Raw genomic sequence first — 54,860 nt, 5'->3', positions numbered from 1 at the left:
GCATAATTTTCGTAAGCCTTTTCGATCGTTCTCCCAATTGCTCCAGTAAACTCTTTCCTGCCCCAGTCCCCTGCTTCTTGTTTTGATGAAATCACTCCATCGAGTAAGTACCAATAAACGCGTACGATGTTTAGCACACAGTACACTGAATTCTCCTCTATATCATCTAGACAGTCATCATAATCACATAGAATAGAAGCAACATAGTCTTTGTACGGGATCATAGGGAAAAGCTCTTTGATCGGAGGTCCCTCAATGCAGACCCCTCTAGAGTTTAAGATTGTGAGGTGTGCTGCGAGATCAGGGTCTTCTCCTTTCAAATCTGCGATGTACTGGATATCTTCATTTTGTATTGCAAGCTCATATCGCTCACGCCAGTCTTCACTATAGTGAAACTCATAAAAACACGGATGCTTCCATGCTTGTAAATGCTCTAGTGTGAGAATACTAATTTCAATTGGATATGGGTTGTTTGAAGCCTTAAGGAGGTATGTTGCCAGCTTCTCGTTCTCCTCACTCGTTAACTCCCTTTTGGCTACAACGATCATGTCGATATCACTTCTCGAAGGATTAAATCCACCCATCGAAAGAGACCCATGAAGATAAAAGCCAACAAAACCTTCCTTCAGAATGGCTTTCATCTCGTCTACTGCATTTTGTACAAACTCTTTTATTTCGTTTGAACAGTTATACCAGCTACTACTCATGACACAACTCCTATTTCATTACTCATTTCCTCACCTATATCACGTTCAACATAATCACCAAAAAACCTGCCCGCTCTCGTTCGACAAACATCGAGCAAAAGCGGGCGGTACCAGGCACCTTCTCTTTACCATTCGGCAGCGGGCTTATTCACCTGTGGCTGAAACCCTAGCTCCTTCGCTGCAGCAAAAATCATTTCCTTCCTGAAGTAGAAGCTACGATGGTAGACGATCTTATTATTTTCAACTTCTTGATACTGGATATCATGAATCTTTGCTCCTTCTTCATCTTCATAAAAGACCACGATAACCGGCTTCTCCCAAAGCACCAACGGCTCCGCTCGGAAGCCAGGTAACCCAAACTGCATAGACCCGGAACGCATCTCGTTCTTTGAATATTCTTGAAACCCTAGACCTACATCGTTTTGCGCCTCTTCAATAAAGAGGCTTAATACAGCTTCCACGTCTCCATCGCTTAACGCCTTCAAGTATTTCTTAATCACTGGATTGTTATGGTCAACGCTTTCCTTACTGCGCTCTTCTAAGCTGGTTTCACGCAGCTTTTCTTTCATCCGTCTTACGCTCGCATACACAGCTCCTGGCGTTGTGCGAACGATCCCCGCAACTTCTTTCGCACTGAAAGAGAAAACTTCTTTTAGTAAGAAGGTAGCAGACTCTCTTGGTGTGAATAGATTTGCTAGATGCGTCAACGCTTCTTCTACATCTAATCGATCTGAAAACTCCTCAGTAGGCATGTCCCCTTCTTCTAACGTTCCGACGATCCGCTTTTGCTTCCGACAGTGGTCGATCCAGGTGGTTGTTGCGACACGGTAAAGGTATGACTTAGGATTTGTCGGATGCCATCTTTGATAAAGTCCACCGAACGCCTTCAGAATGGTTTCTTGAAATAAATCTTCTCCATCCCACGGTGACCCTGTGATATAACGGCAGTAGTTCCATAGATCTTGTTTGTACTCTTCGATCAATCCATCGAATTCAGACTTTAAATCACGGTTCTTCTCAGTAAAGGGCTGTAGATCCTTTTCCTTCTGATACCTCTCCATCGAATCCTCCTTAGAATGTTTTCATTATGTATAACGTATGAGCACACGAAAATTATACAGAAATCTGTTCCTGGTACCGCCCGGAATTTGTCGAATGCATGAAGACAACGACTTTCGAACTATTTCCAATTAATTTGTGTCTGAATTTTCAAAATAAATTGACAGCGCTTCCATAAAGGACTACTTTAAATATAACGCGTAATACATAAACCGTGAAAAAAATCTCATATAAGGAGATGGGGAAATGGCTACTTACTCAGAGTGTGAAGGTTGGAATCCTAGTGAAATGAAAAAACATCAGCTAAAAGGATTACAGAACACCGTAAAGCGCGCATTTCAAAACGTCCCGTTTTACCGCGATTCATTCATGGAAGCTCATATCACCCCAGAAGAGATCAACACGTTAGACGATCTCCGCCGACTCCCATTCACGCAAAAACATCACCTTAGAGAAAACTATCCTTTTAATCTACTAGCAAGTCCGATGGAAGACATCATCCGAATTCATGCTTCTTCAGGCACAAGCGGGAAGCCGACCGTTGTCGCTTATACGAAGAACGATCTAGAGAGCTGGGGCGAAATCGTCGCTCGAGCAATCGCGTTAGCAGGCGGTCGAAAAGGCGATATTCTTCATAATGCTTATGGGTATGGACTCTTTACGGGAGGCCTCGGATTGCATGTAGGATCAGAAAAACTAGGCTGTGCGACCGTTCCCGTATCTGGTGGAAACACCGTAAAGCAGATCTCCCTCATACAGGACTTTAAACCGAGGATCATATGTTGTACGCCATCCTATTTATTAAGTATCGGAGAAGCGATGATACAACAAGGAATCGACCCTGCTTCAACTTCGCTAGAAATCGCAATACTAGGGGCCGAACCCTGGTCAGAAGGGATGAGGAGTCAGATCGAGCGGATGTTCGACCTTAAAGCGACCGACATTTATGGTCTTAGTGAAGTGATCGGTCCAGGCGTTGCACAAGAATGCGTAGATTGTCAGGATGGTCTTCACATTGCTGACGACCACTTTCTCGTTGAAGTGATCGACCCTAATACGCTAGAGCCTGTTGAAGACGGACAAGACGGTGAGCTTGTGTTTACCAGCCTCACAAAAGAAGCGTTACCAACTATCCGTTACCGAACTGGAGATATCGCTTCGATAACCCGCGAACCTTGTGAATGTGGTAGGACGACGACGAGAATGAGCCGGGTAAAAGGCAGGATCGATGACATGCTGATCATCCGTGGGGTGAACGTGTTTCCTTCTGAAATCGAACGATTCATCTGCAACTTAGATGAACTGGTACCTCATTATCAAATTCACCTTCATAAGAAAGGCCCTATGGATCACGTGGAACTCCATGTGGAGGTATCAGAAGAATTCTATAAGTCTCTTAATGATCAAACCTTCAGCCATCCAGCTGCACAGGAGCTAACGTCAAGAATCGCGTTGATGGTGAAAACCGAAGCACTCGTCTCGATGGAAGTCTTCTTAAAAGAACCGTCCGCCCTTCCCCGCTCTGAAGGAAAAGCAAAGCGAGTCTTTGACCACCGCACCGCTACGGTGCTACGGTGACAGGTACCACCCGGATTAGCTCGAAGGCTGTCGAACAGAACTAGGTACACAAAAAGACGTCTGCTCATATAGCAGGCGTCTTTTGCAACACAGTCACTTCCTCCAAAAACTCGTATATTCCGCTTTATCCCGAATATTAAACGAGATCATCTTCTCAAGCAGCCCATAATTCACCGGTTTGTTCCACGGAATTCGCACGAGCTCTTTTGTGGCATCATATCCAGCTGCATCGATATCATCAGCGAAACGCTCCATCACGACCCGCTCTGGTGCGACCGACATGTGCTTCTTCGCCTTACTAAAAGCGATAATAAATGTGCCATGATCGGTATACATCGGTTGGTTCCATGCAATCCTTCGCTCTAAGTTTGGATACTTCTCCTCAACCCAATCGAACACTTCCTCCATTCGAGCGCGGTGCTCAGGCTCTTCGATTTTGCTAAGATAGTCTTCAAACGTTTCCACTCCGTTCCCTCCTCTACTAAAGCGCTACCCTCTCAGTTGATTCTTAAAGAACAAGACCGTTTCCAATTCATCTTCACGGTCCTCAAACAGATCTAGCTGTTTTGCGACTGCTACCGCAAATTCTATGTACGCATTTCCTTCAGCGGTAATCAAGTTTTCACAAACCGTTACGTCCGCTTTGCTTTTGTTTGCAACCTCAAAGATCGTCGGAAACTCTTCTGTTTCAATTGAAGTCGAATACTCCCTTTCACCTAATACTGAACTCGCGCCGAGGAATGTTGAAGCTCCACATATCGCCGCGATCCACTTCTTTTTCTCATTAAAACTCTGGATAAGGTTCAAAAACTTCTCTTCCTCTAATAGTGGCTCTGGGTCACCACCAGGGATAACTAAAATATCATAGTCGTCTGGTGAACACTCGCTCACGGTCTTGCTCACACGTATATTAAACTTCCCGCTATTCGTCACTTCACGGTACAGAGCGGTGGTCTCGATATCGACGTCCGTTTCACTAAAAATATAGCTAAGCGTACTGATTTCCCATTCTACATAGCCATCATACAGTAAAAATAATGCCTTCATCCCTTCAACCCTTTCTATTTCTTCTCTCATACCACTCTACGATTCTCGCTTCACCAATCATGTAGAGTAGCAGTCTTAACAATGCATAACAGGTTAAGAACCCAGCAACAATTGAGATGAATAGCATGACCGCAAACCCTTTTACAGCGCCAACACCAAAGATAAACAGTCCACAAGCAGCAATCGCGGTCGTTACTTGTGCATCCCCAATCGTTGTAAACGAACGGTTCGAGGCTTCCATCACGAGCGTTTCGAACGAAGCTCCCCTTCTCTTGATTTCCCGCAAACGCTCAAACGTTAGGATCGACGCATCGACCGCCATCCCGAGGCCAAGAATAAACGCTGCCAATCCTGTTAGCGTGAACACACCTTCTAAGAATAAAAAGATGGCGAACGTCAAATACAGGTAGCTTACCATGCAAAGAACCGAAATCATCCCCAGATAACGGTAATTCCAAACCATATACAAAAAGATCAATAGTATCGCGATTCCGCATGACAACATCGTATTGTTCAGTGCCTTCTCACCGAGCTGACTTCCAACTGAGCGCGAGTAAATCTCTTCGATCGGAGCAGGTAAGTCACCCGTACTAAGTACTTTCGCAAGTTTATTCGCCTCTTCGTTCGTAAAATCACTTGAGAGAGCTACCCCGTCGTAAGACCACGTCATCGACACAGGACCATCAAAAATAACGTTAGGGTGAGACGCGCTGTAAGATTCTCCTTTTACATAATCGAGCCAAAGGACAAGCGTCTCGCCCATGTACTTCTCTGTAATGCGCTGCATATCTACGTCTTCACGAAACTCCATGGTGACCTGAGGTGGTGCACCCCCTGGTACCTCTACGATTTTAATAGAAGAAAACTCTTCTGAAGATAAGATAAGATCGTTATCCGTATCCCGAATCGTGATGTTCCCTCCGATCGATAAGATATCACGCGCCTCGTTCTGATCCTGCACGCCAGGGAGCTGAACGCGAATGCGTTCTTCATCTTCGACTTGGATTATAGGTTCACTTATCCCTAATAGATTGATGCGATCTCTCATGATCGATGCGGTCTGCTTTACTAGTTTCTCTTTTTCAATGCCTCTTCCTTCATACGGGTCTTGAACTTCATAAAGAATTTCAAATCCACCTTGCAGATCGAGGCCAAGTTTCAGTTCTTCTGCGATCGGTTTCCATGTAGCAAGAATGGATGAGAAGATCAGGACAATAGTAAGACACGTTGAGATCACCCAGCTTTTCTTCATTTAAATAGCCGCTCCATACTATCGTCCCTTAAAACTCCGCTCCATAAAAATAAAGCCTATGAAGCTAAGCAGGCGGACTTTATCTCTTTCAGATAGCCGATTTGAAACCTCAACGATATCATTGTCCATATCTTTAAAAATCTTTGTATACTCATGCGGAAATCGCCCATTGTAAAAATATGCCCACCGATGTCCATCCTCATCTATTAAATGAAAATCTCCAGAGAACCCAGCAACTTTCACCGGTAAAATGACTGATCCATTCTCATCCTTTAATTCTCCGTTCAGATTAACCAAACTCTTAAACTCTTCTTGTTCATATGTACCGATCACCTGATCTTCATGATCATAAATCGTGACCTTTGTTTTCTTGAATCCTTCCCGCCTGAAAGAGAATACCTTTTTACCTTCGTTCGATAAAAAAGCGACCCGATGCGGAATGAGAGAAAGCATAGAAGACTGAAAAAGAGCGATGGGGTAAAGCCACCACTTAACATCGACCAACTGATACCTTCCAACAAAACTTCCATCTTTCTCAAACGAAAGAAGCCTAGGCATCATAGCAGCATCTTGTTTTAAAATAAGGTGATCACACGCGAGAAGGGATGAATGCGATTGAGGAAAATCAACTCCCTTCACCTCGTTATATTTCTTACGACTGATTAATGCGATGAAGGCGAGAAATAGGATCGGAAGCAGCAGCACGATCATTTCTGCCCACTCACCGTTTGTCTTTGGCAAATTAAAAGCAAGAAAAACACCGCTAAAAACGGTGACGACAATCAAACCTAAATACGCGTATTTTTCTCTACGCTTAAACATCTCTGCAATCAATAAAACACCTCCGGTCACAGCTTTCTGTTGATAACACATATACGCAAGTTAAGAGAAGCACCATCGCACTTCCAACCACAATCCCCTCATAAGGATAGTCTATAAAACGATGTAAAATGAAGATGAGATCTAACGGGAGGAGTAACCATCCTCCTACTACCGTTCCTAGCAGCGACTTGTCTTTTATTGTTTTTCGTTAAACCCTGAAGGTATGTTTGCTTCTTCACTCCGACCAAATATGAAAAGAATAAAAAGCCTAACCCGATCACGAGCAGCTCCACTAGACCACCTCCAAAAGCAGCGCTACTACTATGTACGAATTTGAAACGCATGAAGTTCCATTTTTTCTCATAATGGCAATACCTACAAATAATAATATCCGCTATTCCAATCATGGAATAACCGCGGTCGGTTGTACTCTTTCGTATACCCGATTGCAGAAAGCGCGGCACCAGCTGTTTGTCCATAGCTTCCGATCGCGATCAGCTGCTGTCCTACCTTATCTTTTCCTTTCATTATATACACGAGGCCAATCGCCTCGATCGCAACAGAGATCGACTGCACCCTCTGGCCTGCTGCAATCAGAGCCGCATAATCAGAATCTAGCAGACTAGAACTATGAGCTTCGAAGCTCGCACCGATCGATTGGATGACGTCACCAAGAATATCGATGCTCAGTCCTTCCTCCACATCGTCATTGAGTACGATCGTCCCGCCGACTACGTTTGCAATATTTCCAGCAGCCTGAAACCAGTCTCCTACAATCCCGAGCGTTTCTTCTTCACTTTCCTGAATTTTCGTTTGACCGACCGCTTGGAGGGAATTTCCCGTCGCTTCGACTGCGTTACCTAGAATATAAAGTTCGCTGCTGACTCGTTCATCTTCTTCGCTTCTATCCATAGCAGCAATCGTGTTCCCGATCGCAGCCACCGCTGCCCCGATCGTTTGAATCCATGCTCCTGAGACGATTAATCCTTCGCCGTTCCCCTCCATTCTACACACGCTCCTCACCTTCTTTATCTTATTCTAGAAAAACGAACGCGTAACAGCTTTCCCCCATCTCATAAAAAAGGTGACAGACGCTGATGTCTGCCACCTTCTCCCTATTCCTCTAATAATCCATTTTCCACAAGCCAATCGTGTGCAACGATCGAAACAGGGTTTCCTTCAATATCCACTTTGTAGTTCAACTCACGCATGATGTCACTGTTTAATTCTTCAGCTAGTGGTGCAGTAATTTCCTCGATCTCTGGGTATTTTTCATAGATTTCTTTATTCATCGTTAGAGCTGCTCGGTACGGCGGGAAGAAATTCTTATCATCTTCTAATGTAACCAAGCCGTATTTTACGATCGTTGGATCCGTTTCATAAGCAACCGAGAGATCAACCTGACCATTATCAAGCGCTCGTTGCGTTAATCCGATGTCCATCTGCTTGATTTGACTCGAATCAAATTCAAACCCATACGTTTTTTCTACGCCAGGAATACCGTCCGGTCGGTTTGCGAACTCTGCATCGGAAGCGATCGAAAGCTTTCCTGGGTTCTCATTGATATACGCTGCGAGATCACTGATCGATTGGATTCCGAGTTTCTTTGCCTTCTCTTCTTTCATCGCAATCGCATACGTATTGTTCACGTTAGACATGTTCGTCCACTCGATCTCATTCTTCTTATCGAGTTCTTTTACCTTATCGAACGCCTTAACTGGATCAGAGATCTTATCTTGTCCCATGTACGTGATGAGAGCTGTTCCGGTATATTCCCACATCAAATCGACCTGTTCGTTTTCGAGTGCCTTTCGAACAACCGAGCTTCCAAGGTTGTTCATCTGCTTCACATCAAACCCCTCTTTCTCCAAAAGAAACGTCGTCATTTCAGAAAGAAGGTACTGTTCAGTAAAGTTCTTACCCCCAACAGAAACTTGCTTCCCACCGATTCCGAGCGTGGAGCATGAGGTCAGCATCGAAATGATCGCGACGAGAAGGACGCCGCTCATAAATTTTCTCTTCATAAAAACACCTCCTGTCATTACCGTTACAATTCTTGCGGTGGACGAGACCCTTCTGGCACGATTCGTCGCTCGAGTAGACGCAGTAAGTAGTCAACAAAAATGGCGAGTAGCGTGACAGGGATCGCCCCTGATATTAAGTAGCCGTTATCGAAAAGTTGAATTCCAGTGAAGATCCAAACGCCAAGACCTCCGCCTCCAACAACATAGGCAAGGGCTGCCGTACCGATGTTCAATACGATCGCCGTTCGTACTCCAGCTAAAATCGAGTACGCCGCATTCGGAAGTTCGATTCTTAAAAGAATTTGAAGGGGCTTCATCCCCATCCCTCTCGCAGCGTCAATTAAATTCTCATCGATCGAGTCGATGCCAGCTACCGTATTTCGATACATCGGTAACAGTGAATAAACGAACAGGGCGAAAACCGCTGTCTGAAATCCGATACCAAGGATACTGATCATCAAAGCGAGTACAGCGAGACTCGGAATCGTCTGACCGAGGTTCACCGTATTCGAGACGATCCACTCAGCTCGTCGAAAGCTTTTCCTCGTAACAAGAATGCCAACAGGGATCGCTACGATCAAAGCGAGTCCAGAAGAGAGTAAGACAAGCTGCATATGCTGCTTCACAAGTAATAGAAACGTCGATGTTTCACTGAAAATATAGCCGAAATAATTGTTACTGATCGCGTAGAAAAAGAACAAAGCGACCAGTCCATAAACAGAATAGCGAACGATTTGACTAATAACCTTCTTCTTATTCATACCATCACCCTTTCTCTACCAGGGTCGGCTTCGCTTTGATTTCGAAGTGTAGATACTTCTGCACGATATCGATCGTGATCGCACCGAGCTTATTTCCTTCATCATCGACAACGATCACCTGATCGGCTTCCTGGTTTAATAGCATCGAGAGCGTATTACGAAGGTCATGGTTCACATTGATTGTGATCGTATCCGTGATGCCCTCATCAAACTCCGCAAGCCCGATGATGTCTTGCAGCTCACGGATGGTATGGAGGCTCAAGCTCTTGATCGCACGGTCCTTCCCAAAAAATTCTCGCACGAATTCACTCTTCGGTCGAACGAGCATTTCGGATGGCGTGTCGTACTGCATCAGCTCGCCTCCACGTAGTAGCACGATTTTATCAGCCATTCTGATCGCTTCATCGATATCATGACTAACGAAAAGAATCGTTTTCTTCACTTCTTTTTGAATCTGTAGAAATTCATCTTGAATCTTTTCACGAATGATCGGATCGAGCGCACCGAACGGTTCATCCATGAGCATAACGGGAGGATCTGCAGCGAGCGCACGGATGACGCCGATTCGCTGTTGCTGTCCACCAGAGAGTTCATGCGGGTAACGTTTACCGAACTTCTCACTATCCATGCTGATCATGTTCATTAACTTTTTGAATCGTTCTTTCTTATCCTTTTTGCTCCATCCTAGAAGATCTGGAACGATCATGACGTTTTCTTCGATCGTCATGTTGGGGAACAATCCGTTACTTTGAATCACGTACCCGATCTTTCTTCGTAATTCGATCGAATCTAGTGACATCGAATCTTCCCCATCGATCATGATCTTCCCATCAGATATCGATTCCAGACGGTTTACCATCCGGAGCAGCGTCGTTTTCCCACACCCAGATGGTCCGAGCAACACAACGATTTCTCCTTTTTCAACTGTAAAATCCACACCTTTAACAGCAGTGACGCCGCCATCGTATGTTTTCGTCGTTTTATCGAATGTTATCATCTCTGCACCTCACTCTTTAATTCGCAATGCTTTTTGGTGTGTACCTTTTTTGAATCCACATTAAGAATCCATCTGCGATCATTGCTAAAATCGCTACTGCAACAGACCCAGTTATGATTAAGTAATTATCTCCACGCGTGATTCCCTGCGTGATCAGAACGCCGAGACCCCCTGCACCGATATAAGCTGCGATTACACCGATACCAATATTGATCACGACTGCCGTTCGAATACCTGCCATTATGACAGGGAAAGCGTTCGGTATTTCGACGCGAAACAGCCTCTGAATCGGCTTCATCCCAAGCCCGATCGCTGCATCTCTCATCTCAGGATCTACGTTACGGATTGCGGTATATGTATTCCGTATAATGGGTAGCTGCGCGTATAACACTAGCGCAACGAAAGCTGGCACGAACCCAATACCAAGATTCACAATCGAAAAGATCGGAATCATGACGCCGAATAGCGCGATACTCGGGATCGTCAACATGACTGACGCAATCTGAAGAACCGTCTCGGCCAGATAATCATTCGTTGTTAAATAAATGCCAAGAGGAACTCCGATTAATAGTGCAACAAGGATCGCTGCTCCGACCAAGATGGCATGCTCTATCGTTAAATCAAAGATTCGCGGTGCATTAATCTCAAGAAACTTCAACCATTTATCCAATATAATCCCTCCTCAACCTTTAATTCCCTAAAATTACAACAGGTACCATGTTAACATAATAACTGTAATTCGTCTTCTTTCCCAAGAATATGCTCTTTAGAAAACGTAAAAAAGCACATTCCTTAGCTTGGAATGTGCTTTCCTAACCAACTTGTTAAACCCCTTAACAACACGATCAAAAGAGAAGCGGTTACTCTTCTTCACCCTCACTCATGTCCCACTTTTGTCCTGACTTCCCCATGTAATAAAGGAAGCCTGCAGATGATAGGATCGTTAAAAGGGCAATGATGAATCCCACCGCACTCCCTCCTTTCATGCAGTGTTCATCTTTAATTTTACCATATTCTGGGATTAACATAAACTTATTAAACTTTCGTCGCGTTCTCTCTATTAAATACATCGACTCCTAATTCACCCAGGACATCGATCGCTTCTTTTACAGGAAGGTTAGGGAGGTGAAACTCTTTCTCCATCACTTCCTTGACTTCTTCTCGCGTAGTTAACATTACTTCTTCCACGCGCTGGTCGTCATACTTGATCGACAGCTTGTTGTTGATGAGAGAAAGCGTCCGGTTTTGTTCTAACTGATAGTGGTGACAGCGTAAATGAGTAAGAAAGAAAGCACCTGGTTTATTGGACTGAGCAACCGTTTCAGTGAACTCTCCAAACTCCTTCCCTTCATCCGGCTTGAAGTCCCAGTCATCTTTCACAACCTTGCCATCTCGATAGCGTACGAAGCGATAAAAGCCTTCTTGGTTAGGGTCCGGAACAATTCTTATTTCCTCTATATCATATGCGGTGAGATTATCATGATCTTTCTCAAAGTTAACCGGCTTGAAAAAAGGAGAGGCAGAACCAAAATCTGCATACCACCTTTCTCCATCGAGCTCGATGATAATACCGATATGAGAAGACCCTAACTGTACGTGATAGCCTATGAATCCTAACTCTTTTAATAGAGTCAATGCATGAGAATTGTTTGTGTAACACGTGCCGCCATAATCGAACTGAAACATGTTTTCTACATATACGTCGATCGGCGGAATATGAAAGCCATTCTTCTCAAAATCTCTCAAATAAAGAAGCTTACTAATGTTTTCAAAGGGGACAGCGTTTAGATGTGCACGACACACTTTTTCAAGAAAAGATAATGTTGGCGGCTCCTGTTCGATCCCTAATCGTTCTAGATATCTCTGTGCCCAATACGGTAATGTCATCATGTTCCTCCTCTCTGTCTTCTATCTTATTTCAAAAAGACTCATCGTTCAGCCTTCTAAAGGAGGAAATTCACCTTAGACTTTGTATCTAGACGCTTCACTTTCCGAGCTCCCGCTTAGCGACCATTTTATTATCATCATGAACACCACTCATAAAATTGAAGAACGTAAACTTCTCCTTCATGTGTTCTCGTAATCCATCATCTTCATTTGGTAATTGTTGAAGGTAGTGCTTCGTAAAGTCGAGGCGGCTCTCCATTTCACGCTTCTCTTCCGTTGTTCGACCGTGTCCTGGCACATGCAGCTTGATATCGTATCGAGAAAAAATCGTCTCAGCTTTCTCGATCGTCCGAACATAATCGAGATAGCTGCCTGTTATGAAAGGAAATTCGACGTCTGATAAGTAATCACCCGACAGAAAGATGCCGTACGGTTCGACGACGGTGAAAATCCCATCGTCTGTGTGTCCCGGTGCTTTGTAAAACGTTAACGTGACGTCTCCCACTTCAAGCTTCTGTTCATCATGTGTTACGACCACATCGACTTCAGGATAAACATGCTCATACGAGCGTTCTAAATAACGCGCTTCATCAAACTCTCGGTTTTCTTGAACGATTTTCTCTTTATCTGGATACGTAGCGAACGCTTCAGAAGCGATAACGACCGCATTAGGAAAGGCACCCGCTCCAATGATATGGTCATAGTCGTTATGTGTGTAGATGATATAAAGCTGCTTGCTGCCGAGAATACTTTCAACGTATTTCTTAATCCCCTCTACCTCGACCGGCAGCCAGTTCGGATCCGTCATGATCACGGCATCATCTGTCTCGATCACTGCTGAGGTCGTCATATATAACGAACTTTGAAACACGGTTACATTCTTCTTCTGGAATTGAATCATACCTTCACGCTCCTATAACTAACATTTCTCTTTCTTATTCCACATTCCCTTCGACAAAAAACGGGTGGTACCTGTGACGGATCCCACAAAAAAAGACAGGCGCTAGCCTGTCTTTGATTTGGGATGATTTACACTTTATTCATGAGCTTTACGTTTAACAAAAAGTAATGCACCAATCGCGATAATGAGCATTCCTAAAAGCATAAAGGCAGGGTAGTTCGTAGCAGTGTCTGGCATTGCATCACCTTGTTCTTCAGAGTCACTTGCTTCTGTTGTATCATCCGTTACTGAATCGTCTGAAGCTTCATCAGAAGATTCCTCTGACGTTGCGTCGTCAGATCCATTTACCGGTGTGCCAGCGACGTATGTACTGTCATAGCCACTTAAACTTTCGCACACAATGCCGTCATCATCTCGATCTAAGTCATGTGGATCGTTTGCTGGGTCATTGTTGTTAAAAAATGTTTGGGCTTCTTGCCATGTGCTAAAATCTCCACAATCTTTGTCAGTTTCTGCAAAACCAATGTTAGCAAAACCAAACACCATCAAAAGCGTAACGACTGTAGATACTACCTTCTTCATAAAACTCCTCCTTGTTCAGAATTTTCTAAATCATCCCACCGCCATACTACCACCCATAAATTGGAAAGTCACACGATAGGGCTTAATTTCCATAAAAATGGTAAGAAGTATCTACGTCATGAACGTGCAGAATCTAACCGAATAAAAATGAGCCACACTCTGAATCTTAGTAGATTAGGGTGTGGCTCAAAGCTATTCATTACTTCGAACGATTCAATATATCCATTACACTTTCACCATCAAGCTCTTTATACGTCCCTACCCCTGGCTTGATGAACGTCTTTTCTACGATCGTTTCGAACTCACTGTCATCGATGTCATAATCACGCAACGTGCTCGGTGCTCCGATCGAGTTCCAGAACGCTCGAAGTTTGCGCGCCCCTTCACGTGCAACCTCTTCATCGCTCTTGCCTGATGGATCTACATCCAACACGTTAACCGCAAGCTGCTTCACACGAGATGGGTCTTCTTCAAGCACATGTTCGAGCCAGTTTGGGAATAGGATCGCAAGTCCTCCACCGTGCGGGATATCGTACACAGCTGAAATCGCATGCTCGATGCGGTGTGTCGCCCAGTCCCCACCGTCAGTACCGTTCATCAGCGTACCATTAAATGCTGTCGTACTGATGTACATCATCGTTTCTCGATGCTCATACGAGTGAAGGTCGTTTACGAGCTTCGGCCCAGTTTCGATCGCAGTACGTAATAGAGATTCGATGAACCCATCGATCATCGGCGTGTTCTCCGTTCGATGGAAGTAGTGCTCGAGTGCATGAGACATGCTGTCGACAATACCGTACACCGTCTGATTTTCTGGTACTGAGAATGTATTCTCCGGGTCTAGAATCGAAAACGTAGGATAAACATGCACAGATCCCCAGCCGAGCTTATCTTTCGTTTCCCAGTTGGTGATTACTGATACGGAGTTCATTTCTGAACCTGTAGCGGCTAGCGTAAGTACCGTTCCGATTGGTAGTGCATCCTCAATCGGCGCTTTTTGCGTGATGAGCTCCCACACATCTCCATCATACTTCGCACCGATTGCGATTGCCTTCGTACAGTCGATCACGCTACCTCCACCTACTGCTAAAAGAAAATCGATTCCTTCATTTTTACAGATCTCGACCCCTTTACGAACTGTGGTTAACCGCGGGTTTGGCTCTACGCCTGATAGCTCATGAATCTCTGCACCTACAGAATAGAGCTGCTCCATCACTTTATCGTAAACACCGTTTTTCTTAATGCTTCCGCCTCCGTATACGACGAGCACGTTCGATTGCTTTTTGATTTCAGATGATAGCTGCTCCATCTGACCTTTACCAAAATAAAGCTTTGTTGGATTGTATTGTAGAAATGTATTCATTGTTGCACCTCAGTTTTAAGTTTGATTACGTTAGTTAGTTTATCATATAGAAACAGAAAGGAGTCAGGCACGTGCCTGCCCCCCTCTTTTGAATCCTTTCCAAGCTTCGTATGCGTTGATCCCAACCACCACAATCGCAGTGATGGTAAGAGTACGTTCTAGATAACTTTCCGGTAATGGAAAATAAGTTGCGATCTTGGAATGAATAATGTTGTTATTAAAAATGATCAAGAGGAAGACGGTTGTCGAAAAGGCAAGTTGAAGCGTATTTAGAATCGCCATTCGCTTCGTCCAAACCCCAGCCACTAGCTTATACGCTGCGAGGAGAACCTCACCGATCAAAGCAGCCACGACAAGCGGCCAATAAGACAGGAGCACGTCGTTATTGAATAGAGGTGCTACCATTTCTCCATCTTGAATCACACCCATAAGATTCGAAGCGTTGAAATAAAGTGCCGCAAGTACAGCCATCCAAAAAAGATCCCAAAAGATCTCCATCTTCTTAACAGCTTTCTCAGTTAAATAACTCGGTGATTTTTTCAAGTCGTCAGGTGACCATTTCTTTATCGTTTCTTTTTTATGCTCTGTTCTTTCGAAAATCACAAACCCAAGCGTCACCCAAAAGAGGACCTGGAGCGTAACATCAAAGAAGACAGCGAACGCATTTCCTATCGCCATCCAGAAGATTTCGATGACCGAAATGACTCCGGAATGCTCAATGAAATCCACGGTTAATAACGACAGAAAGGAGATGAGGAGGACGATTGGCAGAAGAATTTTCAATAGCGAAACGTACGACTCAAAATACTTCGGCCCAATAAGATGCATGGGCCAATTTTTATAACCGTTCGCCAACATAAACGGACTTCCAAGTTCACGTAATGCAGCCTTCTCCTCTTCTTCACTGTAATCTTCAGGCAGCGTATCATAGATCGTTGACCTTAGTTCTAGGGCGATATCTTCCCGCTCCTTTTCTGGCAGCCTTCTCGTCACTTCTCCAATATACGCTTCAATCAACTTCACGCGATTCGTCTCCTTTCAGAAGGGAGTGAAGTTCCGCAGAAGTCTTCTCCCACTCTTCCTTTAATTGTCCATAAATTTCTGTTCCAAATTCACTCAGTACATAATACTTTCTTGGTCTCTTCTCCGTCGTATCCCAACTGCTCGTGACAAGCTCTTGCTTTTCTAGCCTTCGTAGAAGTGGATATAACGTGCTTTGTTCGATCGTGACCCCTGACTTTTCAAGAGACTGAACGAGTGAATACCCATACTGCGGAGATCTCAACTGACTGAGCACAGCAAGGGTTAATGTCCCCCTTCTAAGCTCGGTTACTAAAGAATTCAACAACGTCATACCATCACTGCTTTCTATTACTGTATGTCGTACACTATCTATACTATGTATCATACAGTAATGTGTGAGAAACAGCAATAGAAAATAAAGAAAGGATCAGGCACGCGCCTGACCCCTTACGATGATCGTTTCGTCTGATTGTTTGTCTGATTGCTCTTCGACTCTTCCTGGTCTCCTAATGAAGAATGCTAGCAGCAGTGCGACACCCGCTATAAATGTTGCGACGAAGAAAGCAAAGTTAATGCCTTCAAGCATCGCTTTCATCATGATCTGCTGCTCACTCACTCCCGAAACAGCTAGCTCAGAAGCTGTTGATTCGGTTCGAGTCGACATCACCGTAACGAGCAGTGCCGTACCGATCGCACCAGAAACCTGATTCAACGTGTTGTTCATCGCTGTGCCGTGCGGATAGAACTTCGCTGGCAGCTGATTCAGCCCATTCGTTGAGACAGGCATCATCACCATCGACATTCCAAACATTCGTACGGCATGAAGAATCATTAAATACGTGTAGGTCGTTTCGAACGATAGCGTGCTAAATAAGTAAGTAGTCGCTACCGTAATCGTTAGACCGGTCATCGCCAGGATGCGACCACCGTATTTATCAAAAAGTTTACCGGTTATCGGTGACATGAGTGCCATCACGAGCGCACCTGGTAACATCATGAGTCCAGCATCAAACGGCGAGATCCCACGAATGGTCTGAACATAAATCGGCAATAGCAGCATGCCGGAAAACAGTGCCATATTGATCACCATCGTAATCGAAGACGATAAGGCGAACATTGGATATTTAAAAATTGTAAAGTTCAGCATCGGTCGTTCTAGTTTCGACTGTCTGACGATAAAGGTAACGAGTGAAATGACGCCTACTGCAAGTGTTACCGTCACGTGCGGGCTTTCCCACCCTTTGCTGCCTGCAGAACTGAATCCATAAAGGATGCCTCCGAAACCTGCACTCGATAGAACGAGTGACAGAAGATCGAGCTTTAACGTTACTTTCTCTTTTTTATCCTTTAATAAGAAGAAACCTAGCAGTAACACACTGATTGCGATCGGAGTGACGAAGTGAAACAGCATTCTCCAGTCGTAATGTTCGATGATCCACCCTGATAGGGTTGGGCCGATTGCTGGTGCTGCCATCAAGATTAAGCCGAAAACCCCCATCGCTGCGCCGCGCTTTTCGATCGGAAAGCTAACGAGCATTACGTTCATCAGTAGCGGCATCATGATTGCTGATCCTGACGCTTGCAGCATTCTACCTCCTAACAGAACAGGAAATACATCTGCCATCCCAGCAATAATCGTTCCGATTGAGAACAATCCCATCGCTACTAGAAACAAGCGTCGTACAGAAAATTTTTCAATTAAAAAAGCTGTGGCAGGAATCAGGATTCCATTCACGAGCATAAATCCAGTCGTCAGCCACTGAACGGTAGCTGTACCGATTTGTAAATCCGCCATAATGGACGGAAGCGCGATATTCAAAAGTGTATTATTTAAAAATGCAATGAACGCTCCGACGATGAGTACAGCAAGAACGCCATACTGTGGACGAGGTGTTTCATTAACTGCTGCATTCATGTTGATCCTCTCCTATACTACCAGTTCATTTTTTATACTATAAGTTCACTACGACTATTTTATACCATCGGTTCATTTTAATCAATACCTTTGTATCTCCTTCTACATAGGCATTTGTTCTTTATCAGAAAATGATGTATTATCAAATTTATACAGGTAGTACATTAATACACAGGGTGATGATACAGTGAACGATCGAAAACAACAGGTAATCATTAAATCTCATGAACTTTTCATCGACAGAGGCTTTCACGCAACGTCGATTCAAGATATTCTCGACTATACAGGTATTTCAAAAGGAACGTTTTATAACTACTTTTCATCAAAGAACGAGCTTTTGATCGCACTCTTCAAAACGTTATTGAATGAAATGGAGGCAAAGCGCGATCGCTTATTAACTGGAAAAGATTCTGCAAATATCGAAGTTTTTAAGAAGCAGATCGAAACACAAATGAACACGAATCGAAAGAACCGCCTTCTCACGCTTTTTGAAGAAGTTGTTCTATCACCAGATGAAGAGATTAAAGAGTACATCAAGGAAAGTCAGGCGAGGATGCTGCAGTGGGTTTATCATCGTTTTGAGGATTTGTTCAGCGTGGATGCTAAACCTTACTTACTCGATTGTGCGATTATGTTCCTAGGCATTCTTCATCACAACACAAAATATTACGCGCGTACCCACGGTTCTACCGTGAACATTCAGCTCGTCGTGAACTACACGGTCAACCGAATTGAGAGAATCGTGAAAGAAGTAACTGAGAGCGGTGAACAATTGATCGAACCAGATGATCTCAAAAACTGGCTTCCTGATGCAGAGCTTAAAGACCAATCTCGGAAAGAGTTACTGAACGACGCGATCCTATGTATAAAGAAGAAACTAAAATCTTCAAATGATTATTCTAAATACAATGAGCTTCTTGAATTTATTAGAGACGAATTCACGCAGTCGAAAGACCCTCGTCATCACTTGATGAAGAGCGCCCTCACAACACTTCAATCTTCTATTCCCTCCTCTGTTTCTCGCGACCTTGAGAAAGTAGAAAAGATTATTATAGGGAGCCAGGCACGCGCCTAACTCCCTTTTACTATTTAATGTTTGCACTTCTCCATTTTCTTCAGTAACATGAGAAGGAATGATGCAATCTTTTGACGAATGCACGCTCATTTTGTCTTCTATTGAATGATATACCACTGTACATCTAGACCTAAGGTTAAATCAGATACGAGATCGAGAAGGTTTGAGAGGAGAAAATGATATGCAACGGAATATAGAGCTCCATGATTTTCTGTTAAGTAAAGCAGAGCAGCTAAACGAAGAATGGTACCAATCACTTGATAAATCAGATCCAGAGGGCGTTTACTCATCAAATGATCCGAAGGTGATCGAGAACCTTAAAGCTCAGAACATGGCGTTTCATCACCATCTTTGCAAAATATTTGTGATGGAAAAAGAACAGTTTTTCAAAGAATTTGATGAATGGATCATGGAGATTGCTACGGATGCAGAGCACATTAAAACCCCTACCCATTTGATTATGAGGGAGTTTTTAAGGGTTCGTGAGCAGTACCTTACGTACATACAAGAATTTATCAACCAGCAAGACTACCCGATTCCACAAGAAAAGATCGATCTTTGGAAAACGGTGATCTATGACTCGTTTGATATCGTCATGATGCGTGTGTTTGAAGGAAAGGCGGAGCATCTCAACAAGAGAATTGAAGAGCAGCAGAAAACGATCAACGACTTAAGTTCCCCGCTCATCTCTTTACAAAAGGGACAGGCACTCCTTCCGATCATCGGCGACATCGACGATGAACGTGCTTCAGCCATCATCGATAACACGCTGACAGGCTGTATTGAAAAAGGCGTCAATCATTTGTTCTTAGATCTGTCAGGCGTCTACATGGTCGACACGATGGTCGCTCAACAAATCTTCCAATTGCTCACAGGTCTCAAGCTCATCGGTGTATCAACTACACTTTCAGGTATTCGCCCTGAGATCGCTCAAACCGCCGTACAGCTCGGTATCGACTTCGGATCAGTGAACATCACATCGAACCTTGCTCAGGCAATGACAAATAGTACAGACATGGAAAATGAAGAATAATATTAGGCTGTAGAGAACATCTCTACAGCCTTTCTTGTTACGTTCCACTTTCAACTTTTGCTAGTCCCATCGCAAAATGTTCCCATAAGATCTTCTCTACCTTTTCACTAATGGATGCCTCACACTCTACGATCAAAATCAAATCCGCTTGTTTTCGCCTCACTCTTTTCTGCCCCTTCTCTGTTTGCCAAAAGATGATTAACCTGATGATAACGCCTAATACGAAACCTGCCCCCGCTCCGATCAGTCCCCAATAGATCGGTCCCCATGCTAACTCAAATCCGATACTTGCAGTAATGACGGAAAATGCAGTAGCTAACGGCAAGCCAATGTCGATAAGGGATATACCATCAGAGCTGTGAAGTGTATCAAAAAGCTTTTTCGTTTCTGCTCGTTTGTCAAGCGGCACTGCGTATATTTTTTCACGTGGGATGCCCTGCTTTTCAAGGTTTGAGATTGCAATTTCAAGATAGGAATGATTCTCGAACGTGGAGAATAGTTGTACACGCTTCATGACATCTTCGTTCCTTTCTTAATAATGAAACTTGGAGACTGATACGTCTTTAGGAGATATCTTCTTTGTTCTTTTTTATAAAGCTTATTATTTTCTACAGTATTTATATATGCATCGAAAATCGCAAAGCCATAAAGAGAAGGAAGCATCAACAGCCAATCAGGCTTTATTACTGAAGTCGCTTTACTCGTTTCACCTAAGAAAAGCAAGGAAATAGCCTCAAGAGCTTGTGAAAAGTAGAAGAACGTTACCCCCCATACAACAATAAAAAAGGCTGTGAAAATGCGGTGTATATACAATTGCCCTAGGCCCGGCATTAAGAAAGACCATAATGCAGCCATGAATGGACTCCGTTTATCCAAATAGTTCACCTCAAACGCACCCATACTAAATGTATTGATTCGATGATCCTCCATATCAGCTAAAATATACACTTTATTCATATCTACGGTCGTTCGGTAAGTATCCCATATCGCAAAAAGGTAGACTGGTATGTAGATAAGTAACCACCTTGTATCCAATACTTCCTTTGCCTGCTGTATTTCACCTTGAAATGAATAAATCATAGCAGTATTGACATGAGCATTCATATTTACGATGACTTCCCAAGCAAATAACATGAACCCTCGTATATACTTTGAAAGCAGCAAATGACCAAATCCGGGAAACGCTGCTGACCACCATGCCATTACATACGGATTCCGCAAATGAAGTTGAGTGGTTCCCCACGTACTTACATGTGCCCTATAGCGCCTTGCTGTATTGTCGTTCGAATAACTGTCCATGTTTTAAACACCTTCTATTTATCAGTCATTCTTTATTTTACTTATATTAGAAAATACTATCCATTTCATAAAAAAACCGCCAGTACCGAAGCACTGGCAGTTTTCATTAAATCTCAGCAAGTTTAGGACTTGAACCGTACTTGTTTTCATCCTCACTATCGAGTACTAGGAAAACGATCAAAATGATCGAACCAATGATCGGGATGAGTGAAATCAGTACCCACCAACCACTTTTACCGGTATCATGCAAGCGTCTAACGGTGACGGCTAACGATGGCAGGAAAACGGCGAGTGTATAGATAGAAGTGAGCGCAACCCCCATATCCGCTGCAGTTTGAATCCATGAAAGAAGAACACAAATGATGACGTGAACAAGAAAAAACATCCAATACTCTTTCCGTCGAGCTCTTCCTTTAAAATTCACATAATCCTTTAGCACCTTCAAATACCAGCTCATCGCGATTCCTCCTCTGTCTCACATTGATGATTTGCAAGCTACAACTAAATGTATATTCGGACAGAGAGGAATGTACGACTTTTTTGTGCTAACAATAGACCGGATTATTTGAGTAGTGACTGATACACCGTCCCATCCTTTCCATTTGTTTCTGAAGCCTCGAAAGCGATACGGGGACTTCTAGCTTTAAACCACTATGAAAATGGACCATCGACGAATTCTTAGTTAGTGATGTCATGTTCCTCACATGGTGATAGAAGATCCAGGAACACTCAAGATTATCAGGGGATTCAGTAGGAAAGGCGCATATTCCGTTTGAGGTAGAGATGACGATTGGTGTTTGGTGCTCATATTTCAGATGATACACCATCGCTTTTCGTCGTCCTTCATATGTAGATCCCCCTTCAAGGCAAGCATCTCGAATCAAATCGATCTGAGTTCGTTTCGATAAATAAACGCCTGATCGATCGTAGATTCTCGTTTCGTTCACAAGTTCTTTTGCCGGTAGCAACGCTTCCGTTGTACGGCTGATTTCGTACTCTAAAACCATTTCTTCGCATAAAATTGTCATTCTCTTTTTATCCCCTTCAGTATATTGTTCAGGAACACCCATTTCAGTTCCACTTATGGTTAAGAAGCGGTATACTTATGAAAGTTGGTTTCTTAAACCAGCTACGCCTCTGAATGTACTCTTACCAGGAACTGCATTCAGAGGTCTCTTATGTACCAGTCCATCCTCCTATCGACATCAAAAATTGCACACTTCAAAACCCTCATGCGAACACGAGGACTGCCAACTCCTTTTTCAATTTCTGGAATATTTTCACACCTCCTAATCCGATTATAATGAACTATCTGAAATTTAGGAATACTTTTTAGGTAGATTTTACCTATTTTATTTTCAGTGTAAAATAAAACAGCTGATAACCGTTCAAAGGTTACCAGCATTAAGACTTTCTCTCGATTTCATGAATGATCTCTTGGTACACGGCATTCCATTTCGGATAGTAGGCACTTACTTTTTCCGGGGAGATGAAGCGCCTTTCACTTGATTCATACTCACCGCCAAAAGGATGAACGTCCGTGATTTCCATGCTGTAGAACACTTGATAACCTACTTTAGGATAGCGGCTCGACTCATTCCACTGTTCATTTTCACTGTGATCGACGACGATAGAGCCGAGTAGCGTACAGTTTCCAGACACATACCCCTCTTCAAAAGCTTCTCGTCGAAAACATGTCTCAGCTGTTTCTCCCTCTTCAATGTGCCCGCCCGGGAAATCCCATCCTCTATCATTCAGATTCACAAGAAGAAGCTCACCATCCTTAAAACAAAAGCCGTGTACGCTCGTAATGAGCTCACGTTCGGGAAGCTCACTGCCCGGTCTCCACGTTAACGTTAGACGTGACTTCCCCCATGTTACGACCGTAGATGTTAACACCTCATCACCATCCTCTTATCTCGAATCCCGCTTCCCTATCCCAACCGCTAATCCAATGAAAATATACGCAAACGAAAGAATGATCATCTCAAGAAATCCAATTCCGAAGAGCATCGGTCCTTCATTATGGCCATCGGTGTAATAACCACCACCAATCATATACATGCCAACAAGAAGATAAATCATTACAGAAATCGAGATGAGAATCTTCCCAGAAAGCGCGAACCGGTATTTCATCACGACCGTCGATAATACAACAAGATAACCGATTCCTAACAAAAGCAACAAAATAGGAATATACATTGGCTCATATACATCATTCATACTGTTTCTTCACTCCATCCAAGTTTGGCAATTCCCACTTTATTATTCCAAACTTATCCAACTAGAGCAACAGAATAATAGATTATCGCACATCACACTTGAAAAACAGGATTTTTAAGAGACGGTGTGTAATTGTAAGAATGCAGGAAAGTATTTGCTTTGATAAACCATAACCGATTCGAGGAGGAACACATGTTACAACACATTGAATCCACTGAGTTACGAAATCATTTGCGAAAGTCTTATAGAGACGTTAGAGAGATGACGATGAAGCTCGTTCAACCACTCGAAACAGAAGATTATGTGATCCAGTCGCACCCTGATGTCAGCCCTCCTAAGTGGCATATGGCACATACGACATGGTTTTTTGAGACATTTATTTTAAAAGACTACCGTGAAAACTACGTTTCCTTTCATGAGGAGTTTGAGTATTTGTTCAACTCCTACTACGAAAGCGTCGGCAGCTTCTTTCCGAGACATTCAAGAGGACTATTAAGTCGACCAGGCGTTGAAAAGGTAAAGCAGTATCGGTCTGATATCGATTCCGAGATCTCTCTATTGATTGAAGAACTCGACGAAAAGAAATTACGTGAAATAGCGAATTTAATTGAAATCGGACTGCATCATGAGCAGCAGCATCAGGAACTTCTTATGACGGATGTTAAATACAATTTCTCGATCAATCCGTTGAAGCCAATTTACCTTGAACTCGAAACGACCACAAAAGACGTAGCACCTCCGCTCGAATGGGCACGTTTTGAAGGTGGACTTTTTGAGATCGGAATCGATGAAGGAGAGCGTTTTTCGTTCGATAACGAACGGCCGGTACATAAGGTTTGGCTAAACCCGTTTGAACTAGCGACAAGAACGGTTACGAACGGAGAGTTCCTTGCTTTTATAGAAGACGGCGGGTATGAACGAGCTGAATTCTGGCTGTCAGACGGCTGGGCAACGGTAAAGAATCAACAATGGAAGGCACCGCTTCATTGGGAAGAGCGAAATGGAGAATGGTACACGTTCACACTGCATGGCTTCGTTCCCCTTAACAAAGAAGATCCCGTCACACACGTCAGCTACTATGAAGCAGAAGCATACGCAAGCTGGGCAGGGAAACGTCTTCCAACTGAAGCGGAATGGGAAGTTGCCGTCCGAGATCAACCGATTTCAGGAAACTTTGTTGAAGACGGTATCTATCATCCAGTCGCCTCTATTAAAGACGACGAAGGCCAGATCAAAAAAGCGTACGGCGACGTGTGGGAGTGGACGAAAAGTCCATACATGGCGTACCCAGGAAACAAACCTCTAGACGGCGCGCTCGGTGAATACAACGCAAAGTTCATGAGCAGTCAGATGGTACTGCGCGGCGGGTCTTGCGTTACATCTGCGTCTCATATACGTCCAACGTACCGAAACTTCTTCGGACCTGACAAACGCTGGCAGTTTACAGGCATTCGCCTTGCAGGAGACCAGACATGATCAACGCGAGCCTCCGAATCATCGACCAGCTCACTACACAGCCCGATCGTTTTCATGAAGCTCTCGAAGGCTTAACAGCACAAAAGAAAACCCTGCATCCTAAGTTTCTCTATGACCAGACGGGATCAGAGTTGTTCGAACAGATCACGAAGCTTGAAGAATATTATCCTACTCGAACAGAACTCTCGATTATGGAAGAATCGCTCGATGAGATGATGCGTCTCATCGGAACGGGTTCCACAATCATCGAGTTTGGTAGCGGCGCGAGTCGAAAGATCCGTCTGTTGCTCGAGTCAGGTTTGATTTCTGAATACGTACCGATCGACATCGCAAAATCGTTCCTTAAGGAATCTTCAGAGCAGCTTGCTTCTGATTATCCTAACGTCGATATTACCGGAATCGTGGCCGACTATACCGGAGAGCTGAAGCTCCCTCAAGAAATCCTTGATCCTTCAAAGAAAAAAACCGTCTTCTTTCCAGGCTCGACGATCGGAAATTTTGAGAAAAAAGAAGCGGAAAGCTTTCTATCAACTATCGCGAATCTACTATTGCCAGGAGATGGGTTACTGATCGGAGTCGATACAAAGAAAGATCCTTCCGTTCTCCATGATGCTTATAATGATAGAAAAGGTGTGACATCACGTTTTAACCTCAATATGCTTGAACACTTAAACCGTGAGCTCGACGCCGATTTTAACCTCGATACGTTTAAACACTATGCGTATTACAACGCGCCGATGGGACGGGTCGAGATGCATCTCGTCAGCATGATCGAGCAGACCGTTACGATTGGAGACGAAACGATTCCTTTCAGAGAGCATGAGACGATTCATACCGAGAACTCCTATAAATATAGTATCGATGAGTTTAAGAACCTCGCATTGCGTTCAGGGTTTCTGTCTGAAGCGATCTGGACAGATGACGATCAATTGTTCAGCATCCACTATCTTAAGGTTGAATAACTTCTCAATCTAGTAAAAGAGAGCGAATCACATCGATTCGCTCTCTTTTCTCTATAACATGAACCGTTCCTTTATCATACGTGCCACTTCTTCTGGTTTCAGGTTTTCATTATTGATCCGAAGATAATGCTGTTGATCGATCTCACCTTCATACGAATTTAACCTGTTTGTCTTCAACGTTTCAAGCAGGTTGTGTTCAGATTGTTCGATGTTTCTTTTCGTAGGCTTTTGTTCAAGACGATATGGAGTACGGTTACGTTTTAACCGTTCTTCAACATTCGCTTCTAATTCTACGAAGTATAGCTCTGCGCCTTCTGAGGTAAAAATAGTACACATCTTCTCCACACTATCCCAATCCTTCTTCTCATCAAACGCCCATACGTATGTAAAAATCATGCCATATTGCTCGCTGCGCGCGAACGTTTTAAATATCTCCTCGCGAAACAATGATGAGAGTCGCCACATTTCTGAACTGAACCCAAATAGCGGCGCGAGTGGATCGATGGTCATATGGTTATGAAAAAGTTTCAGTCCCGTTAGCTTCGCTAACTCAGCTCCGACCGTCATTTTCCCAACGGCCTGCGGTCCGAATATCAAGACAAACTTCATACGCCGCTCTTCCGTACATACGTTTCGATGTAATGACGGTACTCATTCGTTAAACCATCTGGGAGATTCTCTACGGAAAAGTAGCGCATGTCTAAGGACTCCGACTCATCCATCGTAATCGTACCCTTAACATCCCTCGTTACATAAACCGCTGTGACCGAATACAGTTCATCACCGTTTGAAACCTTGAGGTAATAATCCGATCCCGAAAAGACATCCACGAGCTGCAGGCTCCCTACCGTTAATCCGGTCTCTTCTTTCACTTCTCTTCTTGCAGTTTCTTCAAGACTCTCACCGAGTTCCATAATGCCACCAGGCAGTCCCCATCCTCCATCTGTTCGATGCTGAAGCAGCAGTTCATCCTTATCATTAAGGATAATCACAACAGACCCAGGTAAGATGAGCGGTCTATGACCTACGAGCTCTCTTAATTCTTTTACATAATCCAATGATTTACCTCCTTCCGCGACTCCATTCCTTATTCAAGATCGCATACAAATATTCGCTTCCCCACTCACCTTTAAACCAGATGTTTTGAACAAAATGACCTTCTCTTCTCATTCCGAGGTTTTCTAATAACCTTACCGACCCTTCATTTTTCACATCCGAAACAGCGAATGCGCGGTGCTTCTTAAGGTCTACAAATAAATAGTCTAAAAGCGTTGTTAACGCTTCGTAAGCATACCCTTTTCCTTGAAACTTGCGTGCTAGTGTAAATCCGATCTCAACCTGACGTGGATCTTCTGCTAAAGGATGCACAACGCAATCTCCGATCAAATCATTCGTTTCCATGAGCTCGAATGCAATTTGATAATACTCACCGGGTGCATCGAAACGAGCATTCGCCATCTCTTCAAAGAACGCGATGCCATCTTCTTTCGTATAATCGTCCCACGATTGATATCGCGCGACGTCAGGATCAGCGCGGTACGCGACGAACTCATCGAGATCGGACTCTTTGAATGGTCTTAATGCTAATCTTGCACTTTGAATCGGACTAAATTCTTTCATACTCTCACCTCACACCTTCATTTTACACTACATACAAAACTATCATAATTTTCTCTCAAATACATGAATTTTTTTCCTTTTTCTAGTAACCTAGTACGTAGAGTGAAAAAAGGGGGATTATCGTTGGAACATACATTAACAAAACGATGGGATTTAGACAGTATTTATCCAGGTGGAAAACACTCAGACAAACTACACCAGCACTTCAATGAACTAGAGAGCGAGATACCAGTTTTAATCGATCAGATGCATTGGCCTCTCCCTACGAAAGAGATTGAGCAGCTTTTACAAAAGGTTCAACACATCATCTTGAAGGCTTTTCAAATCGATGAGTATTGCATTTGCCTTTCTTCACAAGATACACATGATCAAGAATCAATGAAATTAACGGAGCGAAGCACGAAGCTTCAAACGAAAGTGAAAAAGTTAAAAGCGGAGCTTGATGGCTTGTTCTCGAAACTAAACAAAGAAGAATGGCATCAGTTATTGGAATGTGATTCGCTTCAATCCGTTAAGCCTTACCTTTTACAGAAAAAACAAAGCAAGAAGCTGCCACAGTCAATTGAAAATGCGATCAACACGCTCTCGATTAACGGCATTCATGGTTGGGAAGATCATTTCGAACAGCTTTTATACAAGCTAGAAGTGCCTCTTTCTGAAGGAGATGAAACGAAGAATCTATCACTATACGAAGCATTCATCCAATCTCATTTTGATCAAAACCGGGACAAAAGGGAATCTGCTAGTAAAGCGATCCGTGAGGTGTTCGAGCAACAAAAAGATACCTTTGCGTCGATCTTCAATCACTTTGCTGGGTTTCGCCTCGATACATACGCTTTAAAAGGCTACGAAAAGACGCAAGCTGAATTCTATGAAAAGAATCGGATCGGCGAAGAAGCGATCACAAGCATGATGAATGCTCTTCGAGAACACAATGAGAAGGAACAGCGTTTTTTACAAAGAAAAGCGGAGCTTATGGGCCTTGAGAAACTCAGTTACTACGATATAGACGTCCCGTACTTTTCTTCGAAAGCAAGCATCGACTATGAACAAGCGGCAGAAATCGTGAAAAAGCAGTTTCATCTGTTTAGTGAGGATATGGGGAGGTTCGCAGAGCGTGCGTTTGATGAACAGTGGATCGATTCCGAGAAGAGGAAGACAAAGAATTTTGGTGCATTCTGTGCCACAATGCCGCTAGAGGATCAAAGTCGTATCCTGCTTTCTTTTAACGGTGATTATCAAGATGTCGTAACGCTAGCACACGAACTCGGGCATGCTTATCACAACTCGATCCTACAAAAGGAAGAGGCATTTTCACAAGAAACCGGTTCTGCCCTTGCCGAGAGCGCGTCAACGTTCGCTGAAAACCTTGTTCTAGACGCTGCCATCCAACATGCCGAGAAAGTCAAAGATCAACTGTCACTTCTCGAAATGAAGATTACGAATGGAAATAAATACATCTCTAACATCCCTTACACATTCGACTTTGAAAAGCAGTTTTATGAAAAGCGCAAATTAAACAAGCTCAGTGCTGACGAGCTTTCAGACCTTATGGTTGAAACGGAAAAGCGCTGGACAAATCATGCGTTAGCGGAATACAATCCATACAATTGGATGACGATTTCACATTACTACTCTCCTGAAAAGCCGTTCTACACCCTTTCGTATACGGTAGGATACCTTTTCAGCAACGGAATCTACGTACAATCGAAGCAAGAGAGCGAAGGTTTTTCCGACGAGTATGTAGAGCTTCTTCGACACACAGGTAAAATGTCGATCGAAGAGCTAGGCGCAACGTTTCTTAACGAGGATCTTACTAAAAGTGAATTCTGGAAACAGTCTCTTCAACCGATCAACGACGCAATCGATCAGTTTATCGAACTAACAGATAAGTATGTAAAGGAGTAACTCCGGCAAAAGAAGCCCCTATGCGAGGGGCTTCTTTCATTCTAGTTACGACGCACATTCTTATCATAAAGCGATACCCCCCATAGAGAGGCAATCCCAATGAAAAAAATACCTAACCCTGCAAAAAATGCACCGATGTATAACAAGCCCATCTACTCAACCTCCTATTGGAGTAGCTTTTTTAATAAACGTGCAAATGAAAAGCAGTTCGCAAAGGATACCGCGTACGATATACCTTTTCTGAACTGCTTAGAATTTATCGATGCTGATCGAGAAGAATTGGATTTCCATCAGGATCTTCGAGGGTGATGCTTGCAGGACCTTCACCAGATTCATCCGCTTCAGAAATCAATTCGATGCCGCTTTCTTTCAGATGCTTCTGCAACTCGCGGATATCCGTGAAGGAATCCAAGTTCTCCGCATTTTCATCCCATCCTGGATTGAACGTGAGGATATTCTTATCGAACATGCCCTGAAATAAGCCGATGATGCAATTTCCATTCTTCATGATGAGGTAATTATGAGACATATCTCCGCCCATGTCACTAAAGCCAAGTTTCTCATAAAATGCCTTTGACTTCTCAAGGTCTTTTACCGTTAAACTGATCGAGAATGCTCCTAAATTCATAGTTCCTCCTTATGTAATACGTATTTTAACGATGGTTCACTTCCACTTATTCAATAAAAAGACCGCTACTCCTTCTTGTATTTAGACATGCACCTATTCTTCCACTTTCAATAAGATGATGTGAAGGAGTGTTGCCTATGCCTTGGCATCAGAAGATTCAATATTTAATCGGTCACCCTGTTGGTATCTCATTAACGAATGGCCAAGGGACGTCTGGCGTGTTATGCGGTACGTCACAAGGTAAAGTGTTAGTGATGGAATATTTGTATCAAGCCCAATTCGCCCTGAAACAATACGATTTTTCGATGATTCAGGATATCAATGGTTTTCCACCTTGTCAGAACCAACAGCCGTTATATTAACTGGAGGCCTCTTGATTGAGAGGCTCCTTTTGTATGTTTAAGCTCAATTCCTTTTTAATAAACTTCGCTGCGATCTGATGCTGCGGCAAAGGCGGACTACACAGATACCCCTGATACTCATGGCATTTACTTTCAATGATCTTATTCAACTGCTCAGGCGTTTCAATACCTTCCGCGATCACATTCAAACCAAGCTTCAGAGCCATATGCACGATTGTCTCCACAACTGCCTTGTCCCTTTGATTCTCATGAATGGCCTGCGTGAACGATCGATCGATTTTCAATGTATCTAATGGGAAATCTTTTAAATAACTAAGAGAAGAATAACCTGTTCCAAAATCATCAAGTGATAGCTTGACGCCCATCATTTTCAAACGATGCATGGTAGGAATTGCGCGTTCAGGTTCTTGGACACTACTTTCTGTTAGTTCAAGCTCCAAATAAGATGGATCTAAATTGGTTTCTTTCAAAGTCGCCTTGACGATGTCAGGAAAGTTTGGTTGTTTAAACTGGATGGCAGAAATGTTCACTGAAATATGAGTCAATGTATGATCGTCATCTACCCATTCCTTAAATTTAAGGCAAGCTTCCCGTAGGATCCACTCTCCCATCGGAATGATTAAGTTTGCTTCTTCAGCGAGAGGAATAAATTCTCCTGGTGAGACGAGACCGAGCACAGGATGATTCCAGCGAACGAGTGCTTCAAATCCTATAACCTTCTGTGTGGCCACATTGACCTGCGGTTGATAATAGACTTCCAGTTCTTCTCGTTCGATCGCCTTACGAAGGCCTGTTTCAATCATCATTTTCCTTGAAATCACTTGGTCGAGCTCGTTCGTAAAAAAGGAATACTGATTCCCGCCTTCCTTCTTCGCTTCATACATAGCGGTATCCGCATGCTTTAACAACGTGTCCGCATCCGTACCGTCCTTGGGATATAAGCTGATGCCAACAGATGTTGATGTATAGAGTTCTAAATTATCGATAAAGAAAGGTTCAGCGATTGCTTGAATGATTTCCTTCGCAACGTTTCTAACCTCATCCTCACTCGTTTCCGTTAATACGATCACGAATTCATCTCCGCTTTGTCTTGCTAATAAATCGTTTGAAGTGAGGCAAGACTGCGTTCGCCTCGCAACCTTTTTTAAAAAATGATCTCCAACGCGATGACCATAAACATCATTTATTTGCTTAAAACGGTCTAAATCTAAAAACATAACAGCGATGGTTTGAGCACGATCAGCTGCTTCTTCAATACATGAAGATAAGTGATCATACAGCATCCTTCTGTTTGGCAAATGCGTTAAGTCGTCACGATAGACGAGCTCTTCAATTCGCTTTTGGCTTTCGATTCGTTCCGTGATATTTCGAATGATTCCTGTAAAGTAAACATTCGCTCCATCTTTGATCGTTGATAAAGAAAGTTCGATCGGAAATGCGCGGCCTGATTTATGTATACCTTCTAGTTCTACGGTTTGACCTGTTCGTTCATCGTTTCCCTCTCCCTGATCCTGGTGCGCATTTTGAAAACCAGTTGGCAAGATTTTCTCAAGAGGTGCCTCGATGACTTCCTTCGAATGATACCCAAAAATTCTCTCCGCAGCTTTATTCCAAGATAAGATGTTCCCATCATGGTCAGCAGTTATGACGGCATCATTCGCGGATTCAATGATCGAACGATGCATACGGTCAATAATCGCGAAACGATGATTGCTATCTTCAATCCTTGCCTGGTATTTAATGACGATGACCGTAAACGCCATGATTAATAAAACGCCACCAACGACTAGATAGCCTAATGTATCTTGATCGATGCTTGAATCCATTTGAGGAAGAATAGCTACGCTCATTCCGTCGAAGGAAGCCGCTGCCATCCCTGTATAATGCATCCCTGTGATCGCGACTCCCATGACGCACGCACTCGTCCATAGCCTCCACTTGCAACTAGCTGCTTGAGCATAAGAAAGAAAAAGTTTTAACGCAGTATAAGAAGCAATAAATGCAATACAGACAGAGAGTGCTACTAACTTCCCATTGTATGTAATGGCTGCTGGCATCTGCATCGCAGCCATCCCAATATAGTGCATCGAAATGATCCCCATTCCGATAAGACCAGAACCAAGTAAATAGGTACTCGTTTTATTAACCTCTATACTGATCACGTAAAACGCGATCGCACTTGAGACGATGGAGAAAAGAATACTGATGGACATCAATAACGGGTCGTAGGTTACCGTCATGTGGGTGTCATAAGCGAGCATTCCCACAAAATGCATGGACCAAATCCCAGCACCCAGCGTAAAACTCCCTATCGATACCCAAACGATACGATCGTTCCCTTTCGAACCTAGCAAGCGGCTCGCAATATGTAACGATGTAAAAGCAGATAGGACCGCAATTGCGAAAGACAATGATACCAACCAAACATTATACTGACTAAACTGATCCCCCATCATCCATCTCTCCCTAATCCCTAACGACGTTTTTCGATATGTTGTAACCAACCTAACTCCCTTATAAGATGGATGAACGTTCTCCCCTTGTAGGTTGCTAGTAGTTAATCTTATCATTAGTTTTGTATAACGACTATTTTGTAGGTGAAGCAAATGTGTTTTCATCCGTTGACGAATCTTCCAATAGGACGATTGGAACGGTCCTTAACACAAACACTCACCAACCCATATTCTACCATACTAAAGCATACAAAAATGCCCTGTATTGATATACAGGACATTTTACATACGTACGCTAAACCCTTACATGACGGGGTTCGACATCAATCGAGCTAAAACGGGTGGTACCTGTCACCTGAAGTACAGAGCAACCGATGTCACGATTAGTCCAAAAGCAAACATAATTCCTCCAGCGACTATAAAGTTGTTGATAAAGCCCTGGACAGCAATATGGTAATACTCCATATTTGCCCCTCCTTCTTCAGCTAACCAGTTCTCAGCTATCTCTGTACCGAAATCCACACTAAAGAAAAGCATGATGATGCCAATCAATCCTACTAATGAACCTAAAATCAAGGCAGCTCGAAGCTTATCTTGATCCATCGTATACCTCCTAACTTGTCATCGATCACATACCCGAACCCTAGAGTGAATGCTGTATAACGTCCTTAATGTCATTGATGCTCCCAACCAACGTTAAAGTAGGAAATAGCATAAATGCCCCTGCCTGAAGCAAGCTCCTTTTAAGGGAACGCCTTCTAATAAAGTCGATTCCTGCCCAAAAAATCGCCACGGTCACCGATGTGAAGAAAAAGAAATAGTCTTGTGGCAGTTGATCGATTCGCTCACTCAGGAAAGTAATCTTCCACTCATTTTCTTCTTCCGGGCGGTAGGTGATCTCTTCATCTTTCATTCCCATTATTGTATAAGTTTGTAGGGTCGCTTTGTCTTCTGTTGATTCTATCAATTCGTAACCATTAGGTGCGAACCCAACCGGATATGCAATAAAATAAGACACTGAAACCGCAATAATTAAAAATCCTATGTAGAAAAGAACAAGCCTGATTTTCTTTAAGACATCTTCACTCATGTTTCACCTCACATGCTATCTGACTCACAACAACACTCATACTCTTTGAACGTAAATTCTCTATGTAACGTGATGTTTTTAAAGTCACTCGTCTCTGACTCATACACTCTTACCAATGGAGCAACATCTTGCTTCGCGAAATCCTTTACCTGAGCTTCCATTTCTGTCGGCAAATCAATAGGATACTCATTCATATCAATAAATAAATCATTGTGTTCACAAACATCATAGGTCACAGCAAGGTAATACTTTTTCATAATGTCTCTTCCTCATTTTTAATAGTTTTGTAGACCGCAACACTGTTTTCACACCACAGTTCGCGAACCTTGTCCACTCTTCGTTTAAGGCTGCAATTTCATTAACGCTCCGAAGTGCTGTTGAGCAGTGGTGAAGCAGATAAACGCGAAGAGCTCGCTTATCTCTTCCTCAGAAAAAGACTCCTTTAATACATTGATTATGGAGGAAGACACATCTCCGTTTTGTTTTAAGTATACTTCAGCAAAGCCGGCCGCAAGAGAGGTTTTCTCATCGAAAAGGGATGGATCTGGTTTCCCTTTCGCTTTACAATATTCGCAGCCATTCTGTTGAGCCAACGTTCTTCTTACTTGTTCTTTTAACGTTGAAGTAAGGACACCATCGTTTTCAAGTTCATCTCCTAACGCTGACCATGCCTTCATCACATCAGGATTATGTCCTAGAAGCTTTTGGAACGGTGTGTTCCCTACATCAGATTTTTGTATGATCGCCATCTTCATCACCTATAAGTTCAGTTTATCTTTCAACCACATTTTACCATAATCAAGGATTCTTTTATGAATAAAATAGGAAGTAACCATTAGCAATCTACCAAACTCAAAAAATTACCCTGTGCTAATGCACAGGGCAATAAAACTAGTCGACACCAATCGAGCTAAACCGGGTGGTACCTGTCACCACTACTTCCTCATTCGTTCCTCGATGGCAGTTAGGTCGATGAATGGCATGATCGCATTCACTTCTTTTAAGCCTCCATTCGCTATAGCTTCTAACGCAATACGATTTAACAGCTCTTTCTTCAAGAATGGGGCGATTGCTGTGATGGAGTCCACTCCATTTATTTCAACACTCCTCTTCGCAAGCTCACTCAAAGCTGCTTCACTCATAAATGGTGCGAGTGCCGGTAAGTGTTGTACGCCGCGTAATTCGTATTCCCTTCTAGCACACTCGTCGATAAACTCTTTGTTTAAAAATGCGGCGACCGATGATAATGTCTTTATCCCTTTATGCTCAAGTTCTTTCCCTGCTAATTCCTCAAGAATCTCCAGGCTTACAAATGGGACGATTGAAGTGATCGAATGAAGACCATCCTGTTCAAAACCCTTTACGGCAATGTAATCAATCGTTTCATCACTTAAATAAGGCGCAACAGAAGACAACCCTTCAAGACCACTAGATTCCATATGCTTCTTTACGAGCGTATCGATAGACGCCTGGCTAATATAAGGGGCGATATGAGAGATATCATCTATTGAAAATTCACTGTTTAGCTGCTGATACACACTCTCTGCTTGATCTGTCGTAAGAAGAGGTGCTGCATTCAACAACTCTTCTTTTTCCACCGAGTGTATGATGAGGGTGTCACTTTCAGCAATAGTCTTAACTAGTTCCGTTCCAATATCCCCTTGCAAAATGTGATCGATTGTAACACCAAACTCACTAGCCAGCTCAGGAAGTTTTGAGATATCAGGCATCGTTAGCCCTCGCTCCCAGTTACTGATCGCTTGGTAACTTACTCCTAACCTGTCTGCTAGTGCCATCTGAGTTATGTTGCTTTCTTTCCTTAAAAACGCAATTTGCTTTCCTACCTTCTTCATGTCGAACATATGAATCACCTCTTTGATTAGTATAGATTCATCGTATCGTTTTCATAGAGGTCTGCCTATCAACTTCTGCTTGAGTGATAGACGTTACATAACTCAACTAGAAATTGAGTAGTATTGAAAAAGAGACGATAGAAACAAATATGGAGGCTCTCAAGATGAGAACCTCCTTCAATCCGACATTCTTTGACTAAAACCGGGTGGTACCTGTCACCCTAAGAACACGGCGCCATATACAAGGGAGCCCACGATTACGAAGGCAGGGTGTACCTTCATCCGTTCCATCAGTATGAAGCTGGCGGCGATGAGAAAGATCGTTTGCAAGAAGCCCGCTCCTTCGTAAGAGCTTGCAAAGAATTGAAACGCCATAACGCCGAGTAGGATGGCAATCGTAGGTCTGATGAGCGCTGTCATCAGCTTGACCTTCGGTGAATCCTTAAATTTATAGAGGATGCTCAATAAGACGACCATTAAGATGAGCGACGGAGCAACCGTCGCGAATACGCCTACGAACGCACCGAGAACGCCTCCCTGTTGAAAACCGATATAACCTGCCATCTTTGTCGCGATTGGCCCGGGTAACGCGTTCGCCATCGCGAGCATCTCACTGAACTCGTTCACACTCATCCAACCGAAGCGTCCGACTACTTCATTTTCGACGAGAGGGATCGAAGCAGGGCCTCCACCATAGCCAAGAATCCCTGGTATGAAAAAGGCGACGAAGATTTCCCAATAAATCATGACTCATCCCCTCCTTCTTCATCCTTCTTTGAAGGCTTAAGAAGCGCATAAAGCAACAACACTCCGATGACGAGTCCAGGGTGAACGCCTGCGATTTCAATTACTACAAACGAAACGAACGTCATCACTAACGTAAGGACCCACCCCAATTTCCCCTGTGCTTTACGAAAGAAGTCATACGTTAATACGGCAAGCATCACACCGACAACAGGAACAACCGCCTGCGTCATTCCCTCAACCCAGGCTTTGTCACGGAAACTGGACAAAAAGGTTAAGAGGACGATCATGATCGTGATCGTTGGTACGATCGTTGCCAGAACGGCATTCATCATTCCGGTGATTCCGGCAACGCGGTGACCGATGTAGCCGGCCATCTTCGTTGCGATCGGCCCAGGTAGCGAATTACCTAGAGCTAGAATATCCGCAAACTCATCATCACTAAGCCATTTATACTTTTCGACCACTTCTTTATGCACAAGAGGAATAGAAGATGGCCCGCCTCCATATCCAAGCATCCCCACTCTAAAAAAGGCTAGGAATAGCTGCCACTGTTTCATGAAGTACCACCTTTCTACTTCTCGCGTTAGTAAGCTGCGATTGAACCATCTGTTCGAGATTCGGTTCCACCGTACAGTGTACCAGTTTGGTGGTCGCGCCAAATAATTTGCCCTCTTCCAAACGCACCTTTTTCGAGCTGAACGTCGATCTCGTGCCCTTTTCTTCTTAGTGATTCCGCAAGGTATGGTGGGAATGTAGATTCAACCCATACCTTCTTCCCTTCTGTCCATTGCCACCTCGGGGCATCGAGTGCAGCCTGTGGATTTAAATGAAAGTCGAGTAGATTTGAAACGACCTGTACATGACCTTGCGGCTGCATAAAGCCACCCATGACACCAAACGGTCCGACGGCATTCCCATCCTTCGTAAGAAATCCTGGGATAATCGTGTGGTACGTACGCTTACCGCCTTTAAGCGCGTTGTCGTGCTCTTGATCCATAGAAAAATTATGCCCACGATTTTGCAGAGCAATTCCTGTACCTGGTACGACCAACCCTGAACCGAAGCCCATATAGTTACTTTGAATGAAGGACACCATATTGCCTTCTGAATCAGCCGTCGATAAATAAACCGTTCCTCCTTTTGGCGGCTCTCCTGGTGCTGGCATCAGCGCTTCGTCATTGATGAGCTTCCTACGTTCATCACCATACTTCTTTGATAACAACCCTTGAACTGAAACCGACATTTCACGTTGTTCTGTGATATATTTCTGTCCATCTGCAAATCCAAGCTTCAGCGCTTCGATCTGCTTATGGTATGTTTCCACCGAGTCTTTATGATTGAACTCGAATCCGTTCAAGATATTAAGTGCAGATAGTGCGATCAACCCTTGGCCGTTTGGAGGGATCTCCCACACATCATAGCCCTTATAGTTAACAGAAATCGGGTCAATCCACTCTGGTTTATATGAAGCGAGATCATCCTTCGTGAGGTATCCATCATATTTTTTTGAAAAAGATGCGATCTTATCAGCAAGTTCACCTTTATAAAACGATTCCGCGTTCGTTTCGCCAATTTTTCTTAAAGTGTCTGCGTGACCTTGAGACCTCCACACATCACCTACTTCAGGTGCTCTACCATTCGGTGCAAACGTTTCGAACCAATGCTCGAACTCTTTATCTGTCAGCGTTTCTCGAAACTGTTCGAACGCGTTCTTCCAGAACTTCGCTAATACCGGTGATAACGGATATCCTTCTTCTGCATAGCGTACTGCAGGTTCGAGCGTCTCTTTAAGAGAGAGCTTTCCGAACTCGCGAGATAGCTCAGCCCATGTTCCCGGAGCTCCCGGAACGGTGACAGGCATCCATCCATACTTTGGAATTTCATCATAGCCTCTACTTTTTAAGGAATCGATTGAAATCGATGCTGGCGCAGGACCGCTCCCGTTCAGACCGTAAAGTTTTCCTTTCGTCCAAACAAGCGCAAAAGCGTCACCACCGATTCCGTTCGATGTCGGTTCAACAACAGTAAGCGTTGCAGCCGTTGCAATCGCAGCATCGATCGCATTGCCCCCTTTTTTCAAAATATCCAGACCCGCTTGAGCTGCAAGTGGCTGAGACGTTGCGACCATGCCTTTGTTGGCGACGGTCGTCATTCGTTGAGATGTATAAGGATGGTGAAGATAGTCGGTAGTCATCGTTAATAAGCTCCTTTCATTCTCTGTTTGCTCATTCACTTATTTTCAATTTGATTATAGTTGTTCATATATCTATACTTTTTGTTAATCAAATATGTTATTTTAATTAACAAACGGATACTCCCAATTATAGATGAAATGTTTTGAAAATTGAATCCTTTTTTATAAAATGGTCGTTACAAAAATCGAGTTAGGATGTGAAACGATGAAAGAGGACGGTAAGCTCAAGATCGATGACATCGATAAGCGAATCATCGAACTGCTCGTAGCGGATGGCCGTATGTCTTACGCGGACATCGGAAAAGAATTAGACCTCTCCCGGGTCTCGGTGAGGTCTCGTGTGAATCAGCTTATGGAATGTGGGGTGATCGAGAAATTTTCATGTGTGGTAAACAGTGAAAAAGTAGGTAAAGGGGTGTCAGCCTTTTTCGAGGTGGATTGTGAACCGAGGGCGCTCGTTGAGGTGGCAGAAAACCTGGCAAACAATCCATATGTTGCGAGCTGTTACCAGATGACTGGACCAAGCACCCTTCATATGCACGTACTTGTACAGGATTTCATTGAATTGGAGTCGTTTGTAAACAATGAATTATATGCACTTGAGGGAATTACAAGAGTGGAATCGCATATCTTGCTGAGAAGGTTTAAGAGCAGGAGTGGATTAAAGTTATAGTTTATGCCTTTAAACAGTAATTGCTTTTTTGTTTTTATCTCTTTTTAAACAAATCTCTATGTAAAGATGGGTCATGGTGTAAGAAAGTGTTTTCTTACTCAAAAGGATATCAGGCGATCTCCATATCGTTCGATAAAAATCTGTTATCGTTGCCTCGATTACCGCTTCATCGAATCCCATGTTTACGGCGATTCGATAGAGATGGGTATCATATTGATCATAGAGGAGTGTTAGTGCGTCCTTCTCCTTATTCATGATGCGCGTGATCAGATCAAGATCTGAAATCATTTTTACTCCTCCTAGGTACCGAATACTTTGATAAATTCCCTATTCCGAAAAACTCAAACTAAAGATATTTGAATTCAAGGTTTTTTTATATAAAAAGAGGGCGCCACTGGCACCCTCTTTTTGTACGGACCTTTTTGTATGTTTGGTCCGATTCTTCCGGCGATTAGTAGCCGTATCCGCCACCGTATCCGCAGCCTTTTCCATATGCAGGCGCTACATTGTTACATCCATAAGCACCGCCAAGTGCAGCTGCACCTACGATGATTAGAAGGATAAACAATACAACGATCAAAGCAAAGCCTTTTCCAGCTCCACCTCTGTAAGCTCCTTGAACATCACACTTTTCACTCATTCTGATTCCCCCCTTTTCATTTCTTTACAGCGTATGAAATGGGTGAATGGTTTGTTCGGGCACTCAGCAAATTTATATTTTTAATTGAATACCGGCTACCCGTCCATGCGAATGATGGCTTGGTTACATAAACTAGTACCGAATACTACGAATTATAGAAGAGGTGAAATTATGTCTTATCAAGATCATTTCGGTAGTAACGTTGGCAGATGCGTAGAAATTCGCTGTCATGATGGAAAAGTACATCGCGGATATGTTGATCACTGCGACAACAACCACGTCTACCTTCGTCCATTAGACGGCGGAGACAGTGGTCCAGGGTATGGAAGCTACTTTTTCTTCGGTGCTGCTCTTATCGCAGTAGCATTCGCTTCGATCGCTGCTTTTAGCTACGGACCTTTCTTCTGGTAATCTAGAAGTAGCCTTTAGTAGATTAGATAGACCTATTCGTCGCACCCCTCACCTCCCGGATCAGGATCCGAGAGGTTTCTTTTTTTTATAAAACTAGTTTTAGCTTGTCTTCACATCTTTCAAACTTCTACATAATCTAGTAGTAAGAGAGGGAATTTCCTCTTATTTAGGATTTGGGAGGGATATTCATGTCAGGATACAACAAAAACTTCGCGTTGATCGTGGTATTGTTCATTTTGTTGATCATCGTTGGTACTGCTTACTGTAAATGGTAAGATTTCATAAAGTGAAGGCACCTAAATAGGTGCCTTCATTCGTATTGAATATAGTAGGGAATTTCGTTTCGCGGATAAAAACTCGTTTTAGCGGATATAATTTGATATTCGCGGATATCCATATCCTTTACGCTAGCGTTGATCCATTCCACTCATCACAATGGCTGAAAACTCCTCATCATCGATCACAAAACGCACGTTATTCGTCACGATTTCAACGAGCTGCATGCGATACATAACTGGACTAGAAAAATGATTGCAATCGCAGTTGTTAAAGACAATCGGTTCGATCGTCTTCGTACTCGGAACATCAGTCGGAATAATTTCAGCACCTTCGAACTGCCATTCTTCGAGTACGGTCGTCTTCTTTGTGGCTTTCGGTGTTCTTACCAACTGGAAACGGAGGCTAATAATAGGCTCAATACCCTCAGTAACGAACCTTATATTCAACGAATAATTCAATAGCACGCAAGGAGACGAAACGGTGCGAGGATTCACCACAACTTTTGCGAGCGTGATCGGTGGATTTTTTCTCGAGAGCTCAGAAGGAATTTTTTTATTAAGAATCTCACCGCACGCTAATGTTGGAATGCCAAATTCCTTCATATCCTTTCATCCTCCCTTTTAATCGGGGCAGGAAAAACGAGTCCCGTCATGCTCTTGTTCGTAATATCGTAAAAGGATGATTTCGATACATTTGCTTTTACAAGAAAAAGTGTATACGTACACGTCCTCATCGGCGGATTCTCATCACAAAAATTGTAGACGAGCGGCTCCTTTATATCAGTAGGAGATGGCAGCTGCCTTTGAAACGAATACTCTCTTAACGGTACTTTCATTGAGGAACATTCACGGACCAGACGAAACACAAGGTTGTTGAATGCCCCAGCTTCTCTTAGAGCTGATGTGATAAAACAAGAGAAATTAATAAGAACATTTGTAGGTAGCGAACTCTTCACAGTGATCGATACACGCGTTAATGGTACAGGTCGATCATCTTGAGAAAGTTCAAAAGGTAACACTGGATTAAATACTTTCCCGCAAGCAATAAAAGGGTTTACGTATCGTTGCTCTTCGGACTTCACGTTTGGGACAGGCTTATACGACTTAACAACTGAAGGACGCTTTTTTCTCATCGAGCTCCCTTCCTTTCATGCTGAGACTCACCTGTGATGGCAGTCGCAGTAAAGCTTTGATTTTGAAGACGATAGCTCCGAACGCCATTCGTCTCAATCTCAATGATTTGAATGTGATATACGAGCTTCCTTCTTCCCTTCTTCAAGCAATCACAGTTATTGAGAACCGTCGGTTGTATCGCATTTATATTTCCGAACCCCACTCGATCGGTAGCATCGTATAGAAACTCCCATTCTTGTAAAATTTGTGCGTCTCTAACCCCTACTCTAATCAGTCGGTAACAAATACGCAGCTTCGGATTCAATCCGAATAGCGTAAACTGGATAAACTCTGAATACTTTGTTAGCACACAAGGGGTTTGTATCGATTTCGAATCGACGAAAACCTCGGCAATGGTGATCGGAGGCTCACTTCGATCAAGCTGTTCTGGCAAATCCGGAGCGAACGTTTTTCCGCAAGTTAATAAAGGTAGTCCACTTTTCAATAAAATTCCCACCCTTCATCGATACGCTATTACTATCAGCCTATGCGAAAGGTTAAGGGCTTTACGACTATATTGATGCAAATAAAAAGAACTTCCCTAACAAGGCAAGTTCTGATTAGTGCGATGGATTCGATTTCGTCTAACTGCGAAGACGATCGCAGTGACCTGACTCGCGAGTGCCAATAGCCAACCGATCACAGATGAGAAAGGAACAATGTCACTTAATGCCATACCACCTGCGATGAAGGCAGGTGCGAGCATGAGGAAGAAAATTGTATAGTTACGGTTCTTACTTATCGTCATACAAAAACAGTCTCCTTTCAATCTTGAGTTCCAAAACCGTTGTCGTACACTGAACTATCCGCTGGGCTGCTCTAATACTGTAAAGTGTTTCCACCGTTAGCCTCAGCACTCATAACGCATCTTCAAAAATTCATATGTACTCCCATTCGTATCCTGCATGTACGTTTCTACATCTTGAAAGCCTAGCTTTCGATACAACGAAATCGCTCGCTGATTAAAGGTCGCTACAGCAAGCGTGATGTATTTTGGTTCATATGTAGATTTTACGTAAGAAATGCCAGCCTCCAAAAACGCTTTTCCATGTCCTCTTCCAGTAAGGTCTGGCCTCATCCCTAATCCGATGTCGATCGTGTCAGCAATCTCGTTCGCACTAAAGAACCCGATCAGTTCATCGTTATTCGTCACAGCGTACATCGATTCTCCCCGCGCATTTGGATCAAGGAATTCAGCAAGATCCTCTTCATCTGCTTCCATATCATAAAAGGCGTACTGCCCATCATAGTGCCAGTTGCGCGCGATTTCCTCAGCTTGATTTTGTGTCATCACGATAAATTCGTAATTCATTTATGAATTTCCCCTTTTAAAAAACGTTACATGATCCAACTTGCGATGATTTGAACCAATCCAAATCCTACAGCAATCACACCACCGAACAATAGACCGGTCAACAGCGACTTTATCATACTAAAAACAAGGTTTGATGGTTGTTCTTCACTTGCCTCTTCCATCTTCCCTAATCGATGGTTTATTTCTTTCAATTCTTCTAGAATCTTTTCGTCTGTGTTCATTCTGCTCAACGTTCCTCCTAAGGCGTAAAACATACTCTACTCCTAATTATTCCAAACTATTCCATATGCCGCAATACTGTTATCGAAAGACGATCAACTTACATAGCATTAGCTATGACATTTACTTTTCATGGAGATAACTTCTCATCACTTTGATAGATCACATACAGTAACACACAACAAAGCAACATGTTGTATAAAGGCGTTAAAGATTCTAAGGTCGTCACCACAATAAAAGTGATAATGAATAATCCGCTACTTAAGAGACTTTTGATAGATATACACTCTCCTTATCGATCGTAACGATTATCTTAATGTTGGTCGCATGTATAAAGAAAGAGCGCCGAACGAATTCGACGCGCTTACTGTTACTCTTTCTGTTCTTTCTCTAATTCTTCTTCATACGCAGAAGCGACTTCACTTTCATACTGCTTTTGCTCACGTTCGTGCGCTTCAGCATCTTCAGCGTCTCTAGCTTCTTCCGTTTCTTCAGCTTCAGACTTCTTCTCCTCTGAAGAGAAACTATTATAGTTTCCTCTCGATACAAAGCTTTCAAGCATTGCTTTTAAGTCCATACCTGTCGACTCTTTAAGACTCGCTTGAAGTCCCGTCATCGTTTTCGTTACGTTATCTGTGATCTTCGCAGAGCCATTGCTACTTCCTCCGCCCATATCGATCACTTTCATGTCTGAAATTTGAGAAAGCGGCTGAGAAATTTCATGCGCATACTTCGGCAGCATTTCGACGACCATTTCGATGATTGCTGCTTCTCCGTATTTCTCCATCGCCTGAGCCATCAGTTCTTTTGCTTCCGCTTCGGCTTTACCACGTTCGCGAATAACCTCAGCTTCTGCAAGCCCTTTTTGCTTCTCGATTTCTGCTTTTGTCTCACCATCGATCCGATCTTTCTCAGCTTCCGCCTCTGCTCTCGCACGGATATCGTATGCGTCCGCATCAGCTTGTGCTCGTCTACGCTTCTGTTCCTCAAGCTCTAGTTCAACCTGACGCTTACGCTCGATGTATTGAACCTGCATCTCTTCTTCTTTTACCTTCTGGTTAAGCGTAGCTTGCTCGAGGTTGTAAGACTGCTCAGAACGCGCACGTCCACGTTCAACCTCTGCTTTATATTCCGCTTCTTTCACATCTTTATCTTTTTGAGATTGCGCGATGTCGATCTGACGTCTGATCTCATCTTCTTCTGCTTCTTGGTCTGTTTTTGCTTTATGCATACGCGTTTCACGTCTCGCGTTCGCTTCAGCAATGTCCGCATCTTTACGTGCTTCTGCGATTCTTGGACGTCCTAGCGCTTCAAGATAGCCGTTCTCTTCGTCATCATCTTTTAACTCTTTAAGCGCGAACGATGTGATCTCAAAACCTAGGTTCTTCAAATCTTCTTCTGCGATATTTTTAACCTTTTTGTTTACTGAATTAAAATCTTTGTAGATTTCATCGACGGTAAGGGAAGAAATGATCGCACGAAGGTGACCTTCTAGAACTTCCTTCAGCTCACGTTCTTTTTCCTTCTGTTCCTTACCGAGAAATTTCTCTGCATAGTTCGCAACGATCTCGAGCTTGCTTCCGATACTGATCTCCGCAACACTCGTCGCTTTAATCGGTACCCCTTCAGACGTGTATGCTTTTGGTGAAGCGATCTCGAGCTGGAACGACGTAAGGTCGATCGGCGTACTCGTTTGGAACATCTTGAGGCGAATACCGCCACCTCGCACGATCTTCATGCTTCTGCCGTTGTCATCGACGAAAATGCGATTGTCTTTTTCTGCATCTCCAAGTTTTGGCCCCGTGATAATCAGCGCTTGATTGGAGCTTGCCGTCTTATACCGCTTTTTGAAAATAAAAAAGCCGATTCCGGCTGCGATCAATAAGAAAAACAAAATGACCGCTGAAATAATCAGTCCGATAAATTCCATCATATCCCGTTCATCATCCTCTCTTGGTTTGCAATCTATGTAATTGCCTTACCTTTTCTACGGACTAGAACAAGAAAAGTTTCAGATTTTACCGAATTACCCAGAAAAAAGGAAATGAATGAATCAATCATTCAATCCTTTTCCTTCAAGAATATGTGGCACATATTTCTCAATGCGAGAAACCCTTGTCTTCGATTGTTTCGCTTTTGAAAAGTAAAAGCCATACGCGCGCTGACGTCCTGGCGTCAGTTCTTCGAACGCTTTTTTCAATTGTGGACTCTCATTAAATTTTTGCTGAAGCTCTTCAGGAATTTGAATATCTTTGTTCATTTCAACCTTCAACCCTGCTTTCTCCACCTCGATCGCTTCCTTAATATAGTCTTTCAGTATCGGCGCTAATTCTACAATTTCGTTCACGTTCGTAAACCGAACCTGACGTGCAGCCTGCACATTTTCCGTCTGCTGAATGAGGATGCCATGAGGATCCTTAAGTAACGCACCTTTGTGAAAAAGGATCGCGCAGTACTCATTGAATCCGTGGATCAGCACAATGTTCTTATCATCATACATGTAGCAAGGGTGCATCCATTTCATGTCTTCTGTTAAGTCGCAGTCTAAAATGATCTCTCGCAACGTTTCAAATTCTTCTTTCCACTGCTTCGCTTTCTTAAGAAAACCATCTACTTTTCGACTTCTACCATCCATTTGAACACACTCCTTTTTAGATCGTGCATCTCTTCAAGTCTCACTACTACTATTTCTCATCTTCACCCATACTCCTTCTACAATCTCGTATGCTTTTCTGTAAGCACATCCGAATGTTTCCTAGTTAACTAAAAAAGGAAATTTAGGAGATAACTTAGTACAAGGACTAATTATAGGAGGTGTTTAAATGGAAACGCTCGATTATTGGATTTATCTCATACTATCACTTTTAAAATTGTTTCTATTTAGTTTATATACAAACACAGCGTTTCAGTTTGATTTCCTCCTTGTGAATGTAGCAGGCATGGTGATGATCTCGTTCTGGACACTGTTGTTAAAACCCAAAAAAAGACGATGGATTCTCTTCATCCTTCTCTTTTTACATAGTACGCTCATTCTCTCTGACCTCTGGTACTACCGCTACTTCGACGACCTGTTGTCGGTCGCGTTGATCTCACAGATGCTTCAGATGAGTGACGTTGGTGGTGCATTTATGGAGCTCATCATGGTGAAGGATTTTCTCATCTTCACTGATCTCATCATCTTTGGAGTCGTAATTTTTCTATTACGTCATAAAGATAATCCACTACCAAAAAAGAAAAAGCGCTTGATCGCTGGCCTTTCGTTATCCGCGGCAATCGTTATTTTTGCGACACCGCTCGTTATGAGTTTCGTTAATAAAGAAAAATGGCTGATGGATGAATCGATTTCGAACATGCGCGAGTATTACCAGCTTGGGTTCTGGGGCTATCATGGACTGGATGTTGTTACTGAAGTAAAGCGGCAAATCGACGACGAACCGAACGTTTCGAGCGAAGTGAAATCAGATATTAAAAAGTCTCTCAACAAAGAGACAGACCCTAAGAAGGTAACTGATAAGCCAAACATCATCCTTGTGCAGCTCGAATCGTTTCAGGATTCTGTCATCGACCAATTCGTGAACGACCAAGTGTTAACACCGAATCTAAACGAGTTGAAAAAAGAATCAATGTACTTTCCATCTTTCTATCACCAAACCCATGAAGGGCGAACATCGGATTCTGAGTTCACGACAATAACATCACTTTACCCGCTGAAATCAGGGTCCGTTTACACGCGCTTTCCAACGAACGAATACAAAGCGCTCCCTGACCTTCTTAAGAACTACGGCTATGAAACGGCAGCGATGCATGCCTTTAAGGAAGGATTTTGGAACAGGGATGATGTGTATGAGAACGTTGGATTTGATCACTTTTACAGTGAGAAAGATTATCCAGACGGTGATAAAGTGGGGATGGCGTTGAACGACCAGACCTTCTTCACCTCATCGATCGATAAGATGGAAAAGTTGAAAAAGCCTTTTTTCGCTTTCATGGTCGCTCTTTCGAGTCATACGCCTTACGATATTCCAAAAGAGAAGCGAGAACTTAACCTTGAAGGCTATAAAGACGAGCAGCTGAAGAAGTATTATCAGACGGTTCATTTTGTTGATAAAGCAGTTGGGGTGATGATCGAGGAGCTGAAGCAGAAGAATATGTGGAACGATGCACTCGTCATCTTTTATGGAGATCACGACAGCGGGCTAACGATGCCAGGCGATGAAATGGCAGAAGAAGCAAACGTTGAGAACGATGTCGATGCGTTCGAACTCGACCGACAAGTTCCATTATTCATCAAGCTGCCAAATGCAGACGGTGGAAAAGTGATGGAAGGAAACGGAGGACAGATCGATATTGCACCTACCATTCTGGATGTATTAGACATCGAACCAACATTCATGCTTGGAAATTCACTTCTCGATGACAAAGAAAACATGACCGTTTTCAGAGATGGATCGTTCCGCTATCAAGACCTTTATTACAAAGCAAATTTAACGGAAGCGTCTGGAGAGGGAACATGTTACTCTGTCTCTTCGGAAAAGGCAGTTTCCCATAGTAAGTGTGAGGAACAAATTGAGAAGTCAGCGGAGCAACTGCGCTTATCAGATGCTATCATCGAGAATAATGCGCTTGAGTAAATGAAACATATACCGTAAAATCGCAAAAATAACGGTCAGCGGGCCAAATGCCTCTGATCGTTATTTTTTTATAGGTTTTTAGCTCTTTTTTCTAAAACGGTTAAGGGACGGTTTAGTTTAGACGTTGCTCCAATGATTCGATTGCTAGTTTTAGCGCAGTTAAACGGCGCTCATTTATTGTTTTTTGCGCACTACCTTTTTTTGCTCGTTCAATCTGTTTTTCAATAGATGGAATAATGCCTTCTAGAACTTCTTTAGAATTCCTTATTGGTTCTTCGTCATAAAAGAACCCCTCACTGTTCCAATTGTCTTTTAAACTTTTTATACCGATTTCTACGGCGTTAAGTCTCTTTAAGACGAGCGTCGTATTTGAACCTTTTTCGCTTATGCTTTTATAAGCATTTGAAAGTTTATTGTAAGTGGACTCCAGCGATTTAATGGACATCTCTTTGGCTTCTGCGCTAGTCATCAAATACAAGTCACCTTTCTTTAATCATAGAATTCCATATGTGTTTTTTCTTTTCTGTAATAATCTAACCTGTCCTTCATCGTTCCTGAATGAAATTCAAATTTATGGCCATCTGGATCAGTGAAATAAATCGATTTCTTATCTTCATTCGCTCTTGGACGGCCAGGTAAAATCGTCACTTCAAGATCGACTAGTTTAGTAACCATATCTTCGAAGTCGCCTTCATCTACCGAAAAGGCAATGTGTGTATAGGATTGCGTTATTTCATTTCGAGGAATGTCCTTTTCTTCATTGAGAGCAAGCCACATTCCATTTAGATCAAAATATGCTGTTGTTTTACCTTTCACTAACAATTTAGCGTTAAATACGTTCTTGTAAAACGTAATAGAATGTTCCAAGTTAGAAACCGAAAATAAAAGATGATTTATACCCGTTATAGACATCCTACCACCCTAACCTTAATAACGATCTCAGCTTCATTTTACTACGCTTTTTTTAATCTGTATTGAAACAAACCGATAAACAAAATACGAAACACCGCTTAATCCTAAGATACCAGTAATCGTTAAGAGCGGCATCTCATTTAAGAGAGACATGCTCACGACAAACAATAAAAAGAAAAAGACGACCCCTACCCCATTCAATACGTTCTCTTTGTTTTTCATTGTTCGATCTCTTCCAAAATAGATTCCGATAAACGTCTGCTCAGAATTTCACCTGGTAATCCGTCTATTTCACAAACTTTTTCTGATACAAACTGCTGATTGACCAAAATTTTTCTAGAAGCTATATTATTTGGATCAATCGTCGCCATGAGCTTTTTCACATCTGTTTGTTCAGCAAGCTCGATCAGCATTCTTGCCACTTCAGTTCCATATCCTCTCCCCCAAAATGGCGGCAGCAGCATATAACCGATTTCAGCTTCGTAAGCTTCTTTCAACGTGACGTGACCAAGACCTAGGAATTGGTCCTCACTCATGATCTTATAAGAGCCTAGTAAATCACTACGTTTGTTACTCAATAATACCTTCTCATAATTCGACCGCGCTTCTTCTAACGGAATCGCACGCTCGGTGATTTGAGCCATCACGCTTTCATTGGAAACAAGCCGATAATAGTCTTCAAAATCATCCTTTTGAAACTTCACTAAATTCAATTTAGATATGATCTTTCACCTCTCATTGGTCAGAATCGTTTCTTAAATCTTAAATTCATAAACCCTATAATCTCCATTATCAGAAGAGTATTGTAAGATGTTTTCATCTTCAGGAATCCCTTTAAAATAAGCACCGATTCCTCCCGTGGTACATCGGTGGCCCGCAATAAGAATTTGCTTATCGGTAAAGTTCGTCTCGAGCTCGCTCATAAAATGAAACACCCGTTTCATAAATAGCCGGGGATCTTCTACTCCATTGTAGATAGAAGGGTCAGGAATTCCATTCACTCTTTTCACTTCGCTAACCACTAAGGAATCAGTTGCCCCAAGGTCGAACACATTCAATCGATCATCGAGCGTGGCTTTTTTCCCTGCCACTATTTCTGCAGTTTGAACAGCACGTTCCTGCGGTGAGGAGTACACGAGATCAAACTCAACATCATGAAGTTTCTCCTTCACACGTTCTGCTTGATGAACACCAACTTCATTCAGTGGCAAACCATGTCTTCCTTGCAGTCTTCTCTCCTTGTTCAGCTCAGTTTGACCATGACGAATGACGTAAATCATCAGGATAACTTCTCTGGAGAAGATGCATAAAGCTCAATATAGCCACACTTTGGACATGCATAAGCCTCGACACTGCTCATCGTCTCTTTATTCGGCTTCACTGAAGCTTTATAAACGCGAATAGGCGAGCTATCTAATTTTGCTTCCACCATCTTCGAATCACACCTCAAACAATTCTTCATTCCTTTATCCTCCACTCTCCATCACCTCACCCAAAGGCACATCCAGTAACGGCTCATACTTACGCTCATCGACGTTTAACTCATAAATCCGAATGAACGTCACGTCAAACGTTGGATAAGGCGTCAGTTCTCCCTTTACTTTTTTCTCCATTTCCTTAAGATCAGATCTTGAGACACCTTTAGAAATACCGCCACCATACGTCTCTTTTGCTAGCGTTAAGTGTGGGACAAAATCCTCACCTTCAAAATACTGCTTGATCATCTCGTTTGATGGAGAAACCGCCCTCACAAGCTGATGGTGCAGTTGGATCAATTCATGTGAACGAACTTGTAAGTATAAAACGATATCTCCAAAATACGCAGGACCCTCGAGCGTTAGTTGAAACGGCGTACTTTTCGAACACACTTCCTTCACTTTTTCGATCCACTCTCGATCACCAGTTAAGCCACCTTGCGCTTTTAACGTAACGTGAGGCTCAACACCTGTATGTTCATTCCACTTTTGCTGGAAATGCTGTATTCTTTTTAAATAATCTTCCGGCGGTACGATGCCGATAAAGTAAGCTCTCTCCATGCTACCCCTCTATTCATCACGTAGTTTCTTTACGAATAACACTCGATCTTTTCCTTCTCCATCATAGTTTGAATGAACCGGTACCCGATCGACCAATCGATCCCCTTTAACGATCTCGAAACCCATCTTCGTATGATAAGCGATGGAAGCTTTGTTTACCGGGGACGTCACCGCTCTTACAGTATCTCGATTTTCGAATGTTACTGCTTTAAAAAATCGCTCGTAAAGCGAACTACCCACGTTATGTTGCCGAAATTCCGGATGGACGCCAACAAAGTGTATGTATGCTTCCTTTAAGTTCGATTGAGAAAGAAATCCGATGAGGAAGCCGATGATATTATTCTCTTTTTCTATTACAAAACTAGTAGGTTGAAAATGATCAAAAAACAGTTTTGGTAAAAGGTCTGACATCTGTCTGCCACCCCACCACTCGTTGATCAAAGGTGCAAGCTGGTCATAATCTGAACTTCTCACGTTCCGCACGTGCAACGTGATCTCCCCCTTTCAAAACTCGAGCGCAAAATCGCAGTTGTTTTTATATTGATAGATTAGCAATTCCGCGACCTATCAAACTCACTTCTCAACATCCCGTACACTTCAGCATCTTCATAGGTTCCTAACACGATTCGATCCTCTCTCAGGACGCCTTCTCGTACCATCCCAGCATGCTGCAGCACCTTGATCGATCCTTTGTTCCGAGTGATCGCTGTTGCCCACACCTTGTTTAGTTCAAGGTCAGTAAATCCAAATGTGATCATTCGTTTGACGGCTTCTGTCGCAAAACCCTCTCCCCAGTATGACCTTCCGATCCAATACCCGAGCTCACCTCGATGGTTTTTCTTGTCAACACGTATACAGATCGTCCCAATCAGTTCATCGTGATCCTTAGAGTACATAACGAGCGGGTACTCTGTGCCGCTTCGAATCAATTCCGGCTGAATCTTGATCCACTCCTCCGCATGCTCCAAGCGATACGGATAAGGTAAGCCAATGATGTTCGCCACATCTTTATGGTTGGCTAACTGCTGGATGCGAGGTGCATCTTCCATTTCAAATGGTCTTAATGTGATTCGATCTGAATCTAGTGGCTGCATCACGGTCCCCCCTTTCGCTAACATAAAAAAATCCCGCCCCTCGCTTTGGGACGAGATTATCTGTGAAGCTGCACGGCATCATTTTTTAAAAATTCTAACACGATTAGAAATTCTTGTAAACGAAGCGGTTACTTCCACGCATGCCCATGGTTTTTAATAAACGCGATTTCTTCCTTGTAATGTGTGACATGCCCCTCCTCGATCATTTTTTGAAACGCCTTGTCACCTTCTGACGCTTTTCTCGTAATGGTCTGACAGAGACCTTCTAATCGATCCACCACAACCTCTACCCAATCGTCTTCAAACGTTTCGCCATACGCTTCGAAGAACATGGATACCCGCCTCTTGATGTCAGAACCTTCCTTAACCATGAACCTGCTCAAAGGGACGCACGTGTAAAGGGTATAAGCGATATCCCAGATTCTTGGACCTGGTGCCGCCATATCGAAATCGATGATTCCAACTGGTTCTTTATCGTGAAAAATAATGTTATAGATGGCAAAATCATTGTGACAGATCACTTCATGATGTGGAGGTGTATGATCTAACGGTGGCCAGTCGGGATCGTAGGCGTAGTCACTCACAGCATCATGATACGTGCGAAGCATCCGCGCGATCTCGACAAGTGAATCGTCTGAAAGCATGTACTCTTTTAGAGGGTAGTTTCCCGCCTCTCCCTTAATAAAAGTCAGCACTTCTCTCCCTTGCTCATCGATACATAGAAATCTCGGTGAATGAAGATATCCCTTACGTTCGAGGTGATCGAGCAGCGCATGAATTCTGTAGCTGCCTTCCTTCAATTCTCGTCTCACCGTTTGACCTGATCGATAGACGTTCGACACGTTTCCACCTTCTAAAATTTCTTCTTGGTCTCGCATAAGCTCTCTCCTTTCTATTACTGCGAAACAAACAATCCAGTAGATTTCGTAATCGGAATCGCACCACCGTTCGCTTCCTTTACTTCCTGTAAATACTTTAGAAAACCTCCCACTTCTTCCTCACCAAATCGGTGTACATTCGTTGAGTGCAAATAGTCGATGATGGCGTGCTCATCGGTGATGCTGAGGTCACCTGGAAAATTGATGAGATCGACATTATCAAAGAAACATCTCAATTGATCCGCTCCATTTTCTAATCCAAACTCCTTTGCGTGTACGGTGGCGGATGGATAATCCAGTTGAGGAGAAAACCCTTTTAAAAGGTCTCCAAATCCCCTCATGTGCTCTTCTCCAATTGTAGAAGAAAAAAACGTACCACCATCTTTCAACACTCTCCGCACTTCAGATAACGCTTTGTTACGATCAGGAACGTGGTAAAGCATATGATTCGCAATAACGACATCAAAAAGGTTCTCTTCATAAGGAATGTTTTCGATCTTCATTTGCTCTACATGAATGTTTGCCAGCCTGCTCACGTTCGTTTTGGCTGCCTCCACCATACCTCTTGAAAAGTCAGACAGCGTGATGCTCCATCGCTCTGATACCCGCTCGCGATTTTTCACCCAGAATGTTGCATCTCCACATCCGATTTCTAAAATGCGCAATCTTTCATCAGGAAGATTGTATCGGTCGAAGAGCCATCGATGCCAATCTTCTTTGTTTGTGCTGAATCGCTCGTGAATACTGATGCGTGTACGTAAGTTCGTCGATTTCTTATACTGCTCCTCTATGTTGTTCACGCCTGTCCCTCCAATTGATCAACTAATCTATTCAGAAACTCGTGATGCTCATCGATACGTAACGCAACTCTCGTATAAGACTTTTGGATCCCGAAGAGGTGCGTTGCCTTACAAGGATTTTTTAGTTCTAAAATTAGTTCTGGCTTTACTTCTTCAAAATCTTTTGCGATGAATGCGATGGTTGTCTTCTTGTCGATCGCGCTATCCAATGAAGCACGATCAACCGTAATTGACTCAATTTCATCCAAGGAAACGATCATTCGTTTCGTTAAACCAAGAGATAAGTAAAGTCTTTCACTTTCTATTCTTGCTGGGTTTAAGCGAATCGCCTGGATTTCTCCAACGAGGAAGGCGATGGAATACACATTTAAGATGAGTAACACGAGAGAAATGCTCGCTGACTGCTCATGTAACCACCAATGAAGTCCGATCGTTTCGATCGCGATCGCGTGGATCGTCATGATGTGAATCATGATAAGACTTGATTTTTTATGTAACGTAAAGTTTGTTTCATCCGCACTCTTTTTCCATGAGAAAAACGCATAATAGAACATGAGGATTTCTGAGACGAAGATGCGGATGACGGAATGATCACGAACGTTTTGTTCCATAGCAACTGGAAAAGAAAATAAAAAGGTTTCTTTACTTTGTTTCACTCCTCTAACAATAGAAGGAACATAGCGGATCAGCGCGATTAGCAATCCGATTTCAAGCACGAAAACAAGGACTCCTAACGCCATATCGATTTGAGTCATGTTAAAAACAGAAGCAAGATATTCTTGAGGAATAACCCATCTGACGAGAAGGAGTCCACCCACCATCATGAGGAGCAGCCGCTTCACAGAAAACGCTCCTACAATCGCTAGTATGAAAATAGGCGAGACGATGGCTAGGTCAACGATCGAAGCCATCACGAGCAGCTGGGCCTCTCGAGGAACCGGCTGTGAGACTGGAAACCT

69 protein-coding genes and 1 pseudogene (2 of these 70 only partly in view) are annotated in these 54,860 nt (G+C 43.1%); 11 read left to right on the top strand and 59 right to left on the bottom strand.

The window, feature by feature from the left end; translation table 11 throughout:
- A protein-coding gene (locus PFZ69_RS12150; RefSeq protein WP_270181349.1) for an aminoglycoside adenylyltransferase domain-containing protein crosses the window boundary here: on the bottom strand, positions 1–707 show its 5' portion. 103 nt of this gene lie to the left of the window's left edge; the window shows 707 of its 810 coding nt (coding positions 1–707); the start codon lies at positions 705–707; the stop codon falls past the left edge of the window.
- Positions 708–832: 125 nt separating this feature from the next.
- Complete coding sequence (locus PFZ69_RS12145) at positions 833–1,768, bottom strand: RNA polymerase sigma factor (RefSeq protein ID WP_270181348.1); 936 nt, start codon at positions 1,766–1,768, stop codon at positions 833–835.
- A 244-nt stretch (positions 1,769–2,012) separates the two neighbouring features.
- Between PFZ69_RS12145 and PFZ69_RS12140 the strand changes: the two genes are divergently transcribed.
- Positions 2,013–3,344: a LuxE/PaaK family acyltransferase gene (locus PFZ69_RS12140; RefSeq protein WP_270181347.1), complete on the top strand. Its 1,332-nt coding sequence runs from the start codon at positions 2,013–2,015 to the stop codon at positions 3,342–3,344.
- A 93-nt stretch (positions 3,345–3,437) separates the two neighbouring features.
- Here the strand turns inward: PFZ69_RS12140 and PFZ69_RS12135 are convergent, their stop codons facing one another.
- The 16 genes from PFZ69_RS12135 to PFZ69_RS12060 all read right to left on the bottom strand — a co-directional run bounded on the left by PFZ69_RS12135 (position 3,438) and on the right by PFZ69_RS12060 (position 17,918).
- Positions 3,438–3,809 (bottom strand): iron chaperone, encoded by a 372-nt coding sequence (locus PFZ69_RS12135; protein ID WP_270181346.1) that lies wholly within the window; start codon positions 3,807–3,809, stop codon positions 3,438–3,440.
- Between the two features lie 24 nt (positions 3,810–3,833).
- Positions 3,834–4,391, bottom strand: a complete 558-nt coding sequence (locus PFZ69_RS12130) for a DJ-1/PfpI family protein (protein WP_270181345.1) — start codon at positions 4,389–4,391, stop codon at positions 3,834–3,836.
- Positions 4,392–4,395: 4 nt separating this feature from the next.
- Positions 4,396–5,643 carry a SecD/SecF family protein translocase subunit gene (locus PFZ69_RS12125; RefSeq protein ID WP_270181344.1) on the bottom strand — a complete coding sequence of 416 codons (1,248 nt, stop codon included), beginning with the start codon at positions 5,641–5,643 and terminating at the stop codon, positions 4,396–4,398.
- 18 nt (positions 5,644–5,661) lie between these two features.
- Complete coding sequence (locus PFZ69_RS12120; protein WP_270181343.1) at positions 5,662–6,477, bottom strand: hypothetical protein; 816 nt, start codon at positions 6,475–6,477, stop codon at positions 5,662–5,664.
- 363 nt (positions 6,478–6,840) lie between these two features.
- Positions 6,841–7,470 carry a DUF6944 family repetitive protein gene (locus tag PFZ69_RS12115; RefSeq protein ID WP_270181342.1) on the bottom strand — a complete coding sequence of 210 codons (630 nt, stop codon included), beginning with the start codon at positions 7,468–7,470 and terminating at the stop codon, positions 6,841–6,843.
- A 110-nt stretch (positions 7,471–7,580) separates the two neighbouring features.
- The gene (locus PFZ69_RS12110; protein ID WP_270181341.1) at positions 7,581–8,489 is read right to left on the bottom strand and encodes a glycine betaine ABC transporter substrate-binding protein; all 909 of its coding nucleotides are present in this window, start codon (positions 8,487–8,489) and stop codon (positions 7,581–7,583) included.
- A gap of 23 nt (positions 8,490–8,512) precedes the next feature.
- A complete protein-coding gene (locus PFZ69_RS12105) occupies positions 8,513–9,250 on the bottom strand; it encodes an ABC transporter permease (RefSeq protein ID WP_270181340.1) in 738 nt (245 codons plus the stop codon).
- 4 nt (positions 9,251–9,254) lie between these two features.
- Positions 9,255–10,247: an ABC transporter ATP-binding protein gene (locus tag PFZ69_RS12100; RefSeq protein ID WP_270181339.1), complete on the bottom strand. Its 993-nt coding sequence runs from the start codon at positions 10,245–10,247 to the stop codon at positions 9,255–9,257.
- Positions 10,248–10,263: 16 nt separating this feature from the next.
- Entirely contained in the window at positions 10,264–10,917 is a 654-nt protein-coding gene (locus PFZ69_RS12095) for an ABC transporter permease (RefSeq protein WP_270181338.1), read from the bottom strand.
- 365 nt (positions 10,918–11,282) lie between these two features.
- The gene (locus PFZ69_RS12090; RefSeq protein WP_270181337.1) at positions 11,283–12,137 is read right to left on the bottom strand and encodes an arylamine N-acetyltransferase; all 855 of its coding nucleotides are present in this window, start codon (positions 12,135–12,137) and stop codon (positions 11,283–11,285) included.
- A gap of 94 nt (positions 12,138–12,231) precedes the next feature.
- Positions 12,232–13,035 (bottom strand): MBL fold metallo-hydrolase, encoded by an 804-nt coding sequence (locus PFZ69_RS12085; RefSeq protein ID WP_270181336.1) that lies wholly within the window; start codon positions 13,033–13,035, stop codon positions 12,232–12,234.
- A 135-nt stretch (positions 13,036–13,170) separates the two neighbouring features.
- Positions 13,171–13,617, bottom strand: coding sequence for an LPXTG cell wall anchor domain-containing protein (locus PFZ69_RS12080; RefSeq protein ID WP_270181335.1), 447 nt, complete (start codon positions 13,615–13,617; stop codon positions 13,171–13,173).
- A gap of 199 nt (positions 13,618–13,816) precedes the next feature.
- Entirely contained in the window at positions 13,817–14,980 is a 1,164-nt protein-coding gene (locus PFZ69_RS12075; protein ID WP_270181334.1) for an iron-containing alcohol dehydrogenase, read from the bottom strand.
- A 63-nt stretch (positions 14,981–15,043) separates the two neighbouring features.
- A complete protein-coding gene (locus PFZ69_RS12070) occupies positions 15,044–16,003 on the bottom strand; it encodes an HAAS signaling domain-containing protein (protein WP_270181333.1) in 960 nt (319 codons plus the stop codon).
- Positions 15,990–16,334 carry a PadR family transcriptional regulator gene (locus PFZ69_RS12065; protein ID WP_270181332.1) on the bottom strand — a complete coding sequence of 115 codons (345 nt, stop codon included), beginning with the start codon at positions 16,332–16,334 and terminating at the stop codon, positions 15,990–15,992. Before PFZ69_RS12065 ends, PFZ69_RS12070 begins: the two co-directional genes overlap by 14 nt.
- Positions 16,335–16,430: 96 nt before the next feature.
- Complete coding sequence (locus tag PFZ69_RS12060) at positions 16,431–17,918, bottom strand: DHA2 family efflux MFS transporter permease subunit (RefSeq protein WP_270181331.1); 1,488 nt, start codon at positions 17,916–17,918, stop codon at positions 16,431–16,433.
- Between the two features lie 187 nt (positions 17,919–18,105).
- Between PFZ69_RS12060 and PFZ69_RS12055 the strand changes: the two genes are divergently transcribed.
- Both PFZ69_RS12055 and PFZ69_RS12050 read left to right on the top strand, forming a co-directional pair.
- Positions 18,106–18,993, top strand: a complete 888-nt coding sequence (locus PFZ69_RS12055; protein WP_270181330.1) for a TetR/AcrR family transcriptional regulator — start codon at positions 18,106–18,108, stop codon at positions 18,991–18,993.
- A gap of 181 nt (positions 18,994–19,174) precedes the next feature.
- Complete coding sequence (locus PFZ69_RS12050) at positions 19,175–20,026, top strand: STAS domain-containing protein (protein ID WP_270181329.1); 852 nt, start codon at positions 19,175–19,177, stop codon at positions 20,024–20,026.
- 37 nt (positions 20,027–20,063) lie between these two features.
- Here PFZ69_RS12050 and PFZ69_RS12045 read toward each other — a convergent pair whose 3' ends face one another.
- From PFZ69_RS12045 to PFZ69_RS12020, 6 genes are all read right to left on the bottom strand, one after another.
- A complete protein-coding gene (locus PFZ69_RS12045; protein WP_270181328.1) occupies positions 20,064–20,540 on the bottom strand; it encodes a hypothetical protein in 477 nt (158 codons plus the stop codon).
- Positions 20,537–21,325, bottom strand: a complete 789-nt coding sequence (locus PFZ69_RS12040) for a hypothetical protein (protein ID WP_270181327.1) — start codon at positions 21,323–21,325, stop codon at positions 20,537–20,539. Before PFZ69_RS12040 ends, PFZ69_RS12045 begins: the two co-directional genes overlap by 4 nt.
- A 106-nt stretch (positions 21,326–21,431) precedes the next feature.
- A complete protein-coding gene (locus PFZ69_RS12035) occupies positions 21,432–21,782 on the bottom strand; it encodes a DUF805 domain-containing protein (protein WP_270181326.1) in 351 nt (116 codons plus the stop codon).
- Positions 21,783–21,870: 88 nt separating this feature from the next.
- A complete protein-coding gene (locus PFZ69_RS12030) occupies positions 21,871–22,353 on the bottom strand; it encodes a competence protein ComK (protein WP_270181325.1) in 483 nt (160 codons plus the stop codon).
- A gap of 376 nt (positions 22,354–22,729) precedes the next feature.
- The gene (locus tag PFZ69_RS12025) at positions 22,730–23,224 is read right to left on the bottom strand and encodes an NUDIX hydrolase (RefSeq protein WP_270181324.1); all 495 of its coding nucleotides are present in this window, start codon (positions 23,222–23,224) and stop codon (positions 22,730–22,732) included.
- A 15-nt stretch (positions 23,225–23,239) separates the two neighbouring features.
- Positions 23,240–23,548: a hypothetical protein gene (locus PFZ69_RS12020; protein ID WP_270181323.1), complete on the bottom strand. Its 309-nt coding sequence runs from the start codon at positions 23,546–23,548 to the stop codon at positions 23,240–23,242.
- Positions 23,549–23,740: 192 nt separating this feature from the next.
- On the opposite strand from PFZ69_RS12020, the gene egtB reads away from it, so the two are divergent.
- Together egtB and egtD are read left to right on the top strand one after the other, a co-directional pair.
- Positions 23,741–25,024: an ergothioneine biosynthesis protein EgtB gene (gene egtB, locus PFZ69_RS12015; RefSeq protein ID WP_270181322.1), complete on the top strand. Its 1,284-nt coding sequence runs from the start codon at positions 23,741–23,743 to the stop codon at positions 25,022–25,024.
- Complete coding sequence (gene egtD, locus PFZ69_RS12010; RefSeq protein ID WP_270181321.1) at positions 25,021–25,986, top strand: L-histidine N(alpha)-methyltransferase; 966 nt, start codon at positions 25,021–25,023, stop codon at positions 25,984–25,986. The genes egtB and egtD overlap by 4 nt, the downstream gene beginning before the upstream one ends.
- A gap of 51 nt (positions 25,987–26,037) precedes the next feature.
- Here egtD and PFZ69_RS12005 read toward each other — a convergent pair whose 3' ends face one another.
- From PFZ69_RS12005 to PFZ69_RS11995, 3 genes are read right to left on the bottom strand one after another with little or no spacing between them, the layout of a single operon-like run.
- Complete coding sequence (locus PFZ69_RS12005; protein WP_270181320.1) at positions 26,038–26,595, bottom strand: AAA family ATPase; 558 nt, start codon at positions 26,593–26,595, stop codon at positions 26,038–26,040.
- Complete coding sequence (locus PFZ69_RS12000; protein ID WP_270181319.1) at positions 26,592–27,044, bottom strand: NUDIX hydrolase; 453 nt, start codon at positions 27,042–27,044, stop codon at positions 26,592–26,594. The genes PFZ69_RS12005 and PFZ69_RS12000 overlap by 4 nt, the downstream gene beginning before the upstream one ends.
- 4 nt (positions 27,045–27,048) lie before the next feature.
- Entirely contained in the window at positions 27,049–27,606 is a 558-nt protein-coding gene (locus PFZ69_RS11995; RefSeq protein ID WP_270181318.1) for a GNAT family N-acetyltransferase, read from the bottom strand.
- Positions 27,607–27,729: 123 nt separating this feature from the next.
- Here PFZ69_RS11995 and PFZ69_RS11990 point away from each other — a divergent pair, with 123 nt between their 5' ends.
- Positions 27,730–29,514 (top strand): M3 family oligoendopeptidase, encoded by a 1,785-nt coding sequence (locus tag PFZ69_RS11990; protein WP_270181317.1) that lies wholly within the window; start codon positions 27,730–27,732, stop codon positions 29,512–29,514.
- A 256-nt stretch (positions 29,515–29,770) separates the two neighbouring features.
- Here PFZ69_RS11990 and PFZ69_RS11985 read toward each other — a convergent pair whose 3' ends face one another.
- The gene (locus tag PFZ69_RS11985; protein ID WP_270181316.1) at positions 29,771–30,142 is read right to left on the bottom strand and encodes a VOC family protein; all 372 of its coding nucleotides are present in this window, start codon (positions 30,140–30,142) and stop codon (positions 29,771–29,773) included.
- Positions 30,143–30,279: 137 nt separating this feature from the next.
- On the opposite strand from PFZ69_RS11985, the gene PFZ69_RS11980 reads away from it, so the two are divergent.
- On the top strand, positions 30,280–30,504 hold the full coding sequence (locus tag PFZ69_RS11980) for a hypothetical protein (protein WP_270181315.1): 225 nt from the start codon (positions 30,280–30,282) through the stop codon (positions 30,502–30,504).
- On the opposite strand, the gene PFZ69_RS11975 is transcribed toward PFZ69_RS11980, so the two are convergent.
- From PFZ69_RS11975 to PFZ69_RS11935, 9 genes are all read right to left on the bottom strand, one after another.
- On the bottom strand, positions 30,501–32,960 hold the full coding sequence (locus PFZ69_RS11975) for a bifunctional diguanylate cyclase/phosphodiesterase (RefSeq protein WP_270181314.1): 2,460 nt from the start codon (positions 32,958–32,960) through the stop codon (positions 30,501–30,503). The genes PFZ69_RS11980 and PFZ69_RS11975 overlap by 4 nt on opposite strands.
- Before the next feature lie 348 nt (positions 32,961–33,308).
- Positions 33,309–33,560 (bottom strand): hypothetical protein, encoded by a 252-nt coding sequence (locus PFZ69_RS11970; protein WP_270181313.1) that lies wholly within the window; start codon positions 33,558–33,560, stop codon positions 33,309–33,311.
- 40 nt (positions 33,561–33,600) lie between these two features.
- Positions 33,601–34,047: a hypothetical protein gene (locus tag PFZ69_RS11965; RefSeq protein ID WP_270181312.1), complete on the bottom strand. Its 447-nt coding sequence runs from the start codon at positions 34,045–34,047 to the stop codon at positions 33,601–33,603.
- An 8-nt stretch (positions 34,048–34,055) separates the two neighbouring features.
- Positions 34,056–34,304: a hypothetical protein gene (locus PFZ69_RS11960; protein WP_270181311.1), complete on the bottom strand. Its 249-nt coding sequence runs from the start codon at positions 34,302–34,304 to the stop codon at positions 34,056–34,058.
- A gap of 84 nt (positions 34,305–34,388) precedes the next feature.
- On the bottom strand, positions 34,389–34,796 hold the full coding sequence (locus PFZ69_RS11955; RefSeq protein WP_270181310.1) for a carboxymuconolactone decarboxylase family protein: 408 nt from the start codon (positions 34,794–34,796) through the stop codon (positions 34,389–34,391).
- A 186-nt stretch (positions 34,797–34,982) separates the two neighbouring features.
- Positions 34,983–35,909: a helix-turn-helix domain-containing protein gene (locus PFZ69_RS11950; RefSeq protein ID WP_270181309.1), complete on the bottom strand. Its 927-nt coding sequence runs from the start codon at positions 35,907–35,909 to the stop codon at positions 34,983–34,985.
- A gap of 207 nt (positions 35,910–36,116) precedes the next feature.
- Positions 36,117–36,647 (bottom strand): chromate transporter, encoded by a 531-nt coding sequence (locus tag PFZ69_RS11945; RefSeq protein ID WP_270181308.1) that lies wholly within the window; start codon positions 36,645–36,647, stop codon positions 36,117–36,119.
- On the bottom strand, positions 36,644–37,204 hold the full coding sequence (locus tag PFZ69_RS11940) for a chromate transporter (RefSeq protein WP_270181307.1): 561 nt from the start codon (positions 37,202–37,204) through the stop codon (positions 36,644–36,646). Before PFZ69_RS11940 ends, PFZ69_RS11945 begins: the two co-directional genes overlap by 4 nt.
- 26 nt (positions 37,205–37,230) lie before the next feature.
- Complete coding sequence (locus tag PFZ69_RS11935; protein WP_270181306.1) at positions 37,231–38,841, bottom strand: gamma-glutamyltransferase family protein; 1,611 nt, start codon at positions 38,839–38,841, stop codon at positions 37,231–37,233.
- A gap of 205 nt (positions 38,842–39,046) precedes the next feature.
- On the opposite strand from PFZ69_RS11935, the gene PFZ69_RS11930 reads away from it, so the two are divergent.
- On the top strand, positions 39,047–39,514 hold the full coding sequence (locus PFZ69_RS11930) for an Lrp/AsnC family transcriptional regulator (RefSeq protein WP_270181305.1): 468 nt from the start codon (positions 39,047–39,049) through the stop codon (positions 39,512–39,514).
- Positions 39,515–39,523: 9 nt separating this feature from the next.
- Here PFZ69_RS11930 and PFZ69_RS11925 read toward each other — a convergent pair whose 3' ends face one another.
- Together PFZ69_RS11925 and PFZ69_RS21030 are read right to left on the bottom strand one after the other, a co-directional pair.
- Positions 39,524–39,802: a hypothetical protein gene (locus tag PFZ69_RS11925; protein ID WP_270181304.1), complete on the bottom strand. Its 279-nt coding sequence runs from the start codon at positions 39,800–39,802 to the stop codon at positions 39,524–39,526.
- 247 nt (positions 39,803–40,049) lie between these two features.
- Positions 40,050–40,118: pseudogene (locus PFZ69_RS21030) on the bottom strand (YjcZ family sporulation protein); the annotation flags it as partial.
- Positions 40,119–40,325: 207 nt separating this feature from the next.
- On the opposite strand from PFZ69_RS21030, the gene PFZ69_RS11915 reads away from it, so the two are divergent.
- Both PFZ69_RS11915 and PFZ69_RS11910 read left to right on the top strand, forming a co-directional pair.
- Positions 40,326–40,565, top strand: a complete 240-nt coding sequence (locus PFZ69_RS11915) for a hypothetical protein (RefSeq protein WP_270181302.1) — start codon at positions 40,326–40,328, stop codon at positions 40,563–40,565.
- 188 nt (positions 40,566–40,753) lie between these two features.
- Positions 40,754–40,840 (top strand): YjcZ family sporulation protein, encoded by an 87-nt coding sequence (locus tag PFZ69_RS11910; RefSeq protein ID WP_270182026.1) that lies wholly within the window; start codon positions 40,754–40,756, stop codon positions 40,838–40,840.
- 132 nt (positions 40,841–40,972) lie between these two features.
- Here PFZ69_RS11910 and PFZ69_RS11905 read toward each other — a convergent pair whose 3' ends face one another.
- The 8 genes from PFZ69_RS11905 to PFZ69_RS11870 all read right to left on the bottom strand — a co-directional run bounded on the left by PFZ69_RS11905 (position 40,973) and on the right by PFZ69_RS11870 (position 46,185).
- Positions 40,973–41,446 carry a DUF4489 domain-containing protein gene (locus tag PFZ69_RS11905; RefSeq protein ID WP_270181301.1) on the bottom strand — a complete coding sequence of 158 codons (474 nt, stop codon included), beginning with the start codon at positions 41,444–41,446 and terminating at the stop codon, positions 40,973–40,975.
- Entirely contained in the window at positions 41,443–41,976 is a 534-nt protein-coding gene (locus PFZ69_RS11900) for a DUF4489 domain-containing protein (protein ID WP_270181300.1), read from the bottom strand. Before PFZ69_RS11900 ends, PFZ69_RS11905 begins: the two co-directional genes overlap by 4 nt.
- A complete protein-coding gene (locus tag PFZ69_RS11895) occupies positions 41,973–42,461 on the bottom strand; it encodes a hypothetical protein (protein WP_270181299.1) in 489 nt (162 codons plus the stop codon). The genes PFZ69_RS11900 and PFZ69_RS11895 overlap by 4 nt, the downstream gene beginning before the upstream one ends.
- A gap of 96 nt (positions 42,462–42,557) precedes the next feature.
- A complete protein-coding gene (locus PFZ69_RS11890) occupies positions 42,558–42,764 on the bottom strand; it encodes a hypothetical protein (RefSeq protein WP_270181298.1) in 207 nt (68 codons plus the stop codon).
- 102 nt (positions 42,765–42,866) lie between these two features.
- Positions 42,867–43,328 carry a GNAT family N-acetyltransferase gene (locus PFZ69_RS11885; RefSeq protein ID WP_270181297.1) on the bottom strand — a complete coding sequence of 154 codons (462 nt, stop codon included), beginning with the start codon at positions 43,326–43,328 and terminating at the stop codon, positions 42,867–42,869.
- A gap of 26 nt (positions 43,329–43,354) precedes the next feature.
- On the bottom strand, positions 43,355–43,585 hold the full coding sequence (locus PFZ69_RS11880; protein WP_270181296.1) for a hypothetical protein: 231 nt from the start codon (positions 43,583–43,585) through the stop codon (positions 43,355–43,357).
- A gap of 335 nt (positions 43,586–43,920) precedes the next feature.
- On the bottom strand, positions 43,921–45,483 hold the full coding sequence (locus PFZ69_RS11875) for a flotillin family protein (protein WP_270181295.1): 1,563 nt from the start codon (positions 45,481–45,483) through the stop codon (positions 43,921–43,923).
- 120 nt (positions 45,484–45,603) lie between these two features.
- Positions 45,604–46,185 carry a YdeI/OmpD-associated family protein gene (locus tag PFZ69_RS11870; RefSeq protein WP_270181294.1) on the bottom strand — a complete coding sequence of 194 codons (582 nt, stop codon included), beginning with the start codon at positions 46,183–46,185 and terminating at the stop codon, positions 45,604–45,606.
- Positions 46,186–46,372: 187 nt separating this feature from the next.
- Between PFZ69_RS11870 and PFZ69_RS11865 the strand changes: the two genes are divergently transcribed.
- Complete coding sequence (locus tag PFZ69_RS11865; RefSeq protein ID WP_270181293.1) at positions 46,373–48,181, top strand: LTA synthase family protein; 1,809 nt, start codon at positions 46,373–46,375, stop codon at positions 48,179–48,181.
- Between the two features lie 112 nt (positions 48,182–48,293).
- Here PFZ69_RS11865 and PFZ69_RS11860 read toward each other — a convergent pair whose 3' ends face one another.
- The 12 genes from PFZ69_RS11860 to PFZ69_RS11805 form a co-directional block, all read right to left on the bottom strand.
- Entirely contained in the window at positions 48,294–48,650 is a 357-nt protein-coding gene (locus tag PFZ69_RS11860) for a hypothetical protein (protein ID WP_270181292.1), read from the bottom strand.
- A 20-nt stretch (positions 48,651–48,670) separates the two neighbouring features.
- Positions 48,671–49,093 (bottom strand): FosM family fosfomycin resistance protein, encoded by a 423-nt coding sequence (gene fosM / locus PFZ69_RS11855; protein ID WP_270181291.1) that lies wholly within the window; start codon positions 49,091–49,093, stop codon positions 48,671–48,673.
- Between the two features lie 33 nt (positions 49,094–49,126).
- Entirely contained in the window at positions 49,127–49,315 is a 189-nt protein-coding gene (locus PFZ69_RS11850; protein ID WP_270181290.1) for a hypothetical protein, read from the bottom strand.
- Positions 49,312–49,815, bottom strand: a complete 504-nt coding sequence (locus PFZ69_RS11845; protein WP_270182025.1) for a GNAT family N-acetyltransferase — start codon at positions 49,813–49,815, stop codon at positions 49,312–49,314. Before PFZ69_RS11845 ends, PFZ69_RS11850 begins: the two co-directional genes overlap by 4 nt.
- A gap of 33 nt (positions 49,816–49,848) precedes the next feature.
- Positions 49,849–50,373: a histidine phosphatase family protein gene (locus PFZ69_RS11840; protein ID WP_270181289.1), complete on the bottom strand. Its 525-nt coding sequence runs from the start codon at positions 50,371–50,373 to the stop codon at positions 49,849–49,851.
- On the bottom strand, positions 50,373–50,555 hold the full coding sequence (locus PFZ69_RS11835) for a hypothetical protein (protein ID WP_270181288.1): 183 nt from the start codon (positions 50,553–50,555) through the stop codon (positions 50,373–50,375). The genes PFZ69_RS11840 and PFZ69_RS11835 overlap by 1 nt, the downstream gene beginning before the upstream one ends.
- Before the next feature lie 4 nt (positions 50,556–50,559).
- Positions 50,560–51,129 (bottom strand): 2'-5' RNA ligase family protein, encoded by a 570-nt coding sequence (locus PFZ69_RS11830; protein ID WP_270181287.1) that lies wholly within the window; start codon positions 51,127–51,129, stop codon positions 50,560–50,562.
- Positions 51,130–51,138: 9 nt separating this feature from the next.
- Entirely contained in the window at positions 51,139–51,618 is a 480-nt protein-coding gene (locus PFZ69_RS11825; RefSeq protein WP_270181286.1) for a GNAT family N-acetyltransferase, read from the bottom strand.
- Between the two features lie 59 nt (positions 51,619–51,677).
- A complete protein-coding gene (locus tag PFZ69_RS11820; protein ID WP_270181285.1) occupies positions 51,678–52,223 on the bottom strand; it encodes a GNAT family N-acetyltransferase in 546 nt (181 codons plus the stop codon).
- 128 nt (positions 52,224–52,351) lie between these two features.
- Positions 52,352–53,101, bottom strand: coding sequence for a phosphotransferase enzyme family protein (locus PFZ69_RS11815; RefSeq protein ID WP_270181284.1), 750 nt, complete (start codon positions 53,099–53,101; stop codon positions 52,352–52,354).
- Between the two features lie 17 nt (positions 53,102–53,118).
- Positions 53,119–53,901 carry a class I SAM-dependent methyltransferase gene (locus tag PFZ69_RS11810; protein ID WP_270181283.1) on the bottom strand — a complete coding sequence of 261 codons (783 nt, stop codon included), beginning with the start codon at positions 53,899–53,901 and terminating at the stop codon, positions 53,119–53,121.
- On the bottom strand, positions 53,898–54,860 hold the 3' portion of the coding sequence (locus PFZ69_RS11805; protein WP_270181282.1) for a beta-carotene 15,15'-monooxygenase. The gene runs 84 nt beyond the window's last position; 963 of the gene's 1,047 nt are visible here — the last part of the coding sequence; the start codon falls outside the window, past its right edge; it ends in the stop codon at positions 53,898–53,900. Before PFZ69_RS11805 ends, PFZ69_RS11810 begins: the two co-directional genes overlap by 4 nt.

It is taken from the genome of Alkalihalobacillus sp. CinArs1, from assembly GCF_947387515.1.
Lineage (GTDB): Bacteria > Bacillota > Bacilli > Bacillales > Guptibacillaceae > Guptibacillus.
Note: the sequence above shows the minus strand (reverse complement) of the source record. Positions and strands in the feature narration are given on the sequence as shown.

Bases quoted from the DNA above. Each gene is read 5' to 3' on its own strand.
- PFZ69_RS11860 (WP_270181292.1), bottom strand. From the start codon at position 48,650: ATGACTAGCGCAGAAGCCAAAGAGATGTCCATTAAATCGCTGGAGTCC.
- PFZ69_RS12105 (WP_270181340.1), bottom strand. From the start codon at position 9,250: ATGAATAAGAAGAAGGTTATTAGTCAAATCGTTCGCTATTCTGTTTAT.
- PFZ69_RS11820 (WP_270181285.1), bottom strand. From the start codon at position 52,223: ATGCAGCCACTAGATTCAGATCGAATCACATTAAGACCATTTGAAATG.
- PFZ69_RS11865 (WP_270181293.1), top strand. From the start codon at position 46,373: ATGGAAACGCTCGATTATTGGATTTATCTCATACTATCACTTTTAAAA.
- PFZ69_RS11935 (WP_270181306.1), bottom strand. From the start codon at position 38,841: ATGACTACCGACTATCTTCACCATCCTTATACATCTCAACGAATGACG.
- PFZ69_RS11930 (WP_270181305.1), top strand. From the start codon at position 39,047: ATGAAAGAGGACGGTAAGCTCAAGATCGATGACATCGATAAGCGAATC.
- PFZ69_RS12050 (WP_270181329.1), top strand. From the start codon at position 19,175: ATGCAACGGAATATAGAGCTCCATGATTTTCTGTTAAGTAAAGCAGAG.
- PFZ69_RS12110 (WP_270181341.1), bottom strand. From the start codon at position 8,489: ATGAAGAGAAAATTTATGAGCGGCGTCCTTCTCGTCGCGATCATTTCG.
- PFZ69_RS11980 (WP_270181315.1), top strand. From the start codon at position 30,280: ATGCCTTGGCATCAGAAGATTCAATATTTAATCGGTCACCCTGTTGGT.
- PFZ69_RS11870 (WP_270181294.1), bottom strand. From the start codon at position 46,185: ATGGATGGTAGAAGTCGAAAAGTAGATGGTTTTCTTAAGAAAGCGAAG.
- egtD (WP_270181321.1), top strand. From the start codon at position 25,021: ATGATCAACGCGAGCCTCCGAATCATCGACCAGCTCACTACACAGCCC.
- PFZ69_RS11925 (WP_270181304.1), bottom strand. From the start codon at position 39,802: ATGATTTCAGATCTTGATCTGATCACGCGCATCATGAATAAGGAGAAG.
- PFZ69_RS12075 (WP_270181334.1), bottom strand. From the start codon at position 14,980: ATGAATACATTTCTACAATACAATCCAACAAAGCTTTATTTTGGTAAA.
- PFZ69_RS11835 (WP_270181288.1), bottom strand. From the start codon at position 50,555: ATGAAGAATTGTTTGAGGTGTGATTCGAAGATGGTGGAAGCAAAATTA.
- PFZ69_RS12045 (WP_270181328.1), bottom strand. From the start codon at position 20,540: ATGAAGCGTGTACAACTATTCTCCACGTTCGAGAATCATTCCTATCTT.
- PFZ69_RS11885 (WP_270181297.1), bottom strand. From the start codon at position 43,328: ATGAATTACGAATTTATCGTGATGACACAAAATCAAGCTGAGGAAATC.
- PFZ69_RS11875 (WP_270181295.1), bottom strand. From the start codon at position 45,483: ATGATGGAATTTATCGGACTGATTATTTCAGCGGTCATTTTGTTTTTC.
- PFZ69_RS11960 (WP_270181311.1), bottom strand. From the start codon at position 34,304: ATGAAAAAGTATTACCTTGCTGTGACCTATGATGTTTGTGAACACAAT.
- PFZ69_RS12035 (WP_270181326.1), bottom strand. From the start codon at position 21,782: ATGAGCTGGTATTTGAAGGTGCTAAAGGATTATGTGAATTTTAAAGGA.
- PFZ69_RS11910 (WP_270182026.1), top strand. From the start codon at position 40,754: ATGTCAGGATACAACAAAAACTTCGCGTTGATCGTGGTATTGTTCATT.
- PFZ69_RS12005 (WP_270181320.1), bottom strand. From the start codon at position 26,595: ATGAAGTTTGTCTTGATATTCGGACCGCAGGCCGTTGGGAAAATGACG.
- PFZ69_RS12130 (WP_270181345.1), bottom strand. From the start codon at position 4,391: ATGAAGGCATTATTTTTACTGTATGATGGCTATGTAGAATGGGAAATC.
- PFZ69_RS11950 (WP_270181309.1), bottom strand. From the start codon at position 35,909: ATGTTCGACATGAAGAAGGTAGGAAAGCAAATTGCGTTTTTAAGGAAA.
- PFZ69_RS12090 (WP_270181337.1), bottom strand. From the start codon at position 12,137: ATGATGACATTACCGTATTGGGCACAGAGATATCTAGAACGATTAGGG.
- PFZ69_RS11965 (WP_270181312.1), bottom strand. From the start codon at position 34,047: ATGAGTGAAGATGTCTTAAAGAAAATCAGGCTTGTTCTTTTCTACATA.
- PFZ69_RS12065 (WP_270181332.1), bottom strand. From the start codon at position 16,334: ATGACGTTGTTGAATTCTTTAGTAACCGAGCTTAGAAGGGGGACATTA.
- PFZ69_RS11995 (WP_270181318.1), bottom strand. From the start codon at position 27,606: ATGAAAGAATTTAGTCCGATTCAAAGTGCAAGATTAGCATTAAGACCA.
- PFZ69_RS12060 (WP_270181331.1), bottom strand. From the start codon at position 17,918: ATGAATGCAGCAGTTAATGAAACACCTCGTCCACAGTATGGCGTTCTT.
- PFZ69_RS12100 (WP_270181339.1), bottom strand. From the start codon at position 10,247: ATGATAACATTCGATAAAACGACGAAAACATACGATGGCGGCGTCACT.
- PFZ69_RS12030 (WP_270181325.1), bottom strand. From the start codon at position 22,353: ATGACAATTTTATGCGAAGAAATGGTTTTAGAGTACGAAATCAGCCGT.
- fosM (WP_270181291.1), bottom strand. From the start codon at position 49,093: ATGTCTATAACGGGTATAAATCATCTTTTATTTTCGGTTTCTAACTTG.
- PFZ69_RS11900 (WP_270181300.1), bottom strand. From the start codon at position 41,976: ATGAGAAAAAAGCGTCCTTCAGTTGTTAAGTCGTATAAGCCTGTCCCA.
- PFZ69_RS11905 (WP_270181301.1), bottom strand. From the start codon at position 41,446: ATGAAGGAATTTGGCATTCCAACATTAGCGTGCGGTGAGATTCTTAAT.
- PFZ69_RS11850 (WP_270181290.1), bottom strand. From the start codon at position 49,315: ATGAAAAACAAAGAGAACGTATTGAATGGGGTAGGGGTCGTCTTTTTC.
- PFZ69_RS12125 (WP_270181344.1), bottom strand. From the start codon at position 5,643: ATGAAGAAAAGCTGGGTGATCTCAACGTGTCTTACTATTGTCCTGATC.
- PFZ69_RS11955 (WP_270181310.1), bottom strand. From the start codon at position 34,796: ATGGCGATCATACAAAAATCTGATGTAGGGAACACACCGTTCCAAAAG.
- PFZ69_RS12140 (WP_270181347.1), top strand. From the start codon at position 2,013: ATGGCTACTTACTCAGAGTGTGAAGGTTGGAATCCTAGTGAAATGAAA.
- PFZ69_RS12080 (WP_270181335.1), bottom strand. From the start codon at position 13,617: ATGAAGAAGGTAGTATCTACAGTCGTTACGCTTTTGATGGTGTTTGGT.
- egtB (WP_270181322.1), top strand. From the start codon at position 23,741: ATGTTACAACACATTGAATCCACTGAGTTACGAAATCATTTGCGAAAG.
- PFZ69_RS11970 (WP_270181313.1), bottom strand. From the start codon at position 33,560: ATGGATCAAGATAAGCTTCGAGCTGCCTTGATTTTAGGTTCATTAGTA.
- PFZ69_RS11940 (WP_270181307.1), bottom strand. From the start codon at position 37,204: ATGAAACAGTGGCAGCTATTCCTAGCCTTTTTTAGAGTGGGGATGCTT.
- PFZ69_RS12115 (WP_270181342.1), bottom strand. From the start codon at position 7,470: ATGGAGGGGAACGGCGAAGGATTAATCGTCTCAGGAGCATGGATTCAA.
- PFZ69_RS11840 (WP_270181289.1), bottom strand. From the start codon at position 50,373: ATGATTTACGTCATTCGTCATGGTCAAACTGAGCTGAACAAGGAGAGA.
- PFZ69_RS11890 (WP_270181298.1), bottom strand. From the start codon at position 42,764: ATGACGATAAGTAAGAACCGTAACTATACAATTTTCTTCCTCATGCTC.
- PFZ69_RS11915 (WP_270181302.1), top strand. From the start codon at position 40,326: ATGTCTTATCAAGATCATTTCGGTAGTAACGTTGGCAGATGCGTAGAA.
- PFZ69_RS11985 (WP_270181316.1), bottom strand. From the start codon at position 30,142: ATGAATTTAGGAGCATTCTCGATCAGTTTAACGGTAAAAGACCTTGAG.
- PFZ69_RS12085 (WP_270181336.1), bottom strand. From the start codon at position 13,035: ATGATTCAATTCCAGAAGAAGAATGTAACCGTGTTTCAAAGTTCGTTA.
- PFZ69_RS12145 (WP_270181348.1), bottom strand. From the start codon at position 1,768: ATGGAGAGGTATCAGAAGGAAAAGGATCTACAGCCCTTTACTGAGAAG.
- PFZ69_RS11880 (WP_270181296.1), bottom strand. From the start codon at position 43,585: ATGTTTTACGCCTTAGGAGGAACGTTGAGCAGAATGAACACAGACGAA.
- PFZ69_RS11830 (WP_270181287.1), bottom strand. From the start codon at position 51,129: ATGGAGAGAGCTTACTTTATCGGCATCGTACCGCCGGAAGATTATTTA.
- PFZ69_RS11815 (WP_270181284.1), bottom strand. From the start codon at position 53,101: ATGCGAGACCAAGAAGAAATTTTAGAAGGTGGAAACGTGTCGAACGTC.
- PFZ69_RS12040 (WP_270181327.1), bottom strand. From the start codon at position 21,325: ATGGACAGTTATTCGAACGACAATACAGCAAGGCGCTATAGGGCACAT.
- PFZ69_RS11945 (WP_270181308.1), bottom strand. From the start codon at position 36,647: ATGATTTATTGGGAAATCTTCGTCGCCTTTTTCATACCAGGGATTCTT.
- PFZ69_RS11975 (WP_270181314.1), bottom strand. From the start codon at position 32,960: ATGATGGGGGATCAGTTTAGTCAGTATAATGTTTGGTTGGTATCATTG.
- PFZ69_RS12020 (WP_270181323.1), bottom strand. From the start codon at position 23,548: ATGAATGATGTATATGAGCCAATGTATATTCCTATTTTGTTGCTTTTG.